38 protein-coding genes, 1 tRNA gene and 1 pseudogene (1 of these 40 only partly in view) are annotated in these 47,476 nt (G+C 69.8%); 19 read left to right on the top strand and 21 right to left on the bottom strand.

Features of this window, described 5'->3' with window-relative positions:
- Positions 1–297: 297 nt before the first annotated feature.
- From ABH927_RS28710 to ABH927_RS28690, 5 genes are all read right to left on the bottom strand, one after another.
- Entirely contained in the window at positions 298–1,674 is a 1,377-nt protein-coding gene (locus ABH927_RS28710) for a flotillin family protein (protein ID WP_370026660.1), read from the bottom strand.
- Between the two features lie 209 nt (positions 1,675–1,883).
- Complete coding sequence (locus ABH927_RS28705; RefSeq protein ID WP_370026658.1) at positions 1,884–3,341, bottom strand: flotillin family protein; 1,458 nt, start codon at positions 3,339–3,341, stop codon at positions 1,884–1,886.
- A 36-nt stretch (positions 3,342–3,377) separates the two neighbouring features.
- The gene (locus ABH927_RS28700; RefSeq protein WP_370026656.1) at positions 3,378–3,578 is read right to left on the bottom strand and encodes a hypothetical protein; all 201 of its coding nucleotides are present in this window, start codon (positions 3,576–3,578) and stop codon (positions 3,378–3,380) included.
- A gap of 145 nt (positions 3,579–3,723) precedes the next feature.
- Positions 3,724–4,875 carry an acyltransferase family protein gene (locus tag ABH927_RS28695; protein ID WP_370026655.1) on the bottom strand — a complete coding sequence of 384 codons (1,152 nt, stop codon included), beginning with the start codon at positions 4,873–4,875 and terminating at the stop codon, positions 3,724–3,726.
- 196 nt (positions 4,876–5,071) lie between these two features.
- Positions 5,072–5,884: an SDR family NAD(P)-dependent oxidoreductase gene (locus tag ABH927_RS28690; protein WP_370026653.1), complete on the bottom strand. Its 813-nt coding sequence runs from the start codon at positions 5,882–5,884 to the stop codon at positions 5,072–5,074.
- A gap of 174 nt (positions 5,885–6,058) precedes the next feature.
- Between ABH927_RS28690 and ABH927_RS28685 the strand changes: the two genes are divergently transcribed.
- Genes ABH927_RS28685 through ABH927_RS28670 form a run of 4 tightly spaced genes read left to right on the top strand, consistent with a single transcriptional unit; the run spans position 6,059 to position 10,103 of the window.
- Positions 6,059–8,761 (top strand): nitrate- and nitrite sensing domain-containing protein, encoded by a 2,703-nt coding sequence (locus ABH927_RS28685; RefSeq protein WP_370026651.1) that lies wholly within the window; start codon positions 6,059–6,061, stop codon positions 8,759–8,761.
- Positions 8,758–9,165: a roadblock/LC7 domain-containing protein gene (locus ABH927_RS28680; protein WP_261587931.1), complete on the top strand. Its 408-nt coding sequence runs from the start codon at positions 8,758–8,760 to the stop codon at positions 9,163–9,165. The genes ABH927_RS28685 and ABH927_RS28680 overlap by 4 nt, the downstream gene beginning before the upstream one ends.
- A 13-nt stretch (positions 9,166–9,178) precedes the next feature.
- Positions 9,179–9,547: a DUF742 domain-containing protein gene (locus tag ABH927_RS28675; RefSeq protein ID WP_370026649.1), complete on the top strand. Its 369-nt coding sequence runs from the start codon at positions 9,179–9,181 to the stop codon at positions 9,545–9,547.
- Positions 9,528–10,103: an ATP/GTP-binding protein gene (locus ABH927_RS28670; RefSeq protein ID WP_261587928.1), complete on the top strand. Its 576-nt coding sequence runs from the start codon at positions 9,528–9,530 to the stop codon at positions 10,101–10,103. The genes ABH927_RS28675 and ABH927_RS28670 overlap by 20 nt, the downstream gene beginning before the upstream one ends.
- Positions 10,104–10,126: 23 nt before the next feature.
- On the opposite strand, the gene ABH927_RS28665 is transcribed toward ABH927_RS28670, so the two are convergent.
- The 5 genes from ABH927_RS28665 to xylA all read right to left on the bottom strand — a co-directional run bounded on the left by ABH927_RS28665 (position 10,127) and on the right by xylA (position 15,919).
- Positions 10,127–10,525: a DUF742 domain-containing protein gene (locus ABH927_RS28665; RefSeq protein ID WP_370026647.1), complete on the bottom strand. Its 399-nt coding sequence runs from the start codon at positions 10,523–10,525 to the stop codon at positions 10,127–10,129.
- Positions 10,522–12,465: a nitrate- and nitrite sensing domain-containing protein gene (locus ABH927_RS28660; RefSeq protein WP_370026645.1), complete on the bottom strand. Its 1,944-nt coding sequence runs from the start codon at positions 12,463–12,465 to the stop codon at positions 10,522–10,524. Before ABH927_RS28660 ends, ABH927_RS28665 begins: the two co-directional genes overlap by 4 nt.
- A 76-nt stretch (positions 12,466–12,541) precedes the next feature.
- Entirely contained in the window at positions 12,542–13,213 is a 672-nt protein-coding gene (locus tag ABH927_RS28655; RefSeq protein WP_370026643.1) for a DUF998 domain-containing protein, read from the bottom strand.
- A 130-nt stretch (positions 13,214–13,343) separates the two neighbouring features.
- On the bottom strand, positions 13,344–14,771 hold the full coding sequence (gene xylB, locus ABH927_RS28650; protein ID WP_370026641.1) for a xylulokinase: 1,428 nt from the start codon (positions 14,769–14,771) through the stop codon (positions 13,344–13,346).
- Complete coding sequence (xylA, locus tag ABH927_RS28645; RefSeq protein WP_370026639.1) at positions 14,768–15,919, bottom strand: xylose isomerase; 1,152 nt, start codon at positions 15,917–15,919, stop codon at positions 14,768–14,770. Before xylA ends, xylB begins: the two co-directional genes overlap by 4 nt.
- A 104-nt stretch (positions 15,920–16,023) precedes the next feature.
- On the opposite strand from xylA, the gene ABH927_RS28640 reads away from it, so the two are divergent.
- Entirely contained in the window at positions 16,024–17,271 is a 1,248-nt protein-coding gene (locus tag ABH927_RS28640; protein WP_370026637.1) for an ROK family protein, read from the top strand.
- On the opposite strand, the gene ABH927_RS28635 is transcribed toward ABH927_RS28640, so the two are convergent.
- Positions 17,260–17,469 carry a hypothetical protein gene (locus tag ABH927_RS28635; protein WP_370026635.1) on the bottom strand — a complete coding sequence of 70 codons (210 nt, stop codon included), beginning with the start codon at positions 17,467–17,469 and terminating at the stop codon, positions 17,260–17,262. The two genes, ABH927_RS28640 and ABH927_RS28635, sit on opposite strands and share 12 nt — an antisense overlap.
- 126 nt (positions 17,470–17,595) lie before the next feature.
- Here ABH927_RS28635 and ABH927_RS28630 point away from each other — a divergent pair, with 126 nt between their 5' ends.
- The 4 genes from ABH927_RS28630 to ABH927_RS28615 all read left to right on the top strand — a co-directional run bounded on the left by ABH927_RS28630 (position 17,596) and on the right by ABH927_RS28615 (position 24,158).
- On the top strand, positions 17,596–18,099 hold the full coding sequence (locus ABH927_RS28630) for a VOC family protein (RefSeq protein WP_370026633.1): 504 nt from the start codon (positions 17,596–17,598) through the stop codon (positions 18,097–18,099).
- A gap of 124 nt (positions 18,100–18,223) precedes the next feature.
- The gene (locus ABH927_RS28625; RefSeq protein WP_370026632.1) at positions 18,224–18,733 is read left to right on the top strand and encodes a hypothetical protein; all 510 of its coding nucleotides are present in this window, start codon (positions 18,224–18,226) and stop codon (positions 18,731–18,733) included.
- Positions 18,734–19,025: 292 nt separating this feature from the next.
- Entirely contained in the window at positions 19,026–19,373 is a 348-nt protein-coding gene (locus ABH927_RS28620; RefSeq protein WP_370026630.1) for an STAS domain-containing protein, read from the top strand.
- Between the two features lie 327 nt (positions 19,374–19,700).
- Positions 19,701–24,158, top strand: coding sequence for an HAD-IC family P-type ATPase (locus tag ABH927_RS28615; RefSeq protein WP_370026628.1), 4,458 nt, complete (start codon positions 19,701–19,703; stop codon positions 24,156–24,158).
- Positions 24,159–24,312: 154 nt separating this feature from the next.
- Here ABH927_RS28615 and ABH927_RS28610 read toward each other — a convergent pair whose 3' ends face one another.
- The 3 genes from ABH927_RS28610 to ABH927_RS28600 all read right to left on the bottom strand — a co-directional run bounded on the left by ABH927_RS28610 (position 24,313) and on the right by ABH927_RS28600 (position 29,583).
- Positions 24,313–24,444: a hypothetical protein gene (locus tag ABH927_RS28610; RefSeq protein ID WP_370026626.1), complete on the bottom strand. Its 132-nt coding sequence runs from the start codon at positions 24,442–24,444 to the stop codon at positions 24,313–24,315.
- A 50-nt stretch (positions 24,445–24,494) separates the two neighbouring features.
- Positions 24,495–28,235 (bottom strand): discoidin domain-containing protein, encoded by a 3,741-nt coding sequence (locus ABH927_RS28605; protein ID WP_370026624.1) that lies wholly within the window; start codon positions 28,233–28,235, stop codon positions 24,495–24,497.
- Between the two features lie 130 nt (positions 28,236–28,365).
- Positions 28,366–29,583, bottom strand: coding sequence for a chitosanase (locus ABH927_RS28600; RefSeq protein ID WP_370026622.1), 1,218 nt, complete (start codon positions 29,581–29,583; stop codon positions 28,366–28,368).
- A gap of 356 nt (positions 29,584–29,939) precedes the next feature.
- On the opposite strand from ABH927_RS28600, the gene ABH927_RS28595 reads away from it, so the two are divergent.
- Positions 29,940–31,112 carry an ROK family protein gene (locus tag ABH927_RS28595; RefSeq protein WP_370026620.1) on the top strand — a complete coding sequence of 391 codons (1,173 nt, stop codon included), beginning with the start codon at positions 29,940–29,942 and terminating at the stop codon, positions 31,110–31,112.
- Positions 31,113–31,437: 325 nt separating this feature from the next.
- On the opposite strand, the gene ABH927_RS28590 is transcribed toward ABH927_RS28595, so the two are convergent.
- From ABH927_RS28590 to ABH927_RS28575, 4 genes are all read right to left on the bottom strand, one after another.
- Entirely contained in the window at positions 31,438–32,001 is a 564-nt protein-coding gene (locus ABH927_RS28590; RefSeq protein WP_370026618.1) for a carboxymuconolactone decarboxylase family protein, read from the bottom strand.
- A 186-nt stretch (positions 32,002–32,187) separates the two neighbouring features.
- Positions 32,188–33,477: a ferric reductase-like transmembrane domain-containing protein gene (locus ABH927_RS28585; RefSeq protein ID WP_370026616.1), complete on the bottom strand. Its 1,290-nt coding sequence runs from the start codon at positions 33,475–33,477 to the stop codon at positions 32,188–32,190.
- A gap of 233 nt (positions 33,478–33,710) precedes the next feature.
- Positions 33,711–34,439 carry a DUF305 domain-containing protein gene (locus tag ABH927_RS28580; protein ID WP_370026614.1) on the bottom strand — a complete coding sequence of 243 codons (729 nt, stop codon included), beginning with the start codon at positions 34,437–34,439 and terminating at the stop codon, positions 33,711–33,713.
- A 72-nt stretch (positions 34,440–34,511) separates the two neighbouring features.
- Entirely contained in the window at positions 34,512–35,975 is a 1,464-nt protein-coding gene (locus ABH927_RS28575; RefSeq protein ID WP_370026612.1) for a DUF1996 domain-containing protein, read from the bottom strand.
- A gap of 275 nt (positions 35,976–36,250) precedes the next feature.
- Between ABH927_RS28575 and ABH927_RS28570 the strand changes: the two genes are divergently transcribed.
- The 4 genes from ABH927_RS28570 (at position 36,251) to ABH927_RS28555 (ending at position 41,886) form a co-directional block, all read left to right on the top strand.
- A complete protein-coding gene (locus ABH927_RS28570) occupies positions 36,251–38,173 on the top strand; it encodes a sigma-70 family RNA polymerase sigma factor (protein ID WP_370026610.1) in 1,923 nt (640 codons plus the stop codon).
- Positions 38,174–38,351: 178 nt separating this feature from the next.
- On the top strand, positions 38,352–38,795 hold the full coding sequence (locus ABH927_RS28565) for a hypothetical protein (protein WP_370026608.1): 444 nt from the start codon (positions 38,352–38,354) through the stop codon (positions 38,793–38,795).
- 349 nt (positions 38,796–39,144) lie between these two features.
- On the top strand, positions 39,145–40,371 hold the full coding sequence (locus ABH927_RS28560) for a Dyp-type peroxidase (RefSeq protein ID WP_370026606.1): 1,227 nt from the start codon (positions 39,145–39,147) through the stop codon (positions 40,369–40,371).
- A gap of 159 nt (positions 40,372–40,530) precedes the next feature.
- Positions 40,531–41,886 carry a molybdopterin-dependent oxidoreductase gene (locus ABH927_RS28555; protein WP_370026604.1) on the top strand — a complete coding sequence of 452 codons (1,356 nt, stop codon included), beginning with the start codon at positions 40,531–40,533 and terminating at the stop codon, positions 41,884–41,886.
- A 584-nt stretch (positions 41,887–42,470) separates the two neighbouring features.
- Here ABH927_RS28555 and ABH927_RS28550 read toward each other — a convergent pair.
- A complete protein-coding gene (locus tag ABH927_RS28550; protein WP_370026602.1) occupies positions 42,471–43,415 on the bottom strand; it encodes a hypothetical protein in 945 nt (314 codons plus the stop codon).
- 480 nt (positions 43,416–43,895) lie between these two features.
- Between ABH927_RS28550 and ABH927_RS28545 the strand changes: the two genes are divergently transcribed.
- From ABH927_RS28545 to ABH927_RS28530, 4 genes are all read left to right on the top strand, one after another.
- Complete coding sequence (locus tag ABH927_RS28545; RefSeq protein ID WP_370026600.1) at positions 43,896–44,081, top strand: hypothetical protein; 186 nt, start codon at positions 43,896–43,898, stop codon at positions 44,079–44,081.
- A 258-nt stretch (positions 44,082–44,339) separates the two neighbouring features.
- Positions 44,340–44,867: an RNA polymerase sigma factor gene (locus tag ABH927_RS28540; RefSeq protein WP_370026599.1), complete on the top strand. Its 528-nt coding sequence runs from the start codon at positions 44,340–44,342 to the stop codon at positions 44,865–44,867.
- Positions 44,864–46,003 carry a CU044_5270 family protein gene (locus ABH927_RS28535; RefSeq protein ID WP_370026597.1) on the top strand — a complete coding sequence of 380 codons (1,140 nt, stop codon included), beginning with the start codon at positions 44,864–44,866 and terminating at the stop codon, positions 46,001–46,003. Before ABH927_RS28540 ends, ABH927_RS28535 begins: the two co-directional genes overlap by 4 nt.
- Positions 46,004–46,122: 119 nt before the next feature.
- Positions 46,123–46,356 (top strand): DUF2945 domain-containing protein, encoded by a 234-nt coding sequence (locus ABH927_RS28530; RefSeq protein WP_370026595.1) that lies wholly within the window; start codon positions 46,123–46,125, stop codon positions 46,354–46,356.
- A gap of 217 nt (positions 46,357–46,573) precedes the next feature.
- Here the strand turns inward: ABH927_RS28530 and ABH927_RS28525 are convergent.
- Together ABH927_RS28525 and ABH927_RS28520 are read right to left on the bottom strand one after the other, a co-directional pair.
- Positions 46,574–46,646: transfer RNA gene (locus ABH927_RS28525), tRNA-Arg, on the bottom strand.
- A 143-nt stretch (positions 46,647–46,789) separates the two neighbouring features.
- Positions 46,790–47,071, bottom strand: a pseudogene (locus ABH927_RS28520) (MaoC/PaaZ C-terminal domain-containing protein); the annotation flags it as partial.
- 170 nt (positions 47,072–47,241) lie between these two features.
- On the opposite strand from ABH927_RS28520, the gene ABH927_RS28515 reads away from it, so the two are divergent.
- Positions 47,242–47,476, top strand: the start of a protein-coding gene (locus tag ABH927_RS28515) for a recombinase family protein (protein ID WP_370026593.1). 308 nt of this gene lie beyond the right edge of the window; only the first 235 of its 543 coding nucleotides appear in the window; it begins with the start codon at positions 47,242–47,244; its stop codon lies beyond the right edge, outside the window.

The following is a 47,476-nucleotide window of genomic DNA, read 5'->3' as shown; positions in this document are numbered from 1 at the left end:
CCCGCAACCACACAGACCTACAGCTTCCACGCCGACGTCACGATCTTCGAGAAGGGACTTGCCTCCCGTCCCCGACGCTAAACGCAACGGCGTTGTGGTCATCCACAGCTCGTGATCATGCACGAGTTCCCGGGCCGGCCCCTCGACCTGGGAGCTCGCGGCACGTGATCATGCGGTCCCCGGGCGCGTGATCACGAAGCCGAATTCGTAAGGCCAGCGGACACACGCGGGAACGTGGGCATGATCACGCTGAACGTTGACGCAGGCCGGAAGGGTCGCACGGGAGCCCATGCATGATCATGCCGGAGGGGTTGTCTCGGCCGGTCCCTCGGTGATGGGTGTGCCGGGCGTCGGTGTGCCGGGCGTCGGTGTGCTGGGGGTCGGTGTGCTGGAGAGCAGAGAGCGGGCGACGCCGAGGCCGGTGCCGCCGAGCGCGATCACCTTGGCCAGGGTCTCCTCGATCCCCTGAGCGCCGTTGAGGATGACCATGTGGTCGACGTTTCCCAGCGCCTTCCCGCCCGCCTCCACGATCTCCGGCCACCGCTCGGCGAGCTGCTGGGCCACCACGGCCTCCTGGTTCTGCGAGAGGGCCTCCGCGCGCGCTTTGATCGACTCGGCGATGGCGAGGCCCTTCGCCCGGGCCGCCTCCGCCTCCGCGAGACCGCGCACCCTGGCCGCTTCCGCCTCGGCCTCGCCGCGCAGCCGGATGCCCTCCGCCTCGGCCTGGGCGCGCGACACCTGGGCCTTCCTGTCGGCTTCGGCCAACGTCACCGTCTCGTACGCCCGCGCGTCCGCGGGCCTGCGGACCTGGCCTTCGAGCCGCTGCTCGGCGAGCCGCGCCTCCAGTTCGGCCGCCTTCGTCTCCTGGACGACGACCTCCTGGCGGGCGGTCGCCTCCGAGAGGGGCCCCGCCTGCCTCGCGATGGCCGCCGCGCGGTCCACCTCCGCCTGGTAGCCGGACTGCTGGATTCTGGCCTGCCGTACGGCTGCCGCCTTCTTGATCTCCGCTTCCTGCTCGGCCGCGGTGGCCTGCTGGTAGCTCTCCGCCTCGGCCATCCGAGCGGCGGCGGAGATCGCCGCGGCGTGGGGCCTGCCGAGGTTGGTGATGTAGCCGGTCATGTCCTCGATCTCCTGGATCTGGAGCGAGTCCACGACCAGGCCGAGCTTGCCCATCTCGTCGGCCGACGACGAACGGGCCTCATTGGTCAGCGCTTCACGGTTGACGATCAGATCCTCGACGGTGAGGTTGCCGATGATCGAGCGCAGATGGCCCGCGAAGAGCTGGTGGGTCTTGTCGTCGATCTTCTTCTGCTGGTCGAGGAACCGGCGGGCGGCATTGGCTATGGAGGCGTAGTCGTCGCCGACCTTGTAGATCACCACGCTGGTGATATGGACCGGGATGCCCTGCTTCGTCACGCAGGAGACCTGCAGCTCCGATACCCGGCTGTCGAGCGAGAGCCTGCGCGCGGTCTGGAATCCGGGCAGCACCAGGGTGCCCTTTCCAGTTACGATCTTGAAGCCGAGACTGTCGGCGGTTTCGCGGTTGCGCCCCCGGGCGCCGAGGCCCGAGATAATGATCGCCTCGTTGGGCTCGGCGACCCGCCAGATCAGCTTGAACAAGACGATCAGAACGATGAGGACTCCGGCGGCTACGGTCGACCAGAGCACGTCCATGGCACCTCCAGGAGGGCCTCATAGGGACAGGGACACTCACTGCCGACCAGGCTTCCCGGCACACCGCTCATGAAGGTAACTCCGGATCACTCCAGGAGCAAGAGCCGATCTGCCCGGAGTTCGCGTACGGCTCCCGCCCCTGCATGGCCGGGGCCGTACGCGAGAGCGGAAGCCGTACGAGGGTCGGATGACGGGGTCGGGACAGGTGGTCAGGAGGCGGAGTCGGCCGCCTTCGTCGCGGGGGGCACGGCGCCGTTCAGGCCGGCCGGGGTTCCGTTGGCCAGCAGGGAACGGGCCAGGCCAAGGCCGGTGCCGCCCAGCGTGAGCGCCTTGGCGAGCATCTCCTCGATGCCCTGGGCGCCGTTCAGCACGACCATGTGGTCCACGTTGCCGAAGGCCTTCGAGCCCGCCTCGACGATCTGCGGCCAGTTCTCGGCGAGCTGCTGCGCGATGACGGCCTCCTGGTTCTCGGCCAGCGCCTCGGACCGGGCGCGGATCGCCTCCGCCTCGGCGAGACCCCTCGCCTTGGCGGCCTCCGCCTCGGCCAGACCCCGGGCGCGCGCGGACTCGGCCTCCGCCAGACCGGTCGACTGGGTGGCCGCCGCCGCGGCCTCACCGCGGAGCCGTACCGACTCGGCCTCGGCCGCGGCCGCCTGCTTGACCTGCGACGCCTGCGCGGCCGCCCGTAGCTCGGTCTCGCGGGCCTCGGCTTCGGCCTGGGCGATGCGGGCGTCGCGCTCGGCCTGGGAGAGGGTCACGGTCTCGTACGCCTTGGCGTCCGCCGGCTTGCGCACCTGGGACTGGAGCCGCTGCTCCGCGAGCTGGGCCTCCAGCTCGGCGGCCCTGGTCTCCTGGACGACGACCTCCTGACGGGCGGTGGCGTCCGACAGCGGCCCGGCCTGCCTCGCCTTGGCCGCGGCCTGGTCCACCTCGGCCTGATATCCGGCCTGCTGGATCTGCGACTCCCGGATCGCGGCGGCCTTCTTGGCGGCGGCGACCTGCTCGGCCTCGGTCGCCTCCTGGTCGCGCTGCGCCTCGGCGATGCGCGCGGCGGCGGCGATCTTGGCGGCGTGCGGCTTGCCGAGGTTCGTGATGTAACCGGTCTCGTCCTCGATCTCCTGGATCTGGAGAGAGTCGACGACCAGGCCGAGCTTGCTCATCTCGTCGGCGGCCGAGCTGCGCACCTCGCTCGTGAGCCGCTCGCGGTTGAGGATGAGGTCCTCGACCGTCAGGTTGCCGATGATCGAGCGCAGGTGGCCGGTGAACAGCTCGTGGATGGCGCCGTTCATGGAGTCCTGCTGGTCGAGGAACCGCCGGGCGGCGTTGGCGATGCTGGCGAAGTCGTCGCCCACCTTGTAGATGACGACACCGCGCACGTGGACCGGGATGCCCTGCTGGGTGACGCAGGAGACCTGCAGATTGGTGGCCCGGCTGTCCAGCCGGAGCCGGCGGGCGGTCTGGAACCCGGGCAGCACCGCGGTGCCCTTACCTGTGACGATCTTGAAGCCGAGGCTGTCGGCCAGCTCGTTCTTCGACCGGGCGCCGAGGCCCGAGATGATGAGCGCCTCGTTGGGTTCGGCGACCCGCCATACGGCCTTGAACAGCATGGTGACGATGACCAGGGCGACGATTACCGCTCCGGCCAGAACAAGGAACTCCGTAGGCATGCGTGCCTCCGCGATTTGGGGGGAGCTGAGAGGGAGTCAGACGACCGCGCGAACGACGTAGACCGTGCGCGGCGGTGAGTACTCCACGACGATGATGATCGCGCCGACCGCGATCTCCTCGTCGGGCACGCTCGGATAGGCGTAGAACGCCTCGACACCCCCGCGGATCGGCACCATGACCTCACCGACAAGGCCTGGGCCGATCTTGCCCGTGACCCTGCCCTGCCTGCCGACCAACCCGTGTCACCCCGTCGTCTTTACATTCACCGCGAATGCGCACGTTACCCCGTATTAACGCGCCACGACAGCCGCCTGACAATAGCTTCCTAACGCCTGCCGTACCGCGTTCGCGCGATTCATCTTCACCCCGACAACGGGCGGATCATCCCGTGCGTTCCGCTTTTCTGACGTTTTCCGCCACGGGTTCCGGAGCGGCTTCCGGAGCGCGTTCCGGAGCGGCTTCCGGAGCGGCTTCCGGAGCGGCTTCTGGAGCGGCGCGCTTTGCGGGACGCCTGAGCTGGGTGAACGCCCAGGAAATGTCGGGCTCGACCGCCCATTTGGTGACCCGCCTGACCGGCGGAGTGCAGAGCACCGTCGCGAGGACCGCACCGAACACGATCATCGCCGCCACCCCGGCGGGGTTGACCAGCGCGGCGTGGAACCGTTCCGTCACCTTCACGGCGAAGCCATGCAGCAGGTAGGCGTACATGGTGGCGGCCCCGAGCGCGGTGTACCAGGTCCGGCGGCTCGGCGTGACCGCGAGGAACGCGGCCACCAGCAGCGCCCCCGCCGCGAGCATGGCGAGCCGGATCAGGCTGCCGGTCAGATCGTCGACGCCGATCTGATGGTTCGAGTGCCGCCAGCGGATCCATTCGGTCGCGATCATCCCATGCACGGCCACCGCGACGCAGAGGCCGGCGACCAGGACGGCCGCGCCCGTCCACCGAGCCCATCGCCGCCGGAGGACGTCCAGGTGCTCGGGCTTCAGCATGAGTCCGAGCACGTAGAACGGCAGCAGCCCGAGCGTGCGGTTCATGGACAGCTCGTCCGGCAGCGCGCTCGTCCCCGACAGCAGCGACAGCGCCACCGCGATCCCGAGCGGCCACCGCAACTGCTGCCACACCGGCGTGGAAAGCCGCCAGAGGAACAGCGACATCAGGAACCACGTCAGGTAGTACGGGTCGAGCAGGCTGATCTCCAGCTTGTGGTGGTACAGGAAATAGCGCGGCAGTGAATAGGCCACTTCAAAGATCACGTACGGCACGGCCAGGCCGCTGATGAGCTTGCGCGCCTTGCCCGCCGAGAAAGTGAAATTTCGCGATAAGTAGCCGCTGACGACGATGAAGAGCGGCATATGGAAGATGTAGACGAAGAAGTACAGCGCGTGCGCCGCGGGGACGTCCCGTAGGTCCTCGATGAGGTGTCCGGAGACCACCAGGATGATCGCCAGAAACTTGGCGTTGTCCAGGAGCGGGTCTCGGGAAGCGATCAGAGGTCGGGCGGTCAGGGGGCGGGCGGCAGCGGACGCGGTCACGAAGCCGGACCCTAGCGACTGCCCGTCTGTCCATCTAGGCAACGGCGGGCGAACGTTCCGGGAACTCTCGCCGTCCACTCACCTGCATGATCAAGTAACTCGTTATCCCAACTCAGCGCGCCTGCGCGGGATCCTGTGCATGATCACGACCGAGGGGAGGGCAGGTCGCCCGGCGTGCGCGGGATCCTGTGCATGATCACGGCGAGGGGGTGGTGGCGGCGAGGCTGGCGGTCCACAGCGCCTCGGCCAGAGCGGGGTCGGACATCCTCGCGGGGACGGCGGCGGGGGCGTTCCTGACGAAGTACCGCCCCGGATGGCCGGCGCCGTCGGCGTGGCTCGCCAGATGGGCGATGCGGCTCCCCCCGGCCTCCACCGGCTCTCCCACGCCTGGCACGTGCGTCACGAGCTTCATGAAGAACGTCCCGGCCGCGAAGCCGGTCTTGAGGACACCGGGATGCAGGCACGTGGCGGCCAGGCCGCGCTCGGCCAGCGACACCGTGAACAACGCGTTGGCCTGCTTGGAGTCGCCGTACTGGAGCCACCCGTTCCAGCGGCGCCGCTCCCGGGACAGGTCGTCCGGGTCGAGGCAGCCCGTCTTCGCCGCCCGCGACGACGTGGTGACGACCCTCGCGGAGGAGGCCTTCAGCCGGTCGAAGAGCAGGTTGGTCAGCAGGAACGGCGCCAGATGGTTGACCTGCATGATCAGCTCGTGGCCGTCCGCGGTCACGCGCCGCTCGGAGGTCATGACCCCGGCGTTGTTCACCAGGACGTCGATGCGCTCGTACCGGTCGAGCAGGTCGCACGCCAGCCTCCGGACGTCGTCCAGCGAGGCGTAGTCGACGAGAAGGGCGTCCGGAGCGCTACCGGTGATCGACTCGACACGGTCCGCGACAGCGGACACTTTGGCCGCCGTGCGACCTACGAGCACAAGTTGGTGCCCCCGCTTTGCCAGATCAAGCGCAGACGCTGCACCGATTCCGTCACTGGCCCCGGTTATCACAGTAATCATCAGATCCTCCACTGCGCCAGAACTGTATCGGTGCTAGTCTCCTGTGCGATCTTCCGGAGGTGCATTTCCCCATAAATGCGGCGTGAGCCTCCACGCACTGCAGGAGTGGCCATGGGTTCAAGAAACCGGTCGATTCGGTTCAAGATCTTCTTGCTGCTGCTACTCCCTCTAGTGATGCTGAGCGCTTTGTGGGGATTCGTCCTTAATCTCACGGTCGGCGATGGGTTCGCGCTCCTGCGCGCCAAGAAGCTGTACGACACCGTCGGCGTGACCTCCACCGATCTCGGGCTGCAACTCCAGGCCGAGCGCGCGCTGACCGCCGAGGTGCTCGGCGGGAAGAAGTCCACCTCCGCCCTCACCTCACAGCAGGCGAGGACCGCCGGCGCGGCCGGCAAGTTCAGCCAGGCCGCCCGCGACGAGATCGACGGGGGCTCGATCAGCGCCGACCTTGAGGTCCCCCTCGACGGCCTGCTCACCGCACTGGGGCGCCTGCCCAACATCCGCGAGTCGGTCGCGCTCGGGAAGTACAACCAACTCCAGGCGATCAACGCGTACAACGGGCTGATGGACCAGCTCTTCGCGGTCTACGAGCGGCTGGTCTCGGTGCCCGACCTCGGCGTCTTCCAGCAGGGCGCCGCCATGCAGGGCATGGGGAACGCCTACGAGATGATCGCCCGTGAGGACGCCCTCGTCTGCGGCGTGGCGCCTAGCCGCTCGCTCACCCAGGACGAGCGCGACGCCTTCGCCGTGTGGGTCGCCAACCAGCGGTTCCTCTACCAGAAGTACCGGCCCGTGCTCAAGGGCGGCATGCGTCAGCCGTACGAGGAGGTGCTGAGCTCCCCGCTGTTCGAGCGGTTCGCGTCGCTCGAGAACCACATCATCGGCCGGCAGGCCGTCGGCGGCGTGCCGGCGGAGGACGAGGAGAAGTGGGAGTCCGCCGTCGAGCCCCTCGTGATGCGGCTCGACGCGGCCCGCGCCAAGGCGTCCGACGCCCTGACCGCGAGCGCCACCTCTGTGGCCGGCGGCATCATGACCCGCATCGCGATCGCGGGCGGCCTCGGCCTCATCGCGATCGTCGCCACGATCGTCTTCTCCGTCCGCTTCGGCCGCCGTCTCGTCGGCGACCTCGCGGATCTGCGCCACGCCGCGCTCGACCTCGCCGACGTACGGCTCCCGCGCGTCGTCGAGAAGCTGAGCCGCGGTGAGGAGGTCGACGTCGACGCCGAGGCGCCGCCCATCCAGGGAGGCGGGTCGAGCGAGGTCGAGGACGTCGCCCACGCCTTCTCCACCGTGCGGCGCACCGCCGTGGAGGCCGCCGTCGGCCAGGCCAACCTCCGCCGGGGTGTCAACCAGGTGTTCCTCAACCTGGCCCGGCGCAAGCAGAGCCTGCTGCACCGGCAGCTCATGCTGCTCGACGCCATGCAGCGCCGGTCCACCGACCCGGAGGGCCTGGAGGACCTGTTCCGGCTCGACCACCTGACCACCCGCATGCGCCGCCACGCCGAAGGCCTGATCATCCTCTCCGGCGCGACGCCCGGCCGGTCCTGGCGCAAGCCGGTGCCCATCATCGACGTGGTCCGCGCGGCGATTTCCGAGGTCGAGGACTACACCCGCATCTCGATGCTGCCGATGCCGAACGCGTCGCTCGCCGGCGCGAGCGTGGCCGACATCGTCCATCTCATCGCCGAGCTGCTCGAGAACGCCACCGTCTTCTCGCCCCCGCAGACGAAGGTGCAGGTCCGCGGCGACCTCGCCGCCAACGGGCTGGTTCTGGAGATCGAGGATCGCGGCCTCGGCCTGACCCACGAGGAGTACGCCGAGATCAACGAGCGGCTCGCCAACCCGCCGGAGTTCGACCTGGCGGACAGCGACCGGCTGGGGCTCTTCGTGGTCGGCCAGCTCGCCGCCCGTTACGGTGTCCGCGTGGTGCTCCGCAACTCGCCATACGGCGGGACGACGGCGATCGTGCTCGTCCCTCGGTCCCTCGTGGCCGAGGACGACTCTCCGCAGGCGATCACCGGATCCAGGGTGCGGGGTGCGCACGCCAAGCACGCCCTCACCGGGCCGGCCACGACCGAGCGGCGCGACCAGCGGGAGACGCTGGCCCTGGGCACCGCTGCCCCGGGGACCGCTGCCCTGGACACCGCGGCCCTGGAGACACGGGATCCCAAGGCACCGGATCCCGAGCAGCAGGATCCCGCGACACAGGATGCGGCACAGGATTCCGAGGCACAGGATTCCGAGGCACAGGGCCCGGACACCTCCCCCTTCTTCACCCCCGCGGCGCTGCGGGCTGACAGCACCGGTTCAGCCGCCCACGACGAGCAGTCGCCCGCGACCGCCCCCGATGCGGCATGGCCCGCGTCCCCTTATGCGGGGACCGGCGCTCCGGCGGCGTCCACGGGATCCACCGGGAGCCTCCCCAGCCGCTCCAGGAGCTTCCCCAGGCCCTCCACGAGCGTCCCGAGCCCCTCGGCGAGCGCGCCGCCGAACGGCACCGCCTCCAACGGGTCCGGGTCCTTCAGCGGAGCCACGTCCAACGGAGCCACATCTAATGGGGCGGCGTCCAACGGGGCCGCGTCCAACGGGGCGGGGGCGCAGCCTTCGAGGCCGAGGAGCCTCGCCTCGAACGGCACGCACGCCGGGCTGCCCCGCCGCGTCCGCCAAGCCAACATCGCTCCCCAGCTCCGCGAGCGGTCCCAGCCACTGCAGGCTCCGGTTACGACCCCCGAGGAGCGGTCCCCAGAGGAGGCGCGGGCCATGTTCTCCGCCTTCCAGCAGGGGGCCCGGCGCGGCCGCGAGGAGTCCGAGCCGCAGGGCCACCGCGAGCCCGGCGACCACTCATACAACACGCACGGCGAGAAGGGTGACGAATGACCGGCAACGTGACATCGACTGGCGAACTCAACTGGCTGCTCGACGATCTCATCAGCAGGGTCGGCGCCGTCCGCCAGGCGGTGATCCTCTCTACTGACGGTCTCGTCGTGGGAGCCTCCCAGGGGCTGAGCCGGGAGGACGCGGAGCACCTGTCCGCGGTCGCCGCCGGCTTCCAGAGCCTGGCGCGCGGCGCGGGACGGCACTTCGGCGGTGGTGAGGTGCGCCAGACCATCGTCGAGATGGAGTCGGCGTTCCTGTTCGTGACGGCCGCCGGGCAGGGCACCTGCCTCGCCGTGCTCGCCGCCTCCGACGCGGACGTCGGCCACATCGCCTACGAGATGGCCATGCTGGTCAAGCGTGTCGGCCAGCACATCTCCACCAGTCCGCGGCGGATCTCGCCGTGAGACGGGGCGCCCCATGACAGGACCGCAGTGGATCGATGACGAGGCCGGGCCCGTGGTCCGGCCGTACGCGCTGACAGGGGGCCGCGCGCGGTCCTCGGGTGACAACATCGACCTGATCGCGCTGGTGACCACCACCGGGACGCCGGTGGGGGACACCGCGGACATCGGTCCTGAGCAGCGGCGGATCCTGGAGATCGCGTACCACGGCGCCTCGGTCGTGGACATCGCGTCCGACGTGGACCTGCCGCTCGGCGTGGTCCGCGTCCTGCTCGGGGATCTGCACGACCAAGGGCTGATCAACGTGCGGCCTCCGGTCAAGGCGGCGCCGCTGCCAAGCGAGCGCATTCTCAAGGAAGTGATCAATGGCCTTCGCGCCCTCTGACGAGCCGGTCGCTCTGAAGATCCTCGTCGCCGGCGGCTTCGGCGTCGGCAAGACCACGCTGGTCGGCGCGATCAGCGAGATCCGCCCCCTGCGGACCGAAGAGGTACTTTCGGATCGCGGTGTCGGCGTGGACGACACCGACGGGGTGGAAGGTAAGACGACCACGACCGTGGCGATGGACTTCGGCCGGATCACCATCCGGGAAGGCCTCGTGGTCTACCTGTTCGGCACGCCCGGCCAGGAGCGGTTCTGGTTCATGTGGGACGAGCTGTCCTACGGCGCCCTGGGGGCGGTGGTGCTGGCCGACACCCGCCGCCTGACCGACTGCTTCCCGTCCATCGACTACTTCGAGCAGCGCGGCACGCCGTTCGTGGTCGCGGTGAACTGCTTCGACGGCGCCGAGCGCCACGAGCCCGACGACGTGCGGATCGCCCTCGACCTCGATCCGGAGGTGCCGGTCCTGCTCTGTGACGTGCGGCGGCGCGCCTCGGCCAAGGTGGTGCTGGTCACCCTCGTCGAGCACGCTCTGAAGACGCTCACGGCCGCGCAGCGCTAGCGGGCGCGGCCCCGGCCGCGCCGCTACAGCGCGCGCAGGCCGCTGATGACCTCCTGGAGGAGGCTTTCCATGCGGTTCGCGGCTCCCGCGGGGGCCGGGGGCCGCACCAGGACCAGTCCGTGGTCCAGGAGGTCGCCGAGCAGCACGCGGACCACGCCCAGCGGCAGGCCGGAGTCCGAGGCCACGTCCGCGAGCGGCCGGGCGCGCGGCAGCAGGTCGAGCAGCCTGCGGTGCTCGCTGCCGAGATCCGCGTGGTACGGCAGGGCCGCGCCCGTGGCCGCCACGATGGCCGTCAGGTCCAGCGCGGCGGGCGAGCTGGGCGTGACCCGGCCCCTCGTCAGGGCGTAGGCGCGGACCACTGGGCCGTCGTCGACCCACTCCTCCTCGGTGTCCAGCTCGCTTTCCATCGGATCTCCGCTCATGCGCCCGCCCCTTCCGGAAGCGGGAGCCGTACCGGCCCGGAATCGGGGCCGCCGGAGGCGGCCAGCAGAGTCGCGGGGAGCAGCACGATGGCGGTCGTGCCGCCGAACGGCGAGGGCCGCAGCTCGACCCGGACGCCGTGCCGCGACGCGAGACGTCCGACGACCACGAGCCCGAGCCGGTCGGTGTCCGCCAGGTTGAACTCCGGCGGGCTGGCCAGCTTCTCGTTGATCGCCTGCCGTTCCTCGTGGGAGAGGCCGAGCCCCCGGTCCTCGACCTCGACGACGAACCCCCTCGCCACGGCCTCTCCCCTGATGGAGACCTCGGTGTGGGGCGGCGAGTAGGCCGTGGCGTTCTCGATCAGCTCCGCGAAGAGGTGGACGACGTCGGCCACCGCCGAGCCGGAGATGGAGGCGGGCGGCATCGGGTAGACGCGGACGCGGGTGTAGTCCTCCACCTCGGCCACCGCGCCCTGCAGGGTGTCCGGGACGGCCACCGGCTCGCGCCGCGTCCGGCCGGCCGAGCCGCCGGAGAGGATGATCAGGCCCTCCGCGTGGCGGCGCATGCGGGTGGTGAGGTGGTCGAGCTTGAAGAGCTCCTCCAGCGCGGCCGGGTCCTCGGCCCTGCGCTGCATGGCGTCGAGCAGCCGGAGCTGCCGCTGGAGCAGGCCCTGGCTGCGGCGGGCGAGGTTGCGCAGCGCCTGACCCGCGCTCTCGCGGATCCGCGCCTGGTCGACGGCCGCCTCGACGGCCGTGCGCTGCACGGCGCTGAACGCCGCGGCCACGTCGCGGACCTCGCCGGTCGTGCCGGGTGGTTCGAGGAGTGGAGCCTCGGCCGCGACGTCGACCTTCTGCCCTCGCCCGAGGCGCTCGACGACGTGCGGGAGCCGCACCTCCGCGAGCTCACGCGCGGCCGACCGGAGCTTGGCCAGTTCCCTCGACAGGCCGCCGCCCGTCCGCAGAGAGATGATGAGGGAGACGGCGACCGCCACGAGGCCGACGATCCCCGCGACGCCCGCCCGGGTGAACGTCGCGATCGCGGTGGGCCGCGCCCGCGAGGCGAGGGCGACGCCGCCCTTGTCGATGGCCGCCTGGTAGTCGGCCTGCACGTGGTCGGCCACCTCTCGCCAGAGGTCGTGGGTGACCAAGGGGCCCTCCCTGCCGCTGACGATCCACGACTCGATCGTCAGGAACCGGCGGTACGGCGAGGAGACGAGCAACTGCTCGAACGGCACCCGCAGGCCGGGCTCCAGCTCGGCCATGCCCTCCTCGAAGAGGAACTGCCTGGTCGTCGCGAGCTGAATGAACGCCAGCCGCTCCGCGTGGGTGAACGTCCGGCCCGCGGCCAGGACGCCGGAGACCAGCGCCACCTCGCGGCTGAGGTGGTCCTTGGCGAAGCCGACCATGGTGAGGCTGCGCGACTGCTGGTAGAGCGGCAGATCGTCGGTGAGCGTCATGCTGTGGACGAGCTGCTGCATGGCGCTCGGCACCAGGCCGATCCGCTGCCCGAGCGAGACGAAATCGATGTCGCGGTCGTTCACACGGGCCCGGGTCGGGTCGATGCCCTTCACCGCCGCCAGCACACCGGTCATCCGGGCCTTGACGGCGGGGGTCATCACGTCCTGGGCGGCCTCGCTGCCGGACAGCTTGAGGAACCGGTTCCGGTCCTGGTCGACCATTCGCCGCTGCTCGTCCAGGCGGAGCCGTGCCTCGGTCGTTCCCGTCGCCAGATATTCGACGGAGAGCAGGTGCTCGCGTTCGAACGAGGTTGCGAGCCGGTTACCCGGATCACCGATCGTCTCGTAGAGCGTCCCGACGGCAAGAAGCTTCGCCGACTCGCTCGTGGTGACCACCGCGGCGAAGCCCCAGAAGGCGACGAGCGAGATCAACGGAATCACGAGCAGCGTCGAGATCTTGAACCGGATGGATCTGCTCGATCCCATGCCACCTCATCGGTACATCCCCCGGCCGATAGATTGCCGATGAGAGTAGCACCGCATGAACGGCATTCCCCGCTAGTTAACGATATGTTACGAAGTGTCGGCGCTCCGCTAGCCGTTCGACGAGCTGACCACGCAGTATCGGCCCCCAGGCGAGCCGCAGCAGGTTAACGGCGAGCACTCCCAGGACCGCCACCTCGGTGGTGAGCAGCATGCGCTCCACGAGGCCGATCATGACACCGTGGCCCGGCAGCGCGACGTAGGTGATGGCCGCCAGGCCGAGCCCCGACGCCAGCGCCAGCCACTCGACGAGACGGGCGACCGGCCTCCAGCGCTCGTCCTCGGCGAACCGGCCGACGAGCTGTGTGGCCGCGGCCGGAACGCTGACGAAGGCGGCCGCCGACAGGCAGCGGTGCACGTCCGTCTGCCAGGTCGCCCCGGCCCCGGCGGCCGTCGCCGGCACGACCGCCGCCGCGATCAGCGCCAGGCTCCAGATCGCCATGAACCGCGCCGGCCACCCCTCGACCGGCGCCCGTACGGCCCGCATCCCGGCCAGCAGCGCCAGCGAGGAGACGCCCAGGATCGCCATGGCCAGCTCGATCGCGTCGCCGCGGTCCTCAGCGGCGTACTGGCTGATCGTCATCGTGACCGGGTCGAGCGATCCGTCCCCGCCGACCTGCGTCACGACGACCGAGACCACCGCGAGCAGGATGCCGCCGCAGGCGATCACCGGATAGAGCCTTCTGACCATGCTCCGAGAGTCCCGCGAAAGGCATGTCCCGGGCTATCCGGGACAACGCCTACATCACCCCTATTCGCCGTCAGGGTCGCCTCAGGGTCAGGCTGTGTCCGATCGCGCTCGCGCGGGCTCGTGCGGGCTGTCACTGGTGGGAGGCGAACTCGTTGTAACGGTCGCGGAGGCCGTCGGTGGGGTCCGCTTCGTAGAGGGCGGCGTCTCCCCCATCCCAGTGCGGAGGCTCGGTGCCGCCCGACAGCAGCCAGGCGGCCTGACGGGCGGCGCCGTCCGCGACGTACTCACCCGGTCTCGGCACGAGGACGGGGCGGCCGAAGACGCTCGGCGCGATGCGCCGCACCGCCTCGGACCGCGCGCCGCCGCCGATGAGCAGCACCCTGGCCGGGTCGAGGCCGAGCGTGTCGAGGGCGTCGGCGAGGCCGCACAGCATGCCCTCCACCGCCGCCCGGGCCAGGTGGGCGGGGGTCGCGGTGGCGAGCCGCAGACCGTGCAGGGAGCCGCTCGCGTCCGGCAGGTTGGGGGTGCGCTCGCCCTCCAGGTACGGCACGAGCACCAGGCCGCCGGCGCCGGGCGGAGCCTGGAGAGCCAGGTCGCCGAGCTGATCCTGGGTGACGCCGAGCATCCGGGCCGCCGCCTCCAGCACCCGGGCCGCGTTCAGCGTGCAGACCAGCGGCAGGAACCGCCCGGTCGCGTCGGCGAACCCGGCGACCGCCCCTGAGGGGTCGCTGGACGGGGCGTCCGCGACCGCGAAAGCCGTACCGGACGTGCCGATGGAGACCACGACGTCGCCCGGCCGCATGCCGACGCCGAGGGCCGCCGCCATGTTGTCGCCCGTGCCCGGTGCCAGCCGTACGGCGCCGGATGCGCCGGCCCGCCCGGCCTGCGCGAGGATGCCGGCCTGTTCGAGGATCCCGGCCTGTTCGGTGGGGCCGAGGACGCGGGGCACGGCCGGGGTGGCTCCCATGGCCAGCTTGAGCAGGTCGGTCCGGTAGGTCCCGGTGGCGGGCGACCAGTAGCCGGTCCCGGACGCGTCCCCACGGTCGGTCGTGATCGTCTCCGGCCGCCCGGCCAGCATCCAGTTGAGCCAGTCGTGCGGCAGGCAGACCGATCCCGTACGGCTCGCGCTCCCGGGCTCGTGCTCGGCCAGCCAGCGGAGCTTCGCCACGGTGAACGAGGCCACGGGGACGCTGCCCACGGCCTCCGCCCACGCCTCCTCACCCGTCCGGTTGGGGCCGCCCAGCTCCGCGACCAGTTCGGCCGCGGCCTGGGCCGAGCGGGTGTCGTTCCACAGCAGCGCGGGCCGTACGACCCGGCCGTCCTCGTCGAGGCAGACCATGCCGTGCTGCTGGGCCGCCACGCCGAGGGCCGCCACGTCGCCGAGGCCGCCGGCCCGCTCGATCGCGCTCCGCAGCGCGGCCCACCAGTGGGCGGGATCGACCTCGGTGCCGTCCGGATGCGGCGCCCGGCCCTCCCGGACGAGGGCGCCGGTCTCCGCGTCGCGGATCACCACCTTGCAGCTCTGGGTCGAGGAGTCGACCCCCGCCACCAGAGTCACGCCGCGCCTCGCACGCCCAGGAGGTGCTCCAGAGCGAGCTGGTTCAGCGTGCTGTAGTGGTAGCCGCGCTCGCCCGCCTGGTCGGGGTCGAAGACGTCCCTGAACAGGTCGTCGTAGCTCTCGCCCTCCGCCATGGTCGGCTGGGACAGCGCGCCGGCCCGGCTGGCGTCGAGCGCCGCCTGGACCTCCGGGTCGGCGCGGAAGGCCCTCGCCTTCTCCTTGAGGATCAGGTAGGTCCGCATGTTGGCGGCGGCCGAGACCCAGACGTCCTCACTGTCCTCGGTCCTGAGCGGCTTGTAGTCGAAGTGCCGGGGGCCGTCGTAGCCGCCGCTCTCCAGCAGGTCGACGAGGAAGAACGCACTCTTCACGTCGCCGTGCCCGAAGACGAGGTCCTGGTCGTATTTGGGGCCGTGCTGGCCGTTCAGGTCGATGTGGAAGAGCTTGCCGTGCCACAGCGCCTGGGCGATGCCGTGCACGAAGTTGAGGCCCGCCATCTGCTCGTGGCCGACCTCGGGGTTGAGGCCCACCCGCTCGGGGTGCGCGAGCCCGTTGATGAACGCGAGGGCGTGGCCGATCGTCGGCAGGAGGATGTCACCCCGGGGCTCGTTGGGCTTGGGCTCGATGGCGAACCGGATGTCGTACCCCTTGTCCACGACATACTGGCAGAGGAGGTCGAGGCCCTCCTTGTAGCGGTCGAGGGCCGCCCGGACGTCCTTGGCGGCGTCGGACTCCGCGCCCTCCCGGCCGCCCCAGCACACGTAGGTCGTCGCGCCCAGCTCGGCCGCGAGGTCGATGTTGCGGATGACCTTCCTGAGCGCGTAGCGGCGGACGTCGCGGTCGTTGCTCGTGAAGGCGCCGTCCTTGAACACCGGGTGGGTGAACAGGTTGGTCGTCGCCATCGGCACCTTGAGGCCGGTCTCGGCCAGCGCCCTCTTGAAGCGCTCGACGGCCTTCACCCGGTCCGGCTCGACCGCGAGCAGGTCGTCGTCGTGGAAGGTCACGCCGTAGGCCCCGAGCTCGGTGAGCCGGTGGAGGGTCTCCGCGGGATCCAGCGGGGCCCGGGTCGCGTCGCCGAACGGGTCGCGCGCCTGCCAGCCGACCGTCCACAGCCCGAATGTGAAACGGTCCTCGGGAGTGGGGGTGTACATGGATCGCCTCCGAATTAGTCTATGTTATGGACTAAATATCCGACGGCAGGGGCCGCAGGTCAAGCGGCCCTTCCACGATCTCACTTCCCGCCGCGGAGGCTGTGATGACGCAGGCCGTACGGCACGACGCGATGCGCGCGCGGAACCTGGCGCTCGTGCTCGGCGAGGTCGGCGCACGTGAGCCGGTCACGCGCGCCGCCCTCTCGGAGATCACCGGGCTGACCAAGACGACCGTGTCCAAGCTCGTGGCCGACCTCATCGAGGCCGGGCTGGTGGTCGAGACCGGCGCGGTGCGGGACGGCGAGCGCGGCAGGCCGGGGGTCGCGGTCCGGATCAGCGGTGAGCACGTCGCGGCGGCCGGCCTGGAGATCAACGTCGATTACCTCGCCGTGCGGGTCGTCGATCTGTCCCGTTCGGTACGGCTCCGCCGTACACAGGCTGTGGACAACCGGTCGGCGCGGCCTGGGGATGTGGCGGCCCGGCTACGGGATATGGCGCTGACGGCTGTGGACGAAGCTGTGGAAAATGGGCTGCGGGTGGTCGGCGGAGTCGTCGCCGTCCCCGGCCCCGTGGACCTCTCCACTGGGACCCTGCACAACGCCCCGAACCTCGGGTGGCGGGACGTGCCCGTGCCGTCGCTGCTGGAGCTGCCGTTCCCGGTCCGGGTGGAGAACGAGGCCAACCTGGCGGCGCTGGGCGAGCTGTGGTTCGGGCCTGGCCCGTCCGACTTCCTGCACGTCTCCGGCGAGATCGGCGTCGGCGCGGGCCTGGTCGTGGGCGGCCGCCTCTTCCGGGGCACGCACGGCTTCGCGGGAGAGCTGGGGCACGTGGTCGTCTCGCCCGACGGGCCCGCCTGCCGGTGCGGCGGCAACGGCTGCCTCGAACAGTACGCGGGCCGGGACGCTCTCCTGTCCGCCGCAGGCCCAACAGGCCGCCCTACCGCTGCCGCAGGCCCAGCAGGCCGCCCTACCGAATACACGCGGGCCACCGGCTCCCACCCCACCGCCGGGGGCATGGCCTCGCTGGCCTCGCTGGTCTCGCGGCTGGAGGCCGGAGACACCGGCGCCCTCGCGGCGTGCGAGCGGGCGGGCTGGGCGCTCGGTGTGGCCCTGTCCTCCGCGATCAACCTCGTGGACCCGGGCACGATCGTGCTCGGGGGGATCTACGCCCCGCTGTTCCCGTGGCTCGGGGACGTGGTGGCGGGCACGCTCGCCTCCCGCCTCGGCCGGATGCGCGCCACCGTGCCACCCGTCGTGGTGTCCCGGCTCGGCTCGGAGGCCGCGGCTCTGGGCGCCGCCGGCCAGGTGATCCAGCGGGTGATCGCCGACCCGGCCGCGTCGCTACAGGCCTGAGGGGTCGCGACCGACGCTGATCTCCTCGGCGATCCGCCGGAGCTCGGCCTCGTCCAGGCGCGGCGTGCCGGGAAGGCTGCCTCTGAGAGCCGAGACCACCTGGTGGAGCGGCTCCCCGGCATGGCGCACGGCGACGTCGTGGACGGCCCGGAAAAGGACCAGGTTGGCTTCGTGTTCTCGCGTGCTGTCGGCGCTCATGGCGGTCTCCCCCTCTGTCGGCACCCCGTCCGGAGGTCACCGTACGGCCTGCCACCGACATTTTCTGGGAATGCCGCCCGCCGTAGATTAGTTGAGAGTTCAAACGAGTAAGAAGGAGATGAGGACATGCCAGTGCAGCGGCTCAACCACGCGGTGCTGTACGTGCGCGACGTCGCGCGGAGCGTCGCCTTCTACGAGGAGGCGCTCGGGTTCCGCGTGGTCAGCTCGTTCCCGGGAGCGGCGTTCCTGCAGGCCTCGGGCTCGACCAACGACCACGACCTGGGGCTGTTCCAGATCGGCGTCCAGGCCGGGCCGTCCCTCGCCGGCCGTTCGACCGTGGGCCTCTATCACCTGGCGTGGGAGGTCGACACGCTGGCCGAGCTGCAGCGGATCGCGGTGAAGCTGGGCGAGATGGACGCGCTCGTCGGAGCCTCCGACCACTCCACCACGAAGGCGTTGTACGCCAAGGACCCCGACGGGATCGAGTTCGAGGTGTCGTGGCTTGTCCCCGCGGACCTGCTCGACGAGGAGGTCATCGCCGGGCGGGCCTCGATCCGGCCGCTCGACCTCGCCAAGGAGCTTGAGCGGTACGGCGCGCAGACCCGCGGAGGCGTCGGCGTGTCCGTCTGACACGGCCCGGCAGCGGGTCCGGCGCGGCTTTGGAGGGGCCTTGGGCAGGGCGTTCAGGCACTCTCAAGCGCTTTGAAAGGGGTGCTCCGGACACTCGTCCCATCGCCAAAAGAAGGGACCACCGATGACCACCACCCGCGCGCTCACCGGACTCGCCATCGCAGCCGCCCTCGTCACGATCGCCGCGCCCGTGGCGGCCCAGGCCGCCACGGGCGCGCAGGATTCCGCGAGCGCGGCATCCTCCGCATCCGCTCCCAAGCTCTGGGGCCCCTACTACGCGCCCGCCAAGAAGGCCAAGGCGTCCGGCAAGATCAGCGTGACCGGCCTCGACACCAGCGCGATCCCGGCCGTCGGCACGGCCTACATCTCGGGCAAGGTCACCGATTACACGAAGAGCACCGCCACGTGCGGCTGGGCGGTCTTCCGCATCACCTACCGCAAGCCTGACGGCAACCTGCCCTTCACCCACAAGAGCTACCTGGCCTGCGGCACGACCAAGCCCACCTCTTTCAGCTTCTCCTACAAGAACGTCTACGAGGTCGAGTTGAAGGTGTGCAGCGAGGGCAAGGCTTCCAAGCCGTCCCTCAACTGCCTTTACGCCGGCACCTGGAAAGTCCTTTACGTCTCCCACTGAGATATTCGTGAGGCCCCCGTTCCTCCGGGCGGGGGCCTCCGCCGTCCCTGGATTTCTCCGAACGTCGGGAGGACGGCCGGAGGACGGTGGAAGAACGTCGTGAGATACGTCACCAGCGGACGATCTTGTCGGGATGCGCGTATCTCCTGGCGGCACGCCCAATGACCATGGAAATACGCTCGGCCGCAGGCCGCGATGCGGGGACATCGTTTTCCGTATCGGTTGACATAAGTCGTGCCCGCCAGTGATGCTCGAAGTTGTCCGCCCCTCTACAGGAAGGCGGCACCTTCTGATGACAACCACCAACCGGCTGTTCGAGCCGGCGTCGAACCCGAATGTTCTTTACGCCGACAGACAGCTCAACATCCGATCTGTCGGCGACGGCCTTCTCCGGCTCAGCGGCCAGATCGATCTCACCAACGGTGACGCCGTCGCCAGCGCGCTCGGACGCGACCATAGCGACGACGGCCGAGTGACCGTCGATGTCGGCGAGCTCGAGTTCATCGACCTCTACGGCCTGCGCACCCTCGCGCTGCTGTCCAGCGACCCCTTCGGGCGGCCCGTTCACCTGCGGAACGTCCAGCCGGCCCTGCAGCGGCTTCTCGTGCTGCTCGCCTGGCCGACTTTTATGATCATTTAGGCGTCCCCCGCTGGCGTATCCCCTCGGCGAGGCCCCCAATCGGGGGCCTTCTTCATGCTTTGTCCGATTTCCGGACCTGGGCGAGTTTCTGGCGCGCGTGAAGGAGGAAAGGTAATGAGGAACGGCCACACGGCCGTATAAGCGCACGTCAGAGATGGCGCCCATCTCCGGCGGCTCCCAACCGAACCACCCCCCCGACTCCTGCGAGGAGGGGCTATGAGTGACTTCCGGGCCACCCGGCGACGGCGGTGACGCGGCCGACCAGGTCCGTGTGACGCACGGCCTGAGTCGTCCTCCTGTCCGGGGTCCCATCTGCTGGAGAGCCGAATGATTCTCAATCGCGTGCTCACGACGTCCGCCACGTTGCTCAGGGGCGTGCTCCCCGAGCCGCTGCGTGACGTCCTCCCCAGCCCCCGTGAGCTCGTGACCTGCCCCGGAGGGCTCCGCATCGCCCTTCGCGGCATCGGCGGCCCGGGGACGGAGCGCGCGGCCGAGCGGCTGGAGAAGCGGCTGTGCGAGGCTCCCAACGTCGAGCGTGCGGAGGTCAACGGCCGTCTCGGCAACGTCTTCGTGGGCTGCGACCCGGAGAAGGTCGACCAGGACGAGCTCTTGGAGATCGTCAAAGAGCTCGACGAGCAGGAGGAGCGCGCTCACCACTCCCCCGTCCGCCTGGTGGAGGATCACGCCCGCGCGACGATCCGTCTCGCCGCCGGCGTGGCGGGGATCGGGCTGGTGGTCGCCGGTAACGCCGCCAAGCTCCCACGGCTCTCCCCTGCCGTGCCGGCCCTGCTGCACCTCGTGGACTCCACCCCCAAGCTGCGCGAGGAGTTGGACCGCCGCCTGGGCCACCGTGCCGCCAACGCCCTGTTCACCACGACGAACCTGGTCTCCCAGACGCTGACGCTGCGCCCGATCGGGCTGCTCGTGCAGTCGGTCGTCTCCGCCGGGAAGTACGTCGAAGCGCGGGCGGCCAGGCACGCCTGGGAGCTGCTGGAGGAGCAGCTCGCCCGTCGCGTGGGGGCCTATCGGCACATCATGACGGCGGCACGCCCGCGGCCCTGCCCCCTCCCTCACGGCCCGATCGAGCGCTACGCCGACCTCGCGAGCCCGGCCGCGGCGGGGGGCTACGCCGTCACGAGGGTCGTCACGCGCAGCGGCCAGCGGGCGCTCTCCTTCCTGGTCTCGGCGACTCCCAAGACTGCCAACCTCACCCGTGAGGCCTTCGCGGGCGCGATCGGGCGCGCGCTCGGCCGCCGCGACGCCATCGTCCTCGACGGGGAGGCCCTGCGCCGCATGGACCGTGTCGACACGGTGATCCTCCACGCCGATTCCCTCACGACCGGCTTGTGGGCGATCGACCGGGTGGTGCCCATCGGCGACGGCATGGACACCGGCGAGCTGTACGCGCGGCTCTACGCGCTGATCGACGTCACCGACCCCGGCGGGCACTGGACGAGCGAGGACTGGGCGGCCGGGCCCCTGGACGACCTTGATCTGGACAGGCACCTCCCCGCCGAGGCCGCCGCGTGGCGGGAGCGCGGGCTGCGTCCCATCGGGGTGACCCGGGGAGGCAGGCTGATCGCCATCGCGGGGCTGGCTCCCGAGATCGACCCGATGGCCGAGGCCCTGGTGGCCGCCGCCAAGGCCGCGGGAACCGTGATGCTCGCGGGCGGCGGCGACGGGCTCGCCCGGCGGCTCACGATCGAGCGGACGGTTCCCGGCGGCCCCGATCTCGACGACGAGGAGCTGGCCGACTTCGTCCTCGGCCTCCAGGGTGAGGGCCATGGCGTCGTCGTGGTGTCGCGGGCGTCCCGCCTCGGCCTGGTTCAGGCGGACATCGGCGTCGGCGTGATGGAGAGCCCGGACACCGTGCCGTGGGACGGCGACGTGGCCGGAGCGCTCAACGGCGTCCATCTCTTCCTGAGCTGTCTTCCCCGGGCGGTGAGCGCCAGCCAGAACGGCGTGCGGCTCGGCGCCGCCGGGGGCGTCATCGGCGGCCTGCTCGCGATCGCGGGCCCGGAGGCGACCTCGCTCCGCCGGGCGCAGCTCGCGAGCGGCTGTGTCTCGGTGGCGGCCGTCGTCATGGGCGAATGGGCGGGCCGCAGCGCGGGCCGCGTCCCCACGCCATTGCGCGCCGACACCACGCCCTGGCACGCCATGTCCTCCCGGGACGTCCTGTCCCGGCTGCACTCGTCCCCCAGCGGCATCCCCGAGGCGGAGGCCGTAGAGCGCAGGAGCGCCGCCAGACCGGAGGAGGCCGAGGGGCCGCCTTCCCTGGCCCGCACGACCCTCGAGGAACTGGCCAATCCGCTGACCCCCGCGCTGGCCACGGGGGCGGGCATCTCGGCCCTCGTCGGTTCGGCACTCGACGCCGTGCTGATCAGCGCGGTGATGGTGATCAACGCGTTCCTGGGGGGCGTGCAGCGGTTCAAGGCCGACCAGGCGCTGAACCGGCTCACCGAGGCGACCGCCGTGCACGTACGGCTCCGCCGTCCCGAGGGAACCGTCGAGGCGGCCAGGGAGGACCTCGCGCCCGGCGACGTGGTCGAGCTGCGCGCGGGCGACGCCGTACCGGCGGACGGGCGCGTCATCAAGGCGGTCGGCCTCGAAGTGGACGAGTCGACCCTCACCGGTGAGTCGCAGCTCGTCGAGAAGACGGCGGCGCCCACCGTCGCCGCGGCCGTGGCCGACCGGAGCTCGATGGTCTACCAGGGCACGACGGTCGCGGCGGGAAGCGGCCGGGCGGTGATCGTGGCGACGGGTGCCATGACGGAGGCGGGGCGCAGCGCCAGGCTCGCCGGGGAGCCGAGCCCGCCGACGGGTGTGGAGCTTCGGCTGCGGGCGCTGAGCCGGCGGATCCTCCCCCTCTCCATCGGCGCGGGCGTCTTCCTGCTGCTCACCGACCTGCTCCGCGGGCGGCCACTGGCGGCGGCGCTCACGCCCGCCGTGAGCCTGACCGTGGCGGCCGTGCCGGAGGGGCTTCCGTTCGTCGCCACGGTCGCCGAGCTGGCCGCGGCCAGGCGGCTGTCGAAGCGCGCGGCGCTGGTGCGGAACCCGTCCACCATCGAGGCGCTGGGCCGCGTGAACGTGCTGTGCTTCGACAAGACCGGAACCCTCACCGAGGGGCACATCAGTCTCCGTTACGTCTCGGACGGGCGCATCGGCTGGCCCGTCGACACGCCGCCGCCCGCGCTGAAGCGGATCGTCGCCGCGGCCGTCCGGGCGAGCCCGAGGTCGGGAGTGGGGCGGGTCATCCCCCACCCCACCGATCGCGCCGTCGTCGACGGAGCCCAGCGGATGAACGTGACGCCCGAGGAGGGGCTGAACACCTGGGAGCGCGTCGACGAGCTGCCGTTCGAGCCGGGACGGGGCTACCACGCCGTGCTGGGCCGTACGGAGTCGGGCCACCTGCTGAGCGTCAAGGGCGCGCCGGAGATCGTGCTGACCCACTGCACGAAGGTGCTCAGGGACTCGCGGGAGGTGGCCTGCGACGAGGGCGTCAGGCGGGAGCTTGAGCGCGAGGTCGACAGGCTGGCCCACCAGGGCTACCGCGTTCTCGCGGTCGCGCAGCGCCCCGCGTCCGACCGCCGCGACCTGGACGAGTCGCGCATCGACGACCTGTGCTTCCTGGGCTTCCTCGGCCTGGCCGACCCCGTGCGTCCGACGGCCGCCGAGAGCGTCAGCCGGCTGGTGCGCGCCGGCGTCCGGATCGTCATGGTGACCGGCGACCACCCCAGCACCGCCGAGGCCATCGCCGCCGAGCTCAACGCGTTGAACGGCCAGCGCGTCATGACGGGCCCCGAGCTGGACGAGGTCGACGACGAGACCCTGACGAAGGTGCTGCCGGAGGTGGCGGTCTTCGCGCGGGCCACCCCCGCGCACAAGGCCCGGATCGTCACCTGCCTGCGCCGGGCCGGAGAGGTCGTCGCCGTCACGGGCGACGGCGCGAACGACGCCCCGGCCATTCGCATGGCGGACGTCGGCATCGCGCTGGGATCTCGCGCCACTCCCGCCGCCCGCGCGGCCGCGGACCTGGTCGTCACCGACGACCGAATCGAGACGATCGTCGACGCGATCGTCGAGGGCAGGGCCATGTGGAGCTCGGTCCGCGACTCGCTGAGCATCCTGCTGGGCGGCAACGTCGGAGAGATCGCGTTCACTGTCGGATCCACCCTGCTGACGGGCCGCACCGCGCTGAACGCCCGGCAGCTCCTGCTGGTCAACCTGCTCACCGACATGGTGCCGGCCATGGCCGTCGCCGTACGGCCGCCCGCCGCGACCGATCCCGAGAGGCTGCTGGCCGAGGGACCCGAGGCGTCGCTGGGCGCCTCGCTGACGCGCGACATCTACCTGCGCGCCGTCATCACCACGATCGCCGCGACCGCCGCCTGGCTCCTGGGACGCGTGACCGGCACCCGGGGGCGGGCCGACACGATCGGGCTCGTCGCGCTGGTCTCAGCTCAGCTGCTCCAGACCCTCGTCAAGGGCGGCCGGGACAAGGTCGTGGCGCTCGCCGCGCTGTCGTCCCTCGCCGTCCTCGGGGTCATCGTGACGGTCCCCGGTGTCAGCGGGGTCTTCGGCTGCCGCCCGATCGGGCCCTTCGGCTGGCTCATCGGCCTCGGCAGCGCCGCCGCCACCACCATCGCAGGCGCGGCGCTGGAGCCGCTCGCCGAGGCCGTGCCCGGCGCCCAGGTGGAACCCCGGGCGGCGCCTCAGCGGGAGCCCGCGGTGGAACCGCAGCCCGAACCGCTGGCCAGGCCTCAGCTCGCCGTCGTCCCGGCGTGAAGCACGTCCGGGAGGAGGATCGCCACGATCTCCGCCGCGACCTGGTCGGCCACCCCCGGTACGGATCTTCCGGCCACCGCATCAGGCGGTGGCCGGCCCTTTCCAGGAGCAGCGCTCCGGGCCCTCACGCCAGCGGCAGGCGATGGCGGCGAACTCACCGTCGGCGGTCACCGGCACCGACGGGCTCGCGCCGGGACCGGAGACCATGCGTGTCGCGGACCAGGCCCGCCTCGCCGCCCCTGACCACCTCGACCAGCCACCGGCCGGTTACGAAGATCAGCGGCACCTCCAGCGTCCTGGCCTGGCCCGCGGCCGCATGGCCGCTCCCTTGTCGGGTTATGGGGTGAGCGGGATGTTGGTGAGGCCCTGCTGTGCGTTGCCGACGGTGTTGGAGGAGTAGACGATGTTCGGGTTGCCCGAGCACTGGGAGGTGGACGTGATCTTGATGGCGTAGGCTCCGGCGCCGCCGAGATCGGAGCGGTTGTCACGCCATAGGTTTCCGCAGCCGTTCTGGAACGACGGGCTGGTCGAGGGGTTGTGCGTCTCGTACCCGTTGGCGAACGTGCCGGGCGAGGTGAAGGTGCCCGTGTTGCCGTCGATCACATAGTTGATGCCTTTGACGTCGACCCAGGAGTCGGCGGAGTTCTCGCCGCTGATCCCGGTGCCGTTGAAGGTGTTGCCCTGGATCAGGCCGCTGAACGTGCCTTCCTTCACGTCGATGTGCTCGGCGGCGACATTGGGGCCGATCCGGTTGTTCAGCACCTTGACCCGGTCGGACCGGTCGACGCCACCGGTATTGCCCTGGCACGTCCAATTGGAGTTCGCCGAGCCGATGTAGACACCCTCGCCGTATCCGGGCTGCACCAGGCCGGTGTCCGTGATCTTCGAGTTCTGGATCACGCCATCCGACGACGACCGCCGGAAGTGCACGCCCTCGTCCTCGACGTGGTGCACGTACACTCCGTCGATGGTCACGTGGTGGGAGTTGTCCAGCACGATGCCCTTCTTGGAGTCCTTCACGGTGAAGCCCGTCAGCTTCCAGTACGGCGCGCCGTACAACCACAGGCCGTAGCCGGAGTCCCAGCCGCCCCCAGGGGCCGGGCAGGAGGGGGCGTCGCCCAAGGGGCCGTCGTTGACCAGGACGGCGTTCGCGGGGCCGGTCAGGGTGATGGGGGCGGAGGCCGTTCCCGCTCGCTGCGTCACGAACGCCCCGTGGTACTCGCCGGCCGCCAGTCTGATCGTCTGGCCGGGTTGCGCGTTGGTCAGGGCGTTCACCAGCTGACTCGCGGTGGAGACGTCGACCGTCGGGCCGCCGCCCCCGCCTGATTGTGTGGTGGCGGTGGCGGAGTTACTGGCGGGCGAGAGGTTGCCTGCGGCGTCCTTGGCCTTGACGGTGTAGGTGTAGGTGGTGGAGGCGGTCAGGCCGGTGTCGGTGAACGAGGTGCCGGTGACCGTGCCCGCCAGGGTTCCGCCCCGGTAGACGTTGTAGCCGGTCACGCCGACGTTGTCGGTGGCGGGGTTCCAGGTCAGGGACGCGCTGGTTGCGGCCGTGCCGGTGACGGTCAGACCGGTGGGTGTGCTGGGCGGGGCGGTGTCGCCGCCACTGCCGCCGCCGCTGCCGTACACCTGGAACTCATACAGGGAGTAGCCATAGGAGGTGCCGCGGGCGGTGCCGTACACGCGGACGTAGCGGCCGGTGCCCGACAGCCTGGTCAGGTCGTCGGTGGCGCCGTTGCCGGTGGTGGTGGAGTAGATGTCGGTCCAGGTGCTGCCATCAGGCGAGACCTGGATCTTGTAGGCCTTGCCGTAGGCGTCCTCCCAGTTCAGCAGGACCCGGGTGATAGTGCGGGACGCGCCCAGGTCGACGCGGATCCACTCGGGGTCGTGCCCTTCGACCGACGCCCACCGGGTGGTGGCATCCCCGTCCACTGCCTTGCCCGCCTCAAACCCGGTCCCCTCGACCGAGGACGCGATGGCCGGCTTGCCGTGCGACAACAGCGTCTCCGTCCCACCCGTCGGAGTCGAAGTGGGCGTCGGAGTTAAAGTGGGTGTCGGAGTCGAAGTGGGCGTCGGGGTGGGTGTCGGGGGCGTGGATCCGCTCTTGAGGAACAGCGAGCCCGAGGGGTCGGTCATCGAGGCGTTGACGCCGGCGTTGGGCGATGTGGTGTAGTTCGCCGTCTCCTGTCCCGCCCAGTCCAGGATGGTGGCGCCGTTGACCGCCAGGTGCTGGAAGGCGGCCGGGTTGGATGCGGAGCTGCCGAACTGGTACAGGCGGGTCCGGTCGGCGTAGTACGGGGTGTACGAGCCGCCCGCCGTGAGCTGCTTGCTCATCGCGTTGCCGTAGAAGACGTTCTGCGGCCCCGACGAGCCCGACCATTTCGCCGCCTTCGGCCCCGCGGCCCACCAGATCGGGTACCAGGTGGAGGCGTCCGGGCCACCGCCGCCCTCCTCGCCGCAGTTGGCCCGGCAGTTGGCCGAGGCGTGCTCGAACGGCACCGCCACCCTGTTGTTCTCGAACAGGTTGCGTCGCTCCCAGCCGCCGTGCACGTTGAGGTCGGAGTCGAAGTCGTTGCCGATGGCCACGTTGTCCGACGCCGACCACTGGAAGGTGAAATGCCGCAGGTTCCTGGTGGTGTTGTAGGCGTACAGCGAGTCCCACACGCGCGAGCCGCGGAAGTAGCCGTTGCCGCCCTTGCCCTTGTTCCACGAACCGTTTAGCACGCTCTCCTGGACCTGGATGTTCTTGGCACTCTCGGTGACGATCGGGTGGGAGCCGGTCATCTCGGTTCCCACGCGCCTGATCCAGGTGTTGGCCGCCCACTTCAGCACGATGCCGTGCATCTCGTACTCCGGCGCCATGTTGCCGTAGTTGTGCACCGCGTCGGCCGCGTTCAGCGCGTACGTGCCGCCGGCCAGCTTGGGCAGCCCCGCCATGTCCTGGGTGATGGTCAGATCCTCGATGCCCACGCCCTGGACCACCTTGAGCGGGGTGACCCTGCTGGGGTAGACGATGCCGTCCATGGCGGCCGAGCCGTCGGAGGTGGAGTTGAGGGGAAGGTCGTACTCCAGGGGCTTGTCGATCGTGACGGTCTTGTTGGTCGCGTCCACCGCGGCGATCTGGAAGATCTGCTGCCGCATGTGCAGGTTCATGTACTGGGTGGTGTCGGTCACGGTCTGGGTCTGGTAGAACTTGACCGAGTTGGCCGCGCCGACCCACAGGTAGCCGCCGGCCTTGAAGCGGGTCATGTCGGCGTTGGTGGCGAGCTTGATGAGCGTCGTGCCGATCGCCGAGCCTTCGCGTAGCGGCACCCCGCCGGCCCAGTGCTGGTTGACGCTGCCCTCGAAGATGTCCTTGCGGTTGGCGGGGGCGGAGGCGTAGTCGGTGGCGTACTTGGAGGAAACCTCGCGGGTCTGGACGCGCAGCAGGCCGCGGCCGGGCCAGATCCAGCCGCCCTTGCCCGCGCCGTGGACCATGCCGTCCTCGTCCCAGTCGCTGCCGTCGGCGGTCAGGGCGTCGTAGCGGGTGTTGACGTCGGGCCGGAAGACCAGGACGGTCTGGCCCATTCCCGCGCCCTTGAGCACCAGGTAGTCGGCGTCCAGGCCGAGCTGCCGGGTCACCAGGATCCGCCCGGCGGGCAGGGTGATGGACGACAGCTTGTTGTAGCCGGCGGTGGGCGTGCAGGTCGTCCTGATCGCGTCGATCGCGGCCTGGAGGCCGCCGGTCGCGTCGCTGCCGTCGGCGCGTACGCCATAGGTGGAGGCCAGTTCGGCCGCGGTGATCTGGCAGGCGGGGTCGGGGTTGAAATCGCCGGGGCCGGGCAGTGCGGCGCCGCCCCGATACCCGGCCTTGCTCCAGTCGGGCAGACCGGCGATAGGCGCGCGGCGGTTGGCGCTGGTCAGATCAGGAACGGCCGTCGCCGCTGCCGCAGCGGCCGGGGCGGTCGCGGCGTCGGACAGGGGGGTTAGGGCGGGCTGGAGGGCCAGAGCGACGGTGACGGTCGCGGACAGAAGATGACGCCATCGGCGGCGGTTGGGCGCGGGAAGGGAGTGATTCGTCGCGGGGAGAGCTGAGGACATTGGCGTGGTCCTTCGGCTGGGAATGGGCGATTAGTGGCCCTTGGGGGCGTCGTTTACTGTTGAGGGCTCTCTGGGAGGACAACTGTGGAAGCTGGGCGGCCCCTTCGCGGGCGAGGCCGCCCAGCGCCGGTCAGCTGATGTGGAAGGACTCGCCGTAGACCGCCCAGTCCAGCGGCGTGTTCAGATTGAGGTTGCCGTTGCGCAGGAAGACCCGCTGCTCGGTGTCGACGCGGCTGGTGTCGCTGTGGGCCTCCTCCGTCTTCATCGCGACGACGCGAGCGTCCAGGAAGGCGTTGAGGTAGGTCGTCTCGTTGCCGCCCTGCGCCGGGGTCTTGGCCTTCTTCAGCGCGTTCGCGCGGATGCTGCTGAAGCTGGCCGGGTCGTCACCGTCGCCGTGCATGACGATCGCGTCGTAGTAGATGAACTGGCCGAGCGTGCGCAGCCCGTCGGCCTTGGCCTGCGAGACGGCCGGGTTGAAGTAGACCCGGTCACGCTCGTCGTCCTGCGCCTTCTGGAACGCCGGGTCCTGCGCGGCGCGAGCCCAGTCGGTCGTGAAGTTGGGGTCCAGGCCGGTGTGCGAGGAGGTGCCGTTGACCTTGCGCAGCGCGGGCAGATACTTGGCGAGCACGTTGCCGGGCACCCGGCTGGTGTAGAGCTCGACGAGGTCGAGCATGTCACCGGTGCCCGAGCAGAAGCCGATGATCCCGGCCGTGTAGCCGCGGCCATCCTTGATGTCCTCGATGTACTTGTACTGAGCCTTCCAGTTCAGCGAGGAGTTCTCCGCGCTGGACACCAACTGCATGGCGATGTCCTTCTTGCGCGGGTCGTTCAGGTCCACACCGCCGGTGGACGTCGGCGTCGGCGTGGGCGTCGGGCCGGTGCCGCCGGTTCCGTACACCTGGAACTCGTACAGCGAGTAGCCGTAGGAGGTGCCCCGGGCGGTGCCGTACAGGCGGACGTAACGGCCGGTGCCGGTGACGGTCAGGTCGTCGGTGGCGCCGTTGCCGGTGGTGGTGGAGTAGACATCGCTCCAGGTGGAGCCGTTGGCCGAGACCTGGATCTTGTAGGCCTTGCCGTAGGCGTCCTCCCAGTTCAGCAGGACCCGGGTGATAGTGCGGGACGCGCCCAGGTCGACGCGGATCCACTCGGGGTCGTGCCCTTCGGCCGAGGCCCACCGGGTGGTGGCATCCCCGTCCACTGCCTTGCTCGCGGCGAACTCGGCGGCCTCGGTCGAGGACGCGGTCACCGGCTTACCCTGCGAGAGCAGGGTGTCCGCGGCGGCGGTCGCGGCGTTCGACAGGGAGAGGAGGACGGACTGGAGGGCCAGAGCGACGGTGACGGTTGCCACCGCTGACAGGCGATGACGCCGTCGGCGGCGGCTGGGAGAGGGCGGTGCGTGGTTTGCGACGGAGAGGGGCATTGGTTTGACCCTTCGGGTTGCGGGTGGGTTGCGCGTGATGGCACGCGGCAGCGGACCGTACATAGAACCCGAACACGTGGACGGCATCCGGCGTCCGTTCGTAGTTAGGAAAGCTTCCTAACTTATGCGGGATGTTAGGAAGGACTCTTTACTCGCGCAAGGCCCAATTCCGGCGTGGTCTCGCAGACTGGCCCTTCCGAGTCAGCAGATGCCGCCCCTTGGCCTGGTCAATGACCAACCGGCCTCGGTTGATTATCGTCAAGGGTTCTTACTATTGTGATCTAGTGCCTTTCAGTCATGCGACGTGGACCACCGTCCGGGAGACGAACGCCGCCGTGGTGCTGGAGGCCATCCGCCGGGACCCGCCGCTGTCCCGCGCCGAGGCGGCCCGCCGTACCGGCATGTCCAAGCCCACCGCAGGCAGCGCTCTTGACCTGCTGCTGGCAGGGGGGCTGGTGCGAGAGGTCCCGTCAGCGGACACCCCTCATTACCGCGCGGTCTACTTCGAGCCGGTTTGCGATGTCGCCTACGTCCTGGGGCTGGACATCGGCAGACGTTTCGTCCGCGGGGTGCTGGCCGATCTGAGCGGCGCGCTCCTGAACAGGCACGACATCCGCATCCCGGACACGACCCCGGGCAGTGTGCTGGCCGCCGCCGCACGGATTCGCGACGAGATCGCCCGTGACCTGCCCGTCGAGCTCGTCGTGGCCGGGGTGCCGGGCGTGGTGGATCCGGAGGGGGTGTTGCACGAGAGTAATCCGTACTCCCTGGAGGGGCTGGCGATCGCCGGTCGGCTCGGTGCCATGCTGGGCCTCCCCGTGCTGGTCGAGAACGACATCAACCTGGCCGCCCTGGGCGAGCGGGCGGCGGGGCACGGGCGGGGGGTCGCAGACTTCGCGTTCCTGTCGATCGGCACTGGCGTCGGCGCCGGGCTCGTCCTCGACGGGCGCCTGCACCGCGGCCACCGGGGCGCGGCCGGCGAGGTGGACAACCCACCACCGGGAAGCGAGGGCGCGCCGGACAGCCCGTCGGCCGACGCGCTGGTCGACTGGTCGGCCGACTGGATCCGCGAGGAGTCCGGTACGGCCCTGACCCTCCCGGTCACCCCCGAAGCGGTCTTCGAAGCCGCCCGCGAGGGCGACGCCCTGGCCGTGCGGATCCTGGACGAACAAGCCCGCCGCATCACCCTGCGGATCGCCGAGATCACCCGCGTCGTCGACGTCGAGCTGATCGTGCTCGGCGGCGGCATCGCGCTGGCCAGCGCCCAGATCCTGCCTCGCATCGAGACCATGCTGGCCGGTCTGCTGACGTACCCGCCCCGAGTCTCGATCTCCGCCCTGGGCGACGCCCCGGTCCTGGTCGGCGCCGTCGCCCACGGCGCCGAACTCGCCTGGCAGCAGATCGCCTCCCGCCGGATCGCGCACGCCGCAGCCGTCCGGACCATGCAGCAACAGTAAACGGACGCTTATCCGAAAAGGCATCAAAGGGTCTAGCGCGCTACCCGGCGTCTGCCATCCGGCCATCACTAGGCAGAAGTCCTAACAAGCACGGTGGCGAGAAGTGATGGGTTCCTCATCACCTGGGGAGATGAAAACTCGCCGACTGGGATTTGCGGCTGACGGTGTCAGTGGCCCGGGTACGTGCGAAAGAAGCCGCCCGGCGCGGCCTCGCGTTCGAGGGTGAGATAGTCCGGCCCGGCGCAGGTAGTAGCTGAGCTGCAAACCGGCAGGCCCGGCTCCGGTGATCAGATAACGATGGACGTGCTCGCCGATCCGTTCGTGGTCATCGGGCGGGGCGCTCCACGGGGGGCGTCGTGCTCCCGTAGCCCTCTGTGATGACCCGCTGGGCGGCCATCGCGTACGCCTCGGGGTCGTCGGGGGCGAACGTCGCCAGCCCGTCGACGTAGCGGTTGAACATGCAGAACGCCGCCGCGATCAGCACCGTGTCGTGGATCTCGACGTCCGTCGCGCCCTCCGCCCTGGCCGCCGCGACGTCCTTGTCCGAGACCTGCTGCCCGCCCTGCTGTACGGCTGCCGCGATGCCGAGCAGAGCCCTCAGCTTGGGCGAGACGGGAGCGGCGTCCACATCGGTCCGCACCTGCTCGACCAGGTCCATCCCCTCAGCGAGCTGGGCCGCAGCGAACGCGGCGTGCGAGGAGTAACAGAACTTGCAGCGGTTCAGCGACGACACGTACGCCGCGATCAGCTCCCGGTCCCCTCGCGACAGCGTGCTCTCCCCACGCAGCAGCACCTCGGCGAGGTCGTTCAGCGGGCGCGCCGTTTCCGGGCGGAACCGTAGGAGGCCGCGAATTCCCGGCTCGTCGGAGTTGAGGGCGATGTGGGCCATGAATACTCCCTACCGGACGGACGCCGGATCAGCCTGGGCTCGCGGTCTCGGCGTTGGCGCATTAACCACTTTGCGCAATCGGCGGACCGCCGTCCCAGCCGAGTCCGTTCAGCAAGCTGTCCCCCAGCAGCCGTTTGCTGCCATCCAATGACGCTTGACATGCCGTACGGCCTCGCCGGGCGGCGCTCAGAAGTCGAAGGACTCGACGTGGATGCGCCGGTTCGGCACACCCGCACGACGCAGGGCGTGACGCGCCGCCGTCGTCATCCCGGTGGGGCCGCACAGGTAGACGTCGTGGACGGCCAGCCCCGGAATGAGGGTCCGCAGGGCGCGTCCGGTCAGTGGCACGGCACGGCCTCCGGATGTGCCGGTCAGCTCGTCCACCGTGTAGTGCACCGTGGCGCCGCGCGCGGCGGCGATGGAGTCCAGTTCGTTGCGCAGCACCAGGTCCTCGTCGCGGCGGGCCATGTAGACGAGCGTCACCTGTCCGGGCAGCGTCTCGAAGAGAGTCCGCAGCGGGCTGATGCCCACCCCGCCTCCGATCAGCAACACCCGGGGCTTCCGGCGGCGCGCGGCGGTGAGAGCGCCGTAGGGCCCCTCGGCCCATACGCGGGTGCCCGGCCGCAGCCGGGCGAGCGCGCGACTGTGGTCGCCGACCGCCTTAACGGTGATGCGCAGGAAGCGCGAGTTGGCGGGGGCCGAGAGCGAGTAGGGATTCGCGGTCCACCACATGCCCGGCGCGAGGAAACGCCACCGGAAGAACTGTCCCGGCTCCGCGCCGAGCTCGCCCAGGTGCTCGCCGGTCACGTAGACCGACACCACGCCTGGCGACTCCATCCGGACGCCCGCGACCCGGAGCCGGTGGCGCAGCGCGCGGCGGACAGGAGTGAGAAAGCGGTACCAGACCAGCGACACGGCGACGGACACGTAGAGGGCCCGCCAGAGCGTGCTCGCGACGGCGCCACCGGCGAAGTCCGGGCCGGTGAGCTGGTGGGCGAACGCGAGGAAGACCCCGCCATAGGTGAGGAGATGGAGGTAGTGCCACGTCTCATAGCGGAGCCGCCGCCGTACGGCACGGACCGAGATGACGGCGACGCCGCTCAGAAGCCCGAAGCCGATGGTGGCTTCCAGCACAGCGGGGCCGTCCAGGACGAGCCCGACCGTGCCGCGCAGGACGCCGGTGCCGGATCGCGCCACGTGGGCCGCCGTGGCGAACGCCATGTGCACGGTGGACAGGACGATCGTGTAGCGGCCGCTCAGCGCGTGCCAGCGCGCCAGCCGGTCGGAGCCGACCCCACGGTCGAGCGCGGGGATGCGGGAAATCAGCCCCAGCAGTACGGCACAGGCGTAGCCCGCCAGCAACCCGGTGAGCCTGCCCACCCACGCGAACCACCCGGCGGCCCCGTCGACAGAAGCCAGGCCGTACCAGCATCCCGTGGTGGCCGCGGCCGCTCCCGCGTACAACAGGACGAGCACCAGCGCCGGGCTCGCCTGCCAGGCGGCGGCACGCCGGGGCGCCTCCCGCCGCGTCCGCGGTCGTGTGCGCCCAGTGCGGCTTCGCCGCGCGCCGGCGGCTCGCGCGGACCGCGGGGCGGCGTGGTCGCGCTGGGGGGCTCGGTGGGGGGCACGGTGGGGGGCACGGTGGGGGCCGGCGTAGTCGCGGTGAGCGGGGCGCACCATCTCGAAATCTCTCCGAACCCGAGCTCTGTTCAGCTGCTCACATCGGCGGATGGGGCATCGTTCACCTGCACGAGGCGCCGGCTTGTGGGACTTCCGACGTCGCCGCCCTTAGCGGCGCTACCGCTGCCGCTACCGCCGTTGCCGCGGGCGTCGCCGTCGGCGGCATCGCCCGTGAGCTGTGCGAGGTCGCCGGCGCGGGATTTCGCCAGGGTGGCGGCGAATGCCGTGGTGTCCCGATCGGCTCCCGATTGCTGCTCTCCGCCAGCGACCAGGACGGATTGCCGCAGGTACTCGCCGATGTGCTGGGTGAAAAGCCGGTCGAACGCGGCATCGCCGGTCCGCTCGACAGTTTTGAGTTCGGTGGCGGTCACCATGCCGGGCATGTTGTGTCCCTCGTGCACGTTGGTCAGAGGCGCACCGGCTCGCCGCAGCAGTTCCCGTAGCGTCCGCAATTGCGTACGGTGACCGGCGCTCATCTCCGCGGCGAGCCGGGTGACTCGCGGATTCGAGGTTCTGCTCGGGGCCGCCTCCATCAGGCGGACGGCCTGCTCGGTCATCGGGATCATCAGTTGCAGCCACGCGACGTCGGTGGCGTTGGCACCGGCCGGCGCCGTGCCGGTCGGTGCGGAGGTCATGTTCGAGTGAAGCGGCATGTGACCTGCGGCCGAATGCGCATCCGTCCCCGCCGCGACACATCGTGTGACCAGCAGAACGGTGAGCACCGCGAGCACCGGTGCGCCAATGGTGGCCGCTCTCATTTCCGCCCTTCTCCATGGGGGGCGAAGCCCGGCGAGCCGGACCCCGCCCCCGCAGATTCAGCTCAGCTCAGGTCAGCCGTTGGCCCAGCCTGGCGTGATGCCGCACTTGGCGTCCGCGTTGATGCAGACCTTCACGAGCGCGCCGAGCTTCTCCGGCACCCATGCGTTCATGAAGTCCCCGTGCATCGAGGACGCCATGCCCGACGACAGCGACAGGCCGTCACCGCCGAGGGTGTTGTAGTTGACCATGAGCGAGATGTTGGGGACCGCGACCGGATAGTCACCGGAGCACCGGCCGTCCTTCATCGGCCCCATGTGCGACTTGTGGTCAGGAGAATCGATGTGCTTGCCGTCCCAGCAGTCCTGGAACATCAGCTGGTAGATCAGGTGGCCGCCTTGTGCGCAGACAGGCCAGTTGCCGTCGGCGCTGCGTCCGATCTCCGCGCTGCCGGCGCACCAGAACTGGCCGCTGGCGCCCTTCGGCGTCGCTACCTGCCGCTTCGCATCGCCTTGCACCACGCGCAGACCCGGCGGGAACGGCACGACCGCCGATGGGTCCTTGAGTCGGGCGCCGTAGTACACGCGGAAGTCCTTGATCGGGACCGGCTCACCGTTATGCATCAGTTGCGGCACCCAGTAGGCGCTGTGGTCCCCAGGCGCGTTACAGGTCGTGGAACTCGCGAGCAGGTCTGCCGTCTTGGTGCTTGCGTCCACCTTCGGGCCGAAGAAGGTGTGCATGTGGGAGGCGCCAGGCAAGCCGGGCAGCACGATCGGGTCGTCCTTGGCCTGGTTGGACACCGTGCAGTCGGTGTGGAACTCGGGAACTCTCACGATTCCCGCGGGGACCGGTTGGGGTGCGACCTTGTTGTATGCGTCCAAGGCCTGCTTCCATGCGGCCTGGTCCACCGGCACCCAGCCGGCGCCAGGCGCCGCAGTGGTCGGGGTGGCGCTGGGCGTCGGCTTGGCCGTATTGGTCGCGGTCGGGGTCGGGGTGGGGGTCGAGGTGCCCGAGCCGGTGCCGAAGACCTGGAACTCCCAGAGCGACACGCCGTACTGGGAGGACCGCTTGGTGGCGTAGAGCCGGACGTACCGGCCGGTGGCCGACACGTCCAGGGTCTGCAGGCCGCCCTTGCCGGCGGTCGTGGAGTAGACCGTCGTCCAGGCGCCCCCGCCGTTGGACGTCTGGACCGAGAACGCGGTCGCGTAGGCGCGCTCCCAGTTGAGCACGATCTTCTTGATCGCGGTGGACTTGCCCAGGTCGACCTGGAGCCACTGGGGGTCGCTGAACTTGCTGGACCAGCGGGTGCCGCCGTTGCCGTCGAAGGCCGCCGCGGGCGTCAGGTCACCTCTCTCGCTCGAAGAGGCGCTGGCCGTACGGCCCTGCGACAGCGGAGCCTCGGCCGCGCCGGCCGGGGCGGCGCCGTTCACCAGGCAGGCGCCCAGGACGGCCGTGAGGGCGCCCGCGAACGCGAGCCGCCTAACTCGCCGGGCGGCGCTGCGACCTGGTGCGATAGCACTCGGAGCAGTTTCAGTCATGGTGGTTGAGGTCCTTCAGTACAAGGGGATGAGGAGCCCGACGGCGTGTCAGGCAGGCTGGACTGATGCGCTTCTGTACTGGAGACCGGCGGGCGCGCGGTGGATAACGAAAACTCAGGAAAAGAGGGCCCGGAATTTTCGTTGTCCGACAACCGCTCACCCGGTCCCCTCTTAGGGGACGATTCGCACGTCCCCTGCGGCCGGGAGAATTGCTCGAACCAGCGCACAGTGCGCCCGACACGAAGAGGGCGGCGCGACTTGACGGACGGAGCGCGATGCGGGGAACCGGTAGGGGCGGACCTGACACAGCGATGGTGGCCGCCGCTCGCGACGGGGACCAGCGGGCGCTGGACGCCCTGGTGGCCGACTCCCTTCCCCTCGTTTACAACATCGTCGGGCGGGCGCTGAACGCGCACACCGACGTCGACGACGTGGTCCAGGAGACGCTGCTGCGGGTCGTCCGTGCCCTGCCGGACCTGCGTGACCCGCAGGCGTACCGCTCCTGGCTGGTCGCGATCGCCGTCCGGCAGGTGCGCGACCACCAGCAGGACCATCGGACCGCGCAGTACCGTAGGGCGGATCTCGACACGGCGGCCGAGCTACCGGACCCGGCCTCCGACTTCGCCACCATGACCATCCTGCGGCTGGGACTCACCGACCAGCGACGGGAGGTCGCCGAGGCCACCCGCTGGCTGGACGGCGACGACCGGGCGCTGCTCGCCCTGTGGTGGCTGGAGGAGACCGGCCGGCTCAGCCGCGCCGATCTCGCCAACGCGCTGGGCCTTTCCGGCCGCCACGCAGCCGTCCGTGTCCAGCGCATGAAAGAGCAGGTGGAGACCGCTCGCACGGTCGTCCGTGCGCTGCAGGCCGACAACGGCGCGAGCCCGGACGCGCCCGAACGGCCCGCGTGCCCGGAGCTGCGCAGCCTCGCCCGGAGCTGGGACGGCGTGCCGAGCCCTCTGTGGCGCAAGCGGTTCGCCCGGCACATCCGCGGCTGCCCCGTCTGTGAACGGCGCGGCGCCGGCCTGCTGCCGATCGACCGCCTGCTCAGCGGGCTGCCGCTGCTGCCCGTGCCGGCCGGTCTCGCCGCGCTCGTGGACCACCTGCACGCCACCCCGGCCGCCGCCGGGGGCGGCCACGCCGCTTCGCACCTTCCCCCCGGGCGAAGCGGCGCGGGCCGGGGGGCACACGCGCTCCGTCCCCGGCGGCCGCGCGGCGTGCTGTCCTCCCTCTCCCACGCTCCGGTCGCCGGGTCCGTGGCCGTCGCCGGCGTGGCGGCCGTCGTCGCGGGCGTCGTGGTGTCCGGGCATCTCACCGCTCGCCCGACGCCGGACCACACGGTGGCGCCCCTGGCGGCGTCGTGGTCGGCGCGCCCCACACCCGAGCACTCCCCGTCTCCGTCCCGCAGCCGGCCGAAGCCGTCCCCCACGCCCAAGCCGACGCACCGCCCGCCGGTGGCGGCCTCCCGCAAGAAGGGGGTGGGGGTATGGAAGATGCCCGGCGTCAGCACGGCGCTCGCCAAGTCGGGCGCGAGCTGGTACTACAACTGGTCCACGCGCCATGACGGCACGATCGGCCCCAAGGGCGTCGGGTTCGTCCCGATGATCTGGGGAGCCGGCAGCGTCACCCCGGAGACCCTCGCCCAGGCCAGGAGCGCCGGGCCGTACCTGCTGAGCTTCAACGAGCCGGATATGACCGCACAGGCGAACATGACCGTGGACGAGGCGTTGTCCCTGTGGCCGAAGCTCATGAAGGCCGGGCGTGTGCTCGGCAGCCCAGCCGTGGCGTACGGCGGGAACACCCCGGGCGGCTGGCTCGACCGGTTCATGAACGGAGCGGCCGAGCGCGGCTACCGCGTCGACTTCATCTCCCTGCACTGGTACGGCGGGGACTTCCGCACGCAGGCGGCGGTCGGCCAGCTCAGGTCCTATCTCCAGGCCGTGTACAAGCGCTATCACAAGCCGATCTGGCTCACCGAGTTCGCCCTGATCGACTTCTCGCACGGCGTCCGCCTTCCCGGCGACGCGCAGCAGGCGGCCTTCCTGACCGCCTCCACCCGGATGCTGGCCGCGCTGCCGTACGTCCAGCGCTACGCGTGGTTCGGACTGCCGGCCTCGGACACCGAGCCGAGCACTGGGCTGTTCCACGGCAACGGCGTCGCCACCCGCACCGGCCGCGCCTTCCAGGCGGCGCCCTGACGTTTGAGGAAGGCATCCTCGCAGTCATGACGGCCGCCCGCCACTAGCTGATTTCGAGGGGAGCGCGACCGTGCGCGGTTCTGCGGATTCCTCGATTTGATTTCTCGATTTGAGCTTACGATTTGAGTGGAGCCGACCGGGAGGATAGACGCGCCGATGAGGCGGGTAGCGGTGCGGCATGACAGAACGTGAGCAGGCGGGCCGGCCCGACCCCGCACACCTCCGGCCGCCGGGCCTGGATGACGTGACTGTTGACGCGCTGGGCAGGTTCAGCAAGGCGCTGGAGATAATCCATCGAGTCAGAGGCCACCTGTACGCGTTCCATCAACTCACCGGCAGCGCCGATTTCGAGCTCGACGACGTGGTGAGGCTGTTCCGCCAGGCAGGGCACGACACGTGGGCCGATCGGATCGAACGTGAGCTGATCGGCCGCAACGTCATCGCCGGCAGGTGGACCTACCAGCTCGTGGAGGAGTACGACGACGGGTACTACGCGGCCTTCCAGAATCTCGAGCGCGAAGCTCGGACCGAGCTGGCCGAAGGGCGTCGCCATCTCTACGAAGCGGAGCTCAAGCAGCAGCGCCGTACGCCCGGCCAGCCAGGCCACGAAGCCGCGCCCTGATCCGCACACTTGATCTCATTTCAGACCTGAGCCCCACCGAACGCGCATTACGACCACATGATCCGCGCAGCGCAAGCCTCCGCGACCGGCATCTTCGCCAGGGCCGTCGGGGAAGAAGGCCGTAGGTCGGGCACAGCACGACCGCATGGCCGGTGGCAGCCAGCACGCCCCCGGCGGTGGTCAGCAGGAGCAGCTCGGGGCGGCTAGAACGTACCGGGACGAGCGGCCTTCGGGCCGCGAGCAAAAGGGACGTTAAGTTGCCACCAAGAACCGAGGTCACCCCTTGTAAGAGTGATCGTGGGCTTCCTAGCGTGAAAGCATGTCCCACTCATACTCTCGCCGTTCGTTCATGGGAGGGACACTGACCGCCGGGCTCCTCGGCGCGGCGGCCGGTCAGCCGGTACGGAAGGGCTCGCGAGAGCGCTCTCCGAGCGCCGGCGATATCGTGCCCTTCCATGGCGTACATCAGTCCGGCATAACCCAGCTGCCGCGGGTTCCGCAGCAGCAGGGAGTCTTCGTCGCCTACGACGTGACCGCCGAGACCCGCGATCAGCTCACCGATCTGTTCCGCATTCTCACCGCGCGGGCCCGCTTCCTGACCAGCGGCGGCCCTGCGCGGCCCGCCTCGGGCTCGTCGGGTTCCGGTCTTCTCGGCACCACTCTGGTGCCGGACGGGCTGACCGTGACCGTCGCCGTTGGGTCCTCGCTGTTCGACGACCGCTTCGGGCTGGCCGGCCGCAAACCCGTCGAGCTGGTGCCCATGACAGCCTTCGCCCATGACGATCTCAACCCGGCGGAGTGTCATGGGGACCTTCTCCTGCAGCTGTGCGCCAACCACTCCGACGCGCTGGTGAACGTGTTGATCGACTTGCACACGCGCACCACTGGCCTGATGCGGCAGCGGTGGCGCATCGACGGGTTCCGTAGCCCGCAGCGGCCGAGCGGAACTCCTCGTGACCTGCTCGGGTTCCACGACGACGTGGCCAATCACTTCCTGACCGACGTCAAGGGGCGGATCGACAATTTCGTCTGGGTGCATTCGCCGTCCCCCGAGCCGGCCTGGACGACCGGCGGTACCTACCAGGTGGTCCGGATCGTCCGGTTCGACCTGGAGAAGTGGAACCGGGTGCCGGTCGAGCAGCAGCAGAGGATCATCGGCCGGCACAAGGTCACCGGTGTCCCGTTGAACGGCGGTCATGACGAGAATTCGCCGGTGGTCTACGATCCGGCGGGCGAGGTGATGCCGTTCAGCTGCCATGTCCGCCTGGCCAACCCGCAGACGACCGACTCCCGCTTCGCCGCGCCCAACCCGTACGTGCCGGACAAGGTGCCTCCGGTGCACATCTGGCGCCGCAGCTACCAGTACATGCGCGCCCCGGACGTCGACGGGCGCATGGACGCCGGGCACGCCTTCTGCTGCTTCCAGCGTGAACTGCGCACCTACATCGAGATGCAGCGGCGACTGGAGAACGAGATGCTCGTCCCCTACATCACCCCGACCGGCGGAGGTTACTTCTTCGCCCTCCCGGGCGTGAAAGACGACCACGACTCCTACGCCCGCACCCTGCTGACCTGACCGAACGGCATACAGCCAGCGGATGCGGCGGCGTGACGCGGATCGGCTCGGCGTGGGCATGATCGAGGTTAGGGCCTCGGGACAGACCGGGTATGGGGAGATATACGCCGATACTGCACTAATCGCCCGATTGGGGGCATCGGGCAGTGGGGAGTGCTCATGATGGCGCACCATCGGGACCATGGCGAGGACGGCACCGATCGCCCTCAGGAGATCACATCAGAAGCGGAGTGCTCACGGCGGTGGTTCCTGGCGTGCTCGGTAGCGGGCGCCACGGCGCCGTTCCTCGTCGGTGAAGCGCCCACCGCTGCCGGCACGGCCGGGCCTCCCTCGACGGAGGCGACGAACTTCGTCGTCCAGCCGACGCCGTCTTGGTACTTCGTTCACCGAGAGAACGGCTCGGAGGAGATGAAGTGGGGCCCGGTCGGGCGGGCACCCCTCGCCGGCGAGCCCCGGGGATACGGCGAGTTGATTCCCAACGATCGGATGTACATCCACAACCGGGCCCGTCCTCCACAGATCGACCGCCGGACCTGGCGGCTCAGGCTCACCGGCGACGCGCTCACCCGCCCCCGGTCGTTCACCTACGACGAGCTGCTGGCGATGCCGTCGGTGACGCTGAAGCGCACCATTGACTGCGGCGCCAACTGCGCCGCCTTCTTTCCCAAGCTGCCGCCTGGCGGAGCCGCCCATCGCTGGCTCCCGGTCGGTTTTACCCAGTGGCACTTCGGCGCGGTGGGGGCCGCTGAATGGACAGGGGTACGGGCCAAGGACGTGCTGGCGGCGGCCGGAGCCGTATCCCCGATGGACGTGAAGTTCACCGGCCTGGACGTCATCGTCAACCACAGCTTCCCCGGTGGGAAGATCCACTACTCCCAGGTCGCCCCCGCCGACAAGGTGCTCAAGGACGACACCCTGCTGGCGTACCGCATGAACGGACAAGACCTCCCGGTCGACCACGGCTACCCGCTCCGCCTGATCCTGTCGGGGTGGGCCGCCGTCACGTACATCAAGTGGCTCGGCGAGATCGAGGTGTCCAAGCACCGCATTTCGCCGACAGGGCTGCAGACGAGGCACGTGCTGGCCGGTCCCGCCTACCCCAAGCCCGTCCCCCTGAGCGTCGGCCCCGTCCGCAGCGCCATCGAGCACGACCCGGAGGTCACGCTGTATCCCGGCGACATCACCCTGCGCGGGCGGGCGTGGTCAGGGGCCGGCGCGATCGACCACGTCGACGTCTCGGTGGAGAAGCTGGCCTCACCCGGCCGATGGGTCACCGAGATGCCATGGCGTGCGGCGAGGCTGCTGAACACTCCCGAACCCTATATGTGGGTGCGCTTCGAGGTGCCGTGGCCGGGGGTCAAGCCAGGCCAGTACCGCGTGATGTCCCGGGCGAAGGACAAAACGGGCAACGTCCAGCCTCGCCCAGAGGACGTCGTGTGGAACCAGCACGGACTCGGCTACAACGGGCACTACCCACTGGACCTCATCGTGGTTCCAGACTCCGACATGCCCTGACCAACGGACCTCCGCCGCCCATGGTCACTCCGCCGCATACACCCGAGCGGAGAATCTCGTCGTCGAACGCCGCATTCCAATGACGGCGTAGACGGCCCTTCGCTCCCGAACAGGCGCCTCAGGGATGGCCGACCACATCCGAACGGCCAGTGGCGGTAACTCGGCACTCTGCAGCCCGCTAACGCCACCTGCTCTGGCGGTAGGTGCGGGACGGTGGTGTGTGATTGTGTGAGGCCATGTTGCTGTACGGGTTGCTGTACGGGTTGCTGTACGGGTTGCTGTACGGGTTGCTGTACGGCAACCGCCCACCAGGTGCGGCTTGACCCGCTCATCACCGCTCTTCCTGCAAGATTTCCATAGCCTCGATCACGTCGGGGACGACGTGATCCGCGTCGCGGTCCTGGCCGGGCCAATTAGCGTGGTCGATCAAGATCGTTCGGAGCCTGCCCATGACGCCATGACAGCAGTGACGCCGACCAGGGCAGGAGCCCCTGAGCCTGCGCGATAGCGACCACGACAGAGGGGCACGGGCGGAATGCCCGTGCCCCTCCGCTAGCTCTCTACTGCAGCGGCCGGCTGATACCTCACGGGTCGATGTTCGCCCGGTGGTGTCGCCGGGTGTACTGCACTTGGCGGGTGTAGGACACCGGACGGGTGTAAGTCACCGGGCGGGTGACCGTCTCCACGCGCGTGACCGGGCGGGTCACCGTCTCCATGCGGGTGACCCGAACCGGACGCGTGAAGGTCTCCATGCGCGTGACCGGACGAGTGACCGTCCGCATGCGGGTGACCCGAACCGGACGCGTGAAGGTCTCCATGCGAGTGACCAGGCGGGTCACCGTCCGCATGCGGGTGACCGGACGGGTGATGGTCTCCATACGGGTGACCGGACGGGTGACCGTTTCCATACGGGTGACCGGACGGGTGACCGTTTCCATACGGGTGACCCGAACCGGACGCGTGAAGGTCTCCATGCGAGTGACCGGACGGGTCACCGTCCGCATGCGGGTGACCCGAACCGGACGCGTGAAGGTCTCCATGCGAGTGACCGGGCGAGAGTAGGTTACGCGGCGGGTGTACGTGGCCGGGCGGACTGCCTCGCTACTGGCTTCCTCGGCGCGTTCGCGCATGAGCCTCATGCGACTGATGCGGCCCAGCCGGCTGTATGACACCGGACTGCTGGACTCCTCGCTGTACGACGCCGGGTGGCTGGACTCGGCGCGCTCGCTGTAGGTGGTGGGGCTGTAGCGGGACTCCTCGCCAGTCGCGCTCCTGACGCCGCTCTGCCGGTATTCCCTCTCCTGAATGGATCCCGGGCTGCTGCTGCTCTCTTCTGATTCGTCGCCGTAGTCCGCAGACAGCGCCGCGCGGTTCGCGCTGACTGCTGCCACCATGGCAGACGGGTGATGGACGAGGGCCTGGGCGGCTTCCGCCGGCCAGAGGGTGACGGCGGTGAGGACTGCTGGGCCGAGTAGCAACGAGAATCGTTTGCCTTGCATAGAGATGACTCCTCTCCGATCATGCCGCATGCGGCGATCGGGATTGCCATTCCATCGTTGGCATTGATTTCGGAGCACGTCTAGGCGGATTGACTTGCCTTAGGCTGATCAAAACCGTAGTTCGTGCCTGCGCACGGCCGTGAGTTTCCGGAAGGCGCCGGGCGATGGAACTTCGATTTGCCGCATATTGCTGATGCAATACACGCACTTATCGGCTGATGGCGAATCTACCCGCCGCGTCGTTTTTATTTACTGAATTGCACGTTTTCCATCATGCTCGGCGGTGCCACTCCCTGGCCCAATGGCCTGTGGAGCATTAAAACTGACACACATCGACGAAAGCGCCATCTTTTACGGCGTCACGCCTTGAGCAGGAATGGCAAACATTCAGGCACTGATCGAAGCGTGACGGTGGTGGCGCGCGTGTGACTGCCCGTCACGTTGATCAATCGGGTGGATGGTGATGTGATCTTCGGGTGTCCGGCCTGGAGGGTCGCCCGCAAGGAGGCTGTGATCGCGAAGCTGACCGAGCAGGTCGCGGCGTTGGAGAAGGAGAACACTGAGCTTCGGGCCGAGAACGCCGCGCTGCGTGAGCGGATCGCCCGGCTGGACCGGGTGATCTCACGCAACAAGTCGAGCAAGAGCTGGGCGAAGGACCGTGGAAGCCGAACTCGTTGCCCTCGGCGTCCATGCTGACGTAGCGCCACCTGCCACCGTCGCGGACGTCGAACACGTCGACGGCCTTCTTCAGGTCGTGCGGGTATCCACTGCACGAGCAGGTCGTGGTCGGTGTGCGCGCGGAAGACCAGGTCGCGCGGCGCGTCGAACTCCGCGTGATGATGATCCGCGGCTGACCGAGCTCCGCGATGATTTTGGAGTTGTTCGTAACACTTGAGAGTCTCGGCCCACTTCCTGGTGTTGAAGCAATTACCCGGGACGAAGGGGGGCCAGGCGGTGACGGACGACTCACAGCGGTTCACCACGATGTATGACGAGTGCCGACAGCGGGTCTGGGCCTACGTGGTCAGTCAGGCGGGCAGGCAGATCGCCGACGAGGTGGTGAGCGAGACGTTCGCGATCGCCTGGCGGCGGTTCGACGACATACCGGAGCCCGCCCTGCCATGGCTGCTCGGCGTGGCCCGCAACGTGCTGCGCGACAACATCCGCGCCGAGATCAGGCGCGAGTCGCTCGCCGGCGAGCTGCACGCATGGACGGAAGAAGACCACGCCGATCAGGTGGCCGAACGCCTCGCCGTCATGACCGCGCTCGCCTCGTTGAACCAGGACGAACGCGAGCTACTGATCTTGGTGGCCTGGCAGGGGCTCACGCCGCGCGACGCGGCACGCGTCATCGGATGTTCCGCCGCGACCTTCCGAGTGCGGCTCCACCGGGCCCGCAAACGGCTGGTCCAGGCGATGAAGTCGGCACCGGCGGTCGCCCCCCGAACCCGGGTGCGCAATCTCAGTGAGGAGTGGTCATGAACCCGATGAACCAGCTGCGGGCGGCCCGCCCGGCCCATCTCGACACCCCGGCCGACGAGCACACCCGGGCTGCCGAGCTCTCCTACGCCATGTCTCACGCCAGGCCGAGGCCGGTGCGGACCCGCAAGGCCGGCATCCCCAGGCCCGTGTGGGCGCTCGGCCTGGCGGGCGTGGCCGCCGCCACCGCCGTGGCCGTGACGATCACCGCGACCGGCGGCACGACACATGCGCCGAACTCCCCGGTCGTCGCCAAGGACAAGCAGCCGGTGACGCAGTTGTCGGCCAAGCAACTCCTCCTCGTCGCGGCCGAGTCGTCACTCAAGGCCCGGCAGGGCGGCGGGGCCTACTGGTACGTGGAGAGCACGCTCGGTAACGCCCAGCAGGTGGGCACCAAGGTGCACTACACGGTGAACAGCCTGCAAGGCGACCAGAAGTGGATCGCCCGCTCGCCGAAGCAGGAAAGCTGGTGGGTGTCCCAGAACCTCGGGATTAAGCCCGCGCCCGGCTCGGAGGCCGCCTGGAAGCAGGACGGCTCGCCGACCAGGTGGACGGTGACCATGACCAAGAACGCCGACACCCGGGCACAGCGGGTCGTCGAGGCCAAGGGCGGCAAGCCCTCCGCCGACAGGATCAACGTGGGCGACAAGGTCGCCGACCTGGCCGGCAAGAACGTCTCGGTGGCCGAGCTCCAGGCTCTGCCCACGACGGCGGCCAAGCTGAAGGCGTACCTGCTCAAGGGATACGAGGGGCACGGCACCGAGTCCAACGACCCGCAGGATGCCGACTCCTGGCTCTTCCAGGTGACCGCGGGCCTGTTGAGCGACATGCCCGTCAAGCCCGGCGTCCGGGCCGCAGCCTACCAGGTGCTCGCCGGACTGGACGGCGTGCGGTCGCTGGGTGAGGTGACCGACACGCTGGGCCGCACGGGCCAGGGCGTCGCCCGGGCCGAGACGTGGTCCACCGGCACGTTCGAGCGGCAGCTCATCGTCGACCCGAAGACCGGCGTCCTGCTGACGGACCAGTTCGTGGCCGTCGCCCCGACCGGGACCTACGGCTGGGCGGAGCCGGGCACCGTCGTCAACTGGACCTCGATCACCAAGGCCGAGTGGACCGACCGGAAGCCGGTCAAGCCGTAACGGCCGGCGGTTCCGACAGGGCGGGCGATCGCGGCCATGAGCCGCGGTCGCCCTTTCGTCATGCCGCCGGGCCAGCCGGCGCGTGATTGCCCTAGTCGTGGGTGGGTACCCGAGCCCCCATGAGCGCCAAGAAAAAGGGCGAACCGGCCGTGGGTGACGAAGTCACCTGGAAAAGCCACGGCTCTTCCACCTCGGGGAAGGTCGAGAAGAAGATCACCGAGACGACGGAAGACAGCGGACGCACCGTGAAGGCCTCGCCCGACGACCCTCAGTTCCGCGTCCGGAGCAGCAAGAGCGGCAAGACCGCCGTGCACAAGCCGTCAGCCCTGCACAAGAAGGACTGCCATGACTGACGACAAGAAGCAGATCGCCGCCGACCCACCAGGCGGTCAACGTGACCGCGGCCGAACTCGATCGCTGGCCCGGCACGCAGGAACCGATCAGCCAGCGGATCACCAGGACTGTCAAAGTCGGACGCCGGCCTCAACCGCTGACGACGTTGCTGTAATTCGCTGCTGTACGGGAACCAAAAAGCCACTTCCGGTGATCGGAAGTGGCCTTTGAGTTGGGCGCGGCCGAGAGGACTCGAACCCCTAACCTTCTGATCCGTAGTCAGATGCTCTATCCATTGAGCTACGGCCGCCTGGCTGCCTGGCATCACCTGGGATGCTTGGCAACGGGTGTAACTCTACCAGACCGTACACCCCTGCTTGAGCCATTACTTTGCCCTCCCACGGGCGAGGGACCTACGAGAGGCGCCCGGCTCCGGCGTGCCGTACGGCTCGGCTACTCCGGGACGAAAAGGGAGAGGGTCTCGGCGACGCAGGCCGGTTTGTCGGCGCCTTCGACCTCGATCGTGACGCGAACGTTCGCCAGCGTTCCCGCCGGGCTGCCTTTCACGTCAACGATCTCGGCGCCCGCGCGGATCCGGGAGCCGACGGGCACGGGACGCGGGAACCGGACCTTGTTCAGCCCGAAGTTGATCGCCATCCGAAGCCCGTCGACCCGGAACAGTTCGGCCGTGAAGGACGGCAGGAGCGCCAGCGAGAGATACCCGTGCGCGATGGTGCCCTCTAATGTCCGTACAGTACATAGGTTGACGGGCTATGGTGCTGCTCCGCGGCCCGCTGGTGGCCGCGCCGACCCTGCGGGGACGCCGCGGAGCTGTGGGCATGGGCACCTCAGCTCGCCTACGATCCGGGGCTGTCCCACTGCGCGACACGCGAAGTGGAGATGCCATGACCGACCGCAACCCCCCATGCGCGGCTCTGAGCGCCCCTGTGGCGGCCGAATCCGGCCCCGGCGGGGACTCGGAACCGCCCGCTGCCCGGTGGGCGCTCTACACGCGTTCTAGGCCCGGAGTTGAATCCCTGGACCTGGACCTGCTGAGGGCCTGGGCGGCGCGGGAGGGCGCACAGGTCGTGCACGAGGTGACCGACTACGGCCCCAGCCGGGCCGGTCGCGCGGAGGTGC

It is taken from the genome of Planotetraspora sp. GP83, assembly GCF_041262585.1.
Taxonomy (GTDB): Bacteria; Actinomycetota; Actinomycetes; order Streptosporangiales; family Streptosporangiaceae; genus JAOEGB01.
Note: the sequence above shows the minus strand (reverse complement) of the source record. Positions and strands in the feature narration are given on the sequence as shown.

Coding starts and splice junctions, on each gene's coding strand:
- ABH927_RS28710 (WP_370026660.1), bottom strand. CDS start 1,674: ATGGACGTGCTCTGGTCGACCGTAGCCGCCGGAGTCCTCATCGTTCTG.
- ABH927_RS28705 (WP_370026658.1), bottom strand. CDS start 3,341: ATGCCTACGGAGTTCCTTGTTCTGGCCGGAGCGGTAATCGTCGCCCTG.
- ABH927_RS28690 (WP_370026653.1), bottom strand. CDS start 5,884: ATGATTACTGTGATAACCGGGGCCAGTGACGGAATCGGTGCAGCGTCT.
- ABH927_RS28685 (WP_370026651.1), top strand. CDS start 6,059: ATGCTGAGCGCTTTGTGGGGATTCGTCCTTAATCTCACGGTCGGCGAT.
- ABH927_RS28680 (WP_261587931.1), top strand. CDS start 8,758: ATGACCGGCAACGTGACATCGACTGGCGAACTCAACTGGCTGCTCGAC.
- ABH927_RS28675 (WP_370026649.1), top strand. CDS start 9,179: ATGACAGGACCGCAGTGGATCGATGACGAGGCCGGGCCCGTGGTCCGG.
- ABH927_RS28670 (WP_261587928.1), top strand. CDS start 9,528: ATGGCCTTCGCGCCCTCTGACGAGCCGGTCGCTCTGAAGATCCTCGTC.
- ABH927_RS28665 (WP_370026647.1), bottom strand. CDS start 10,525: ATGAGCGGAGATCCGATGGAAAGCGAGCTGGACACCGAGGAGGAGTGG.
- ABH927_RS28660 (WP_370026645.1), bottom strand. CDS start 12,465: ATGGGATCGAGCAGATCCATCCGGTTCAAGATCTCGACGCTGCTCGTG.
- ABH927_RS28655 (WP_370026643.1), bottom strand. CDS start 13,213: ATGGTCAGAAGGCTCTATCCGGTGATCGCCTGCGGCGGCATCCTGCTC.
- xylA (WP_370026639.1), bottom strand. CDS start 15,919: ATGTACACCCCCACTCCCGAGGACCGTTTCACATTCGGGCTGTGGACG.
- ABH927_RS28640 (WP_370026637.1), top strand. CDS start 16,024: ATGACGCAGGCCGTACGGCACGACGCGATGCGCGCGCGGAACCTGGCG.
- ABH927_RS28635 (WP_370026635.1), bottom strand. CDS start 17,469: ATGAGCGCCGACAGCACGCGAGAACACGAAGCCAACCTGGTCCTTTTC.
- ABH927_RS28630 (WP_370026633.1), top strand. CDS start 17,596: ATGCCAGTGCAGCGGCTCAACCACGCGGTGCTGTACGTGCGCGACGTC.
- ABH927_RS28625 (WP_370026632.1), top strand. CDS start 18,224: ATGACCACCACCCGCGCGCTCACCGGACTCGCCATCGCAGCCGCCCTC.
- ABH927_RS28620 (WP_370026630.1), top strand. CDS start 19,026: ATGACAACCACCAACCGGCTGTTCGAGCCGGCGTCGAACCCGAATGTT.
- ABH927_RS28615 (WP_370026628.1), top strand. CDS start 19,701: ATGATTCTCAATCGCGTGCTCACGACGTCCGCCACGTTGCTCAGGGGC.
- ABH927_RS28605 (WP_370026624.1), bottom strand. CDS start 28,235: ATGTCCTCAGCTCTCCCCGCGACGAATCACTCCCTTCCCGCGCCCAAC.
- ABH927_RS28590 (WP_370026618.1), bottom strand. CDS start 32,001: ATGGCCCACATCGCCCTCAACTCCGACGAGCCGGGAATTCGCGGCCTC.
- ABH927_RS28580 (WP_370026614.1), bottom strand. CDS start 34,439: ATGAGAGCGGCCACCATTGGCGCACCGGTGCTCGCGGTGCTCACCGTT.
- ABH927_RS28575 (WP_370026612.1), bottom strand. CDS start 35,975: ATGACTGAAACTGCTCCGAGTGCTATCGCACCAGGTCGCAGCGCCGCC.
- ABH927_RS28570 (WP_370026610.1), top strand. CDS start 36,251: ATGCGGGGAACCGGTAGGGGCGGACCTGACACAGCGATGGTGGCCGCC.
- ABH927_RS28565 (WP_370026608.1), top strand. CDS start 38,352: ATGACAGAACGTGAGCAGGCGGGCCGGCCCGACCCCGCACACCTCCGG.
- ABH927_RS28560 (WP_370026606.1), top strand. CDS start 39,145: ATGGGAGGGACACTGACCGCCGGGCTCCTCGGCGCGGCGGCCGGTCAG.
- ABH927_RS28555 (WP_370026604.1), top strand. CDS start 40,531: ATGATGGCGCACCATCGGGACCATGGCGAGGACGGCACCGATCGCCCT.
- ABH927_RS28550 (WP_370026602.1), bottom strand. CDS start 43,415: ATGCGGCATGATCGGAGAGGAGTCATCTCTATGCAAGGCAAACGATTC.
- ABH927_RS28535 (WP_370026597.1), top strand. CDS start 44,864: ATGAACCCGATGAACCAGCTGCGGGCGGCCCGCCCGGCCCATCTCGAC.
- ABH927_RS28530 (WP_370026595.1), top strand. CDS start 46,123: ATGAGCGCCAAGAAAAAGGGCGAACCGGCCGTGGGTGACGAAGTCACC.